Here is a 57,671-nt window from a genome sequence, read left to right on the forward strand (position 1 = left end):
ATTGACCATGATCGAAAGGTCGCCTAACCTATGCCGCACCCGCCGTCCCAACCTTCAACTGTCATTGGGACATTGCCCCTTTGCCGCCTGCCACTCGTAGGAGAAGTGCATCTTGTCGAACACGAGGTTAACGGCTCTGGAGAAGCCGTCAGCGTAGTAGGCTGTCATCTCTTGAGTAATGTGCTGCAACTGTGCCTTGAGGGCCGGCAGGCTGACCATGCCGGACCGGTGCGCGTAGACCGCCAGGCTGCGGCGTAACTGGTGGAATGCCAAGGGCCAACGCTGTCCGACGACGATGTCGTCACGCGCCCAGCCACGAGCCATCTCCAACCGATCAAGTTCGTCGATGTCAGGTTGCTCTATTACCGGACATAAAACTTTTCGCAGACTTGTCAAGCCGCGTTGGACGGCCGTGTCGGACATCGACCTGTAGGGATTGACGGTTGAGGGGAACAGCAAGGCTCGCTGCCCTGCCTTGGGCAGCAAGCCTTGCCCTTGTTGAATCACACTGGCAATGCGTTGAGCCAGCCGCACGGCATGGGCACCTTGGTGGCTTGTTATCCAAGTCGTCGGGCGCTTGACCCCGTTATGCAACTTGTGGGTGTAGCCTTGCAGTTCGAAGTGTGTGGAACCCATATGATCGAACTCGACCAGCACATCATCAAACGGCAGGATGGATACCTCGCCGACACGCATGCCGCTGTAAGCAGCCACCACCAACATCAGGGCCAACTGGTGCTCAGTGATGCGTCTGGCGATGAACTTGTCGACCCCAACGCGCGGTGCTGGCTCGTAGCCCAACCCCTTCATGCGCTCGACAGCATCGGCAAGCGTCTCAGCTCGGAACGTGTTGCGCTCCCTTAGCGTCAAGTTTTCTGGGGCATTGCGTGATACTGCGCGGTCCCTTGCATAAGCGCTAAGCAGTGAGTCAAGCTCGTGCTCGATGAGACTCATGCGGTCACCCAGCGCGGCCAGGATGGCACAGTACACGCGCGATGGGATAAGCGGAGTTTGCCGCGTCTCAGGACGGCTCCTAGCCTCCTTGTTCAAGACACGTCGAAGCTTCTGAAGCTGAACATCCTCCGGCGCACGCAATTGCTGGCGGTGACGCCACAGGGTCTTCAACACAGCCGACGTCAGGTCCACATAGAGCGTATTCATTTCACGCGAGCCCTCGGTGAGCCATTCGGCGCTGGTCAGCAGGGTGTAGAGGTCCATCTCCCTATTGGCGGCTTTTTCGCACCACGCGGTCAGAGCTAGGTTTGTGCTTAGAAGCGTGGTCCAGGCCCTGGTCTTGCCGGCCTCCATGTGTAGCCAGACAAGGGCCTTGTGCTGCTCGCGAATGAGCGATTTCAGGCCCGAGGCAGATGCTCCCTCTGCGGCATAGAAGTGCAGCGTTTTGACCGAGGTGCCGTCAGTGCTCATGCTGCTCAAGTCCCACGAGAGGTCGCCGAACCGCGAGACCACATTGCCAGTCGTGTCGTAGCTCACCGGTACCTCAGCCGGGAAGAACAATGGGTGAGCCGTTTCCTCGACGGAGGACGATGAAGGCAGAGTAAGGCGCGAAGTATTCATGTACGGTAGGCCCTTGGAGAGCCTATTGAGCGGTCAACGCTGGCAGCATGCCCAGCAGATGCAGTTGCTGTAGCTTCCCGGCCCAGTAGCGGGTAAGTTGGCCTCCCTCTTCGACGTTCACTCGGACACTTTCATAGGCTTGTGGCTGGCGCCGCTTAAGCTCCCCAAGCAGCGCGTCAATGCGGTCCACTACGGCAGTGTAAATTCGCTCAGCTCGAACCGAGTCCCCGTTCAGAGGGACGATGTACTTGAGCACCCGGCGACACGACATCAGCTTTCTCATGTCCTCTGCGTCCGCATGAAGGCGGTAGTTGTCACAGAAGAAACACCCCTCCACCTTGCTGCAATCCGGCGCTACGACCGCCGACGAGGCGGTGGGCGAGGGCTTTCCATGGTTTGCGCAGAGGCCGATGGGAATGACTTCCTCATGCGCTCCATTTGGAGGACACTCGGAAGCCGCCAAAACGGTTTTTTGTAGAGAACCCAGAAACTCGCCCATTTCGGTATGTCGCGTGGCCTCCAAGGCCTTGCAGTACGCCGTGATAGCGGTCTTTATGCTGTGGCCCATGACCTTAGCGGCCACTGAAACGGGGGCTCTTCTGACCAAATCCTGCTGCTTATAGGCTCGTAGCTGACGCAATGTCACGCTGGGCAGACTCGCCCCCGCACGGACGACCTTCCGCCTGATATAGTGCAAGAAGCTCTGGTCGAGCGAACAGACGGCAGTTGGTTCGCCTCTCAAGTTGTCGTAGTTGCACTGAATGAACATTGGCGCAATGTCAAACCCGCCCAACGAGGCCACAAGTGCTTGGCGCACCCGCAGGTATGTCTTCAAACGGGTCATCGTGGTAGCCGACAGGTGGACTTCCACATCTTTTCCGCGGGCGCGGAATTTCACTGCCTTCTGCGTCAGGTTGATGCGGTCGGGCTCAGCCAGTTGCTCTTCTAGGTCCTCTGGCTCCTCGTACGCTTTGAGAACCGACAGGTTCGCGCCGGAGTCGACAAATACCAAGCCCGCGAAGGTTACGCAGGCCAACTCCATGAGCCGCAGCGGGCCGTAACTCGCCCTAAGCTCAACCGCCTTAGAGTCGTCCGAGGCGAACACCCGCAACAAGCGCTCAGATGGAACAGGATGTTCACCCAAGACCATCTCGGCGGCCGAATCGAAGACGGCCTGAAGCGTCGAGCTGAATTCTCCAACGGCTTGAGTGTCCGGGGCTTCGGTTCCTTTTCCTTGGCCACGCGGCAGCGGCTCGATGTGATCCGTGTAGATGCGACCATGGATCTCCGACAGGCACGCGATGGCGCCCTGGTCTCTCTTGCTCGCGGTCCCGGAGGCGAGCTGATGGCTTTGCAGTTGGTTGCGAAGGTACGTGTGGTAGCCCTTCAGAGCCTCCAAGGCGAGATCCGGGTCACTCAGCAGCGCCTCGAAGCGTCCGGCATGCTGGGGTTGGTCGGCCCACGATAGCAGGGAGCCTAGTTCATGAAGTGATCGTTCGACAGACCTGGGCCTGGCGTTGTTGAAACGAAACCATTTGGACAGGCGTTCAAAGGCCCCAGGCATCGCCTTGACCCGAGCTTCGGACAGCGAGGCGACATCGAAGGACTTGATGACGCCCCGTCCCTCACCTTCGCGTCGGAGGTGGCAGAACCGGAATGCGTAGAACTGACTCCCATCCCCGAGCCGCAGCACGGTGCTCGCTGGGGCGTAGATGTCCGGAGGCGTGTCGAACGGAAAGTCGAGAACGGGCAGCGTCCTGACGTAGGTGGGCGTGCAGCGTTGCCAGTTAGCTGACGGCATTGCGTTGAGCGAACTCACACCGTGCCCCGGATGAGTTCGACTAAGTGGTCGCTCCAGCCTTGCTGCGCCCGTTGAAGGTGGTGCATGTGCTCGCGGTACTCCAGGTACTTATCGGTGGTCAGGGGGCTCCTGTGCCACATGAGCTTTCTCAGTTGGTCACGCGCCCAGAGGTAACGTTTGCCTAAGCCATCCGGTCCGGCTTCGAGCATTTGGTAGTCGACCCAGTTCATGCCGAAGGTGGCTCGCAGATCATGGAATCGGTACGTGAACTTGGGGTTGGTCTTGCGAACGACGGGAGTTACGCTTTGCTCGATGAATTTGCGCAGCGGCCTACCACTCAGCGTAGAACGCCGCAGCGGGGTGGTGGAATCGCGCACCGCATTGCGGTCCTCCTTGGACTCATAATAGGGCTGCCCCCGCTGGGTTAGGAACAGGTAGTTCATCGGGTCTTCGCCCTTGGCTGTCTTGGCTCGTCTATGCATGGCGCGCTCCGAGACTGCATAAGCGTGTAACCGTTCATAGAGCACGCGCGGCATCGAGAGGTAAACGTCGACAACATCGCCTTTGGTGTCGATACCCGTGCCAGGACCGCAGCGAATCTTGTGCGACCACTGCGGAATTTGGTCCGGTGGGCGCATTACGTCTCGGACCCTAAGTGTGAGCACTGTCATTTCACGCGCCCCCGTCAGCAGCGCGATGTAGTGCATCAGCTCGTACTCGATGTTGCCCAGCTCCTTTAAAGCGGCCACCAAGGCTTTCTGTTCCGACACCGGCAAAGGGCGCAGCTTACCCCCGTCGTTGATGCTTTCGTCCCATGCATCCTGATACTTGATTGCCTTAATAGACACGTCGGTAGTCGTGACGGTCGCAACCTGCCTGAAGCCCTTGCTGTCCCGATATTCAATGCCCACATCCCGCTCGACCCACGGGTCGTTTGCAGGAGAGAATTGCATACGAGGGTTGCGCATGAGAAAGCGATAGAAATTGATGACGGACGACATGCGCCTTGAGGCTGTCGACCTCTTCAGCTCGCCCGCATTGAGTTGGGCATGAAGATGATTTCGGTACAGGTAGGTGGGGCGGGCGTATTTCTCGACCGCGGAGAAGTCGTCCCATTCAAGGGCCAACTCATCTAGGAACGCCTTGTACGCGGCCAAGTCCTGAGCCACTGGCCTGAGCGAGTTGATTCCCAGCGGCTTGGCTTGCGCCCTGTCCAGCAGCCAAAGGCAGGCGGCCGCCCACGGCGCGCCTGCACTGTCGACCACAAGAGGGAACGAACGGAATTCTGTCCAGCGCGTGGCGCTCGGTTTCGTGGGTTCGCGCCAATACTTAATGTGGTTGCCGCGGTGACGGTGGTCGACCGGCAAGCAGCCGGTGCCAGAGCTGCTCCGGACCTTGGTCAATCGGAGTAGGGGAAGAGTGTGGACGCCAGGCCTATCAGAGGTGGGCATTGCGCGACGCGCGTGTCCGTTATGGTGCCGGCGGCGGGACTTGAACCCGCATCTCCGTTAGAAGGAGGGATTTTAAGTCCCTTGCGTATACCGATTTCGCCACGCCGGCAGCGGACACTACATTGACAAATGTGTCCATTTTACACAGAGTGCCAGATCAAAGGAAGTACCCCAAAAGTGCCGAATAGCGGACTTAAAATCCGCCGCCTTACGGCTTGTCGGTTCGAGTCCGATCCCCGGCACCAGGCGTTTCCCCACCACGCTTATTGTTCTAGCGCCCGTTGCGGCGAAATTCTCGGGGACGCCAAAATGCGAAGACCATGTCCCCCCTCAAATACCTGACCGGCTATCCCGCACCTCTGCAAGACAAGGTGAGAACGCTGATCGCCGCCGATCAGCTCGGCTCCTATCTCGCGCAGAAGTACCCGAACACGCACGAGGTGCAAACCGACCGCGCGCTGTATGACTACTGCGCGGAGCTCAAACGCGAACACCTGCGCAACGCCGAGCAGATCGACAAGGTCACCTACGACAGCAAGCTCGACGTGATGCGTCACGCGCTCGGCCTGCACACGAGCATTTCGCGCGTGCAGGGCAGCAAGCTGAAGGCGAAGAAGGAAATCCGCATCGCGTCGTTATTCAAGGGCGCGGCGCCGGAGTTTCTGAAGATGATCGTCGTGCACGAACTCGCTCATCTGAAAGAGAGCGATCACAACAAGGCGTTCTATCGTCTGTGCGAGTTCATGCAGCCGGGGTACCACCAGATCGAATTCGATCTGCGTCTATATCTGACGCATCGCGATCTGGCGAAGAAGACCGTGTGAGATACGCCGCGCGACAGGCGCGGCAAACGAAACTGACCTTAAGCCGCCAGTTCCGCGGCATCCTCCACCACCGACGCCGTCAACAGCACCGGAATCGACTTCGACGTCGGCGTCCCCGCGCCATCCGCGACCGACGAAAGAGGCACCAGCGGATTCGTCTCCGGGTAATAAGCACCGAGGCAGCCGCGCGGAATGTCGTACTCGACGAGCAGAAAGCCGTCCACGCGACGTTCGACGCCATCGGCCCACACGCTCGTAATATCCACACGCTGACCGGCCGCCAATCCGAGCATCGCGAGATCGTCCCTGTTTGCGAACAGCACGCGCCGCTGTCCGTACACGCCGCGATAGCGATCGTCGAGACCGTAAATCGTCGTGTTGTACTGATCATGTGAGCGGGTGGTCATCAGCGTCATCAGGCGTTCGCCGTGAAGCTTCCTCGCCTGATGAATCGGCGTGTCGAGCGCGATCGCGTGCGCAATGAACTGCGCCTTGCCGCTCGGCGTTTTCCAGATGCGATCGCGCGACGCGACGCCGAGATGGAAGCCGCCAGGTTTCTTCAGGCGCTCGTTGTAGTCGTCGAAGCCGTCGATCACCTTCGCGATGCCGTCGCGAATCAACGCGTAGTCGGCCGCATGCGCGAGCCAGTCCACCTTGCCGCTGCCCAAAGTCGCATGCGCGATGCGCGCGACGATCGCCACTTCGGACAGCAGATTGTCCGACGCCGGCTTGTTCATCCCGTACGACATGTGCACCATGCTCATCGAATCCTCGACGCTGACGCCTTGCGCGACGCCGTTCTGCATATCGATCTCGGTGCGCCCGAGCGTCGGCAGGATCAGCGCGTCGCGGCCATGCACGAGGTGGCTGCGATTGAGCTTGGTCGTCACGTGCACGGTCAGATCGCACGCGCGCATCGCGTCCCACGTGCGCGGCGTGTCCGGCGTCGCGATCGAGAAATTGCCGCCCAGGCCGATGAACACTTTGACCTTGCCATCGAGCATCGCCTGAATCGTGTTGACGACATCGAGCCCGTGCTCGCGCGGCGGCTCGAAATCGTAGGCCGCGCCGAGGCGGTCGAGAAACGCGTCGGTCGGCTTCTCCTCGATACCGACCGTGCGGTCGCCCTGCACGTTCGAGTGGCCGCGCACCGGGCACAGCCCCGCGCCGCGCCGGCCGATATTGCCGCGCATCATCATCAGGTTCGACAGCAGCTGCACCGTCGCGACCGAATTCTTGTGCTGCGTGAGACCCATGCCCCACGTCGAAATCACTGCGCGACCCTTCACGTAGATATCGGCGAGCTTCAGCACCTCGTCGAACGGCACGCCTGCTTCGGCGACGATCGTGTCCCAGTGCTCGGCGCGCAGATCGTCGGCGAACGCAGCGAAGCCGACCGTGTGCGCGGCGATGAAGTCGACGTCGAGCACCCGCGCGAGGCCCGACGCGAGTGCTTCGTCATCGAGTTCGAGCACGCGTTTGGCGACGCCCTTGATCAGCGCAAAGTCGCCGCCGACCTTCGGACGGATGAACACCGAGCTGATTTTCGTGCTGCCCATCGTCAGCATTTCGACCGGATGCTGCGGACTCGCGAAGCGTTCGAGGCCGCGTTCCTTCAGCGGATTGATCGACACGATCGTGGCGCCGCGCTTCGCGCATTCGCGCAGCTCGCCGAGCATGCGCGGATGGTTGGTGGCCGGGTTCTGGCCGAAGATCAGCAGCGTGTCCGCGTGTTCGAAGTCGTCGAGCGTGACCGTGCCCTTGCCGATGCCGACCGTGTGCGGCAGGCCACGGCTGGTCGCCTCGTGGCACATGTTCGAGCAGTCGGGAAAGTTGTTGGTGCCGTACATGCGCACGAACAGCTGGTACAGGAACGCGGCTTCGTTGCTCGCGCGGCCCGATGTATAGAACGCGGCGCGGTCCGGATCGTCGAGGCGCTTCAGATGGCTCGCGATCAGTGCGAACGCGTCGTCCCAGCCGATCGGCACATAGCGGTCGCGCGCGGCGTCGTAGACGAGCGGATCGGTCAGGCGGCCGTGCTGCTCGAGTTCGAAGTCCGATTGCGTCATGAGCTCGGCGACGCTGTGCCGCTCGAACAACGCGGGCGTTGCGCGCTTGGCCGTCGCTTCGGCGGCCACCGCCTTCACGCCGTTTTCGCAGAACTCGAAGGTCGAGGCGTGCTCGCGATCCGGCCACGCGCAGCCGGGGCAGTCGAAGCCGTCGGGCTGGTTCTGCTTGAGCAGCGTGCGGTAGTTGCCGCCCGCGACCTTTTCCTTGAGCAGATTGATGGCGACGTACTTCAGCGCGCCCCAGCCGGCGGCGGGGTGCTTGTACGGCTCGATGCGGGCTCCAGGAATGGATTCGGTGCGGGCTTCGTTCTTCTTCATGACGCGGCGATGGACGGATTCGACAGGTTTGCAGACCAATGCCTCGCAGCGTACTGTGTTCCACATTGCACGTCGGATACAGAAAATCGGAAAGAATAGGAGTACAGTTGCGCGATGAAGCTCTACGAGAAACTCGCCGACGAAATCACCGAAGCCGTGCGACGCGGCGTGTTCGCGGCCGGCGAACGGATCGCGTCGGTGCGTCAGGCGAGCCAGCAGCACGGCGTCAGCATCAAAACGGTGCTGCACGCGTATGCGCTGCTGGAGAGCCGCGGCATCGTCGAGAGCCGGCCGCAGTCCGGCTATTTCGTGCGCGATGCGGCCGCGCGGGCGCTCGCGCCGGCGCCCGCCGCGCCACGCGCGGGCCGCAAGTCGGCGCCCCCGCCGGTGCCCGCCACGGTCGACGTGAGCCGGCTCGTGCTGTCCACACTGCGCAGCATCCGCGCGCACGACGCGGTGCCGTTCGGCTCGCCGTATCCCGATCCGTCGCTGTTCCCGTGGCGGCGCATCAACCAGTACGCGAACGCGATCGCGCGGCGGCACGCGAGCTGGAACCTGATCGACGATCTGCCGCCGGGCAATCCCGAGCTGATCCGGCAGATCGCGCGGCGCTACGCGGAAAACGGTCTGCCGGTCGACCCGGACGAAATCGTGATTACGCTCGGCGCGACGGAGGCGATCAATCTGAGCCTGCAGGCGGTCGCGAAGCCGGGCGATACCGTCGTGGTCGAATCGCCGACCTACTATGCGATGCTGCACGCGATCGAGCGCCTCGGCATGCGCGCGATCGAGGTGGCGACGCATCCGGTCGACGGCATCGACATCGACGCGCTCGCGAAGGTGATCGCGCGGCAAAAGATCGCCGCCTGCATGGTGATGCCGAATTTCCAGAATCCGCTCGGTTTTTGCATGTCGGACGAGCGCAAGCGGCAACTGGTCGAACTGCTGGCCGCGCACGAGATTCCGGCGATCGAGAACGACGTCTACCAGGAGCTCTATTTCGGCGACGCGCGGCCGTCGACGCTGAAGACTTTCGACACCCAGGGGCTCGTGCTGCACTGTGCGTCGTTCTCGAAAAGCCTGACGGCGTCGTACCGGATCGGCTGGGCACTGCCGGGGCGGTATCGCGCGCAGGTCGAGAAGCTCAAGTTCCTGAATACGCTGACGACGCCGTCGGTGCCGCAGGTCGCGGTCGCCGATTATCTGCGTCAGGACGGCTACGACCGGCATCTGCGGCACCTGCGCCGCGTCTACCGCCAGCAGGCGAGCATCATGAGCGCGCTGGTGCTGCGCTTTTTCCCGGTCGGCACGCGCGTGTCGACGCCGCGCGGCGGCTACGTGCTGTGGGTCGAACTACCCGTTGCAATCGACTCGATGAGGCTTTATCAGTTGGCTCTCGAACGTGGAATCACGGTCGGACCGGGGATGATGTTTTCGACCCGCAACGATTTTCGGCACTTCGTCCGGCTCAATTACAGCTACCCGTGGACCGCGCAAGCCGAGGCGGCATTGAAGACGCTCGGTGAACTGGCTACGGCGATGGCAGGAACGGAGCCGCGGTGATGCAAACTACACATCACAACAAGGAGACCCGCATGAACGACGACGAAGTCGACCCGCAACTCGTCGCGATACTCGCGCAGCTTTGGCGCGCGCATCGCGAAACGCCCCAGCGCGCGTGGTCGCTCGCGAAGCTGTCGAAGCAGGCGGGCGTGCCGATGAGTAGCTTGCGGCGGCACTTGACGGCGCTCGCGGGCGGCGGTCTCGTCGACCCGATTTTCCACGACGATGGCACCGGAACCGCGTCGCTGAGCGAAATTGGCGCTCAGCTTTGCGCGGACCTGTTCGACTCGGACAAGGGCGGCGAGCCGTCCGCCGCCGACTGAGCTTTTCGGCGCAACGGCCAGCGGCGCGCCATTCATCGGGTGCGCACGATAGCTGACGGCATTGGCGGTGTGTTGCGCCGCTTCATTGCCCGGCGCTCGCCTGCACCTGCGGTTGCGGTTGCGGCTGCGGCTGCGTCGGCATCGGCATCGGCGATGGCGTCGATTGGGATTGCGCTGGCGCAAGGTCCGGCGCCTCTAGCGTGGCCACGCCGCAGAACCAGTCGGCATCGCGCGGCTGATACTTCCACCGCTTGCCGGACTGCCCGATCACGCTCGCACACTGATCGTTCACGACGAGACCGAGCTTCGCGGCCGTGCATTGCAGCTTCGACGGGACCGAGGGCGCAGGCCCATCCACATCAACGGACACCGCGTGCCGCGCGCCGCTCGACAGGCTACCCAGCAGCCGCTGCAATTCGTCGATGCGCATCGCATACCACGTTCGCAAACACGCCGCGTCGCGGCAGTTCGCTTCGCGCCAGGCCCACTTGCTGTCGCTGTCGTCGATGAACGCGCGGCGCTGGGCGACTCGTCGACGTGCTTTCCAGTAGAGTTGGCCCAACGTGTCGTCGAGCATCGACAGCGCGGAGTCGCCGCAAATCATGCGCTCGGTCGGCGAGCGGCCGCGTTGGCAGTCGAAGCTGGTTGCGTTGGCGTACGGATGCGCGAGCAGCAGTCCGGCGATCAGGAGTGGGCGGAAGAGAGTCATCAGGGTCCCGGCGATGCATCGATTGATCATGCCGCCGATGATCGACCGGTCGCGCGCCTTGCGGACGTCCGAACAACGCGGGAGTTCGCACGGGTCGTTACCAGATGTTGCCGCGCGGCCCGCCGGCTGGCATGTGCCGTGCGTGAGCACGGTGCGGCCGCGATACGAAGGCCCGGGTCGGCTCTCGTACTCGTTCGCGTGTCACGAAGTGGGCGCAACGTCGATATAGTGGGAGTGGACACATAGGCCGGCGTGGTCAAAAGCGGCCGTCGAACCAGGGAGAACGAATGCAAAGACAACTCGTGATCGGTCTTTATATGGCAGCGGGCCTGCTGACTGTGCCCGGTATGGCCAGCGCGCAGTCGCAGGCCTATACGAACAGCGGGACCAACGTGCGCGCTGGGCCGGCATCCGATTACCCGATCGTCGCACAGCTACCGGGCGGCGTTCCGGTGACGATGATGGGGTGCCTGAGCAACTACCAGTGGTGCGACGTCGCCACGCCGAATCTGCGCGGCTGGGTGTATGCATCCCGGCTCAGTTCGCCGTACCAGGGCTACAGCATGCCGCTGAACTACGGCGCCGCGCTCGGCCTGCCGATCCTCGCGTTCTCGATCAACGATTACTGGGGCAACTACTACCGCGGCCAGCCGTGGTACGGCCAGCGATCGCGCTGGTCGCGTCATGCGCCGCCCCCGCCGCCGCGACCGGGCGCCGGGCATCCGCCGCCGAACTGGCGGCCGTTGCCGGGGCATGTCGGCGGTCGTCCGCCGGGCAATGCGGGTGGGCGTCCACCGGGTGGTCCGCCGCCGGGCAACGCCGCCGGCCGTCCTCCCGGCGCAGAGCACGGCGGTGGAGGCGGCCGACCACCGGGCGGCGGACCGCAAGGCGGCGCAGGCCATCGTCCACCGGGCGGTGGTCAGGAAGGTGGCGGCAATCGCCCGCCGGGCGGTGGCCAGCAGGGCGGCGGACCGCAAGGCGGCGCAGGCCATCGTCCACCGGGCGGTGGTCAGGAAGGTGGCGGCAATCGCCCGCCGGGCGGTGGCCAGCAGGGCGGCGGACCGCAAGGCGGCGCAGGCCATCGTCCACCGGGCGGTGGTCAGGAAGGTGGCGGCAATCGCCCGCCGGGCGGTGGCCAGCAGGGCGGCGGACCGCAAGGTGGCGCAGGCCATCGTCTACAGGGCAGCGGGCAGCAAGGCGGCGGTAATCGCCCGTCGGGCGGCGGGCAACAGGGCGGAGGCAATCGTCCGTCAGGCGGTCAGCAGGGCGGACCCCAAGGCGGTGGCGGTGGCGGCAATCGCCCACCCGGAGGCGGCGGCAACAATTGAGGCATTGACGCCGGCGCCGCGCTGAAGACAATGAAGCCATCGGGCCGCTGCAGCGTGCCGCCGCGGCGGCCCGGCGTCGAGCCGCCGCGGCGCTCTGGCCGCGACCCGACGGCGCCAGAAGCGCTGTTGCCCGTCGTATCCGCGTCAGCCGATGCTTGCACGCCGCACCAGCAACCATCCAAACGCGATCCGTTGCAGATTTTCACGCTGGGCTTAGCGTAAACCCCGGTGTGCCGCGTACACTAACTTGCCGATGTTGGGTTGGGGGGCGCAACTATGATTTGCGAAGCGACATCACGTGGCACGACGACAGCCGCGCCGGAGGGCGCCCGCTATCGGCCGGAACGGGCCGAGGAAGTACTCGCATCCGAGCGCAGCGTGTTGCGGCTGATCACCCGCAACACACCGCTGCCCGAACTGCTCGACGAAGTCTGCCGGCGCGCCGAGGCGCTGCTCGGCGACGGCGCGTGCTGCTCGATCCTGCTGCTCGACCCCGACGGCGTGCACGTGCGCGTCGGCGGCGCGCCGTCGCTGCCGCCCGCGTTCAGCGCGGCGATCGAGGGCGCCGCGATCGGTCCGCGGGTCGGCTCGTGCGGCACGGCGATGTTCGAGCGCCGTCTGGTGATCGTCGACGACATCGAATCCGATCCGCTGTGGGAAAACTTCCGCGATCTCGCGTTGCCGCACGGCTTGCGCGCATGCTGGTCCGTGCCCTTCGAAAACGACGCCGGCATCGTGCTCGGCGCATTTGCCGTCTACTACCGCACCATCCGCCGTCCGACCCCCGAGGAAGAGGCGATGCTGCGCGACATCGGCAGCAGCGTCGGCCTCGCGGTCCATCAGGACGAGATGGCGCAGCGCCTCGCGCATAGCGAGGAGCGGCACCGGCTGGTGGTCGATCATCTGAGCGAGGGCATCGTCGTGCAGTCGCGCAGCGGCATCGTGCTCGCCTGTAATCCGAGTGCGCAGCGCATGCTGCACGTGAGCCCGCAGGTCGTCGGCCGCAGCATGCGCAGCGTGATGACACGTGCGTTCGGCGAGGACGGCTCGGTGATCGGCGACGCCAACCGGCCGGTTACCCAGGTCTTTGCGACCGGCAAGCCGATGCTCGGCGTGACGATCGGCCTCGAGTTGATGAGCGGCGAAGTCGTGTGGATCACGGAAAACGTCGTACCGATCCTGCGGCCCGGCGAAAGCGAGCCGGACTCCGTGCTGATCTCGTTTTCCGACATCGGGCCGGTGCGCGAGGCGCAGCGCCAGCTGAAGTACCTCGCCACCCGCGATTCGCTGACGGGCCTCTACAACCGCGCCTATCTGACCGAGCGGATGCGCGACCTGTTCGCGCCGCGCGCCGCCGGCGACCATGATGGCGAACTCGCCAGCGTCGCCGTGCTTTTCGTCGATCTCGACGGCTTCAAGAAAGTCAACGATACCGCCGGCCACGAAGCCGGCGACGCGTTGCTGTGCAGCGTCGCCGAGCGGCTGTCGGCCTGCGTCGGGCGCGGCGACACGCTCGCGCGGGTCGGCGGCGACGAGTTCGTGATCGTCGCCAGCGCGTACGGCAACACCGGCGAGCTGATCGGCCTCGCGCACCGCATTCTCGACATGATCGCGGTGCCGTTCGCGGTGGCGGGCAACGAGTACTACCTGGGCGCATCGATCGGCATCAGCCTGTTTCCGGAAGACGGCCAGGACGTCGCGACGCTGATGCGCAACGCCGACTCGGCGATGTACCACGCGAAGCAGCGCGGCCGTAACAACTTCCAGTTCTTTACCGCCGAGCTGAACCAGCATCTGCAGCGGCGTTTCACGATCGAGCAGTCGCTGCGGCGCGCGCTCGCGGGCAACGAGCTGAGCCTCGTGTACCAGCCGATCGTCGATAGCCAGAGCGGCCGCACGATCGGCGCGGAAGCGCTGCTGCGCTGGTACAACAGCGAACTGGGCAATGTGTCGCCGGGCGAATTCATTCCGGTCGCCGAGGACGCCGGACTGATCGTCGAGATCGGCGACTGGGTGCTCGAACACGCGTGCGAGCAGGTCGCGCAATGGCGGCGCCAGTTGGCGCCGCATCTGATCGTCGCGGTGAACCTGTCGCCGCGGCAGTTCAACGACGGGCTGCTCGAGCGCATCGAACGTTGTCTCGCGCAATCCGGGCTCGAACCGGCCGCGCTCGAACTCGAGATCACCGAGCGGCTGCTGATGAGCGACAGCGACACCGTGCTGCCGATGCTGAGCGCGCTGAACGCGATGGGCGTGCGCGTCTCGGTCGACGATTTCGGCACCGGTTATTCGTCGCTGTCGTATCTGAAGCGCTTTCCGCTGCATAACCTGAAGATCGACCGGTCGTTCGTCGCGGGACTGCCGGATCATCGCGATTCGATCGCGATCACGCAGGCGGTCGTCGCGATGGCGCATTCGCTCGGCATGAACGTCACCGCCGAGGGCGTCGAGACCGCCGCGCAGGCGGCGTTTCTGCGCGCGATCGATTGCGACAAGCAGCAGGGCTATCTGTACAGCCGGCCGGTCGGGGCGAGCGCCTACGCGCGCACGCTGTACGACGCGCAGATGATCGGCATGGCGAAGGCTTCCTGATGCGATTGTTCAGATTGCGGAACAAGTGACTTCGCGTTGGCGCTATTTATCGGCGGCGACGCACTCCCTAAAATTCCCCCATCGAAACGTTATTGGTGCGTGGTGCCGAAGCGGCGCCCCGCGATGGGGGTCGTGATGTCAGAGTTGATCAGAAACCAGCTTTACCGGCCAGCGGTCGTATTGCCGATGGTCGCGCTGATGCAGGTGATGGTGTCGCAGGACTTCAATCTCGGCCAGGTCGGTTGGGTGTTCGCGGCGCGCGGCGCGCAGGCTGCATTGCAACGTTCGCGCGAGTTGATCTGCGCGGTTCATTGCCACGCCTGAGAAATCCTGCGCAGGACAGGCAGTCATTCAAACTGATTGGCGCCGCCTCGCAGGCGGCGTCCGGCAAGACGGGCCGTCGCCAAAGCGCCCGCACAATCCGACATGGCATCGCAGCACGCGGCGCGAGGCGTAAGATGCTACGACCTGCACCCAGCCCTGGGAGAGTTGCCATGCCACAGCACTTCGACGCAGTCGTGATCGGTACGGGACAAGGCGGTTCGCCGCTCGCCGTGCGGCTCGCTCAAAGCGGACGCCGCACCGCGGTGATCGAACGGGCGGAGTTCGGCGGCACCTGCGTGAACGTTGGCTGCACGCCGACCAAATCCTATGTGGCGAGCGCCCGCGCGGCGCACGTGGCGCGCCACGCGGCGGACCTCGGCGTGCAGGTCGGTTCGGTCAGCGTCGATATGGCGGCCGTGAAGGCGCGCAAGGACCGGATCATCGGACAGTCGCGCAGCGGCGTCGAAAAATGGCTGCGCGGCACGGAAAACATCACGGTGTTCAACGCTCACGCGCGCTTCACCGGCGCGCGTACGCTCTCGATCAGCGGGCGCGACGGCCAACTGCTGGACGAGCTCAGCGCCTTCGAGATCTTCATCAACACCGGTACGCGCGCCGTCGTGCCGCCGCTCGAAGGCATCCAGCGGATTCCTTACTACACGAACTCGACGCTGCTCGAACTGACCGCGTTGCCGGATCATCTGGTGATCGTCGGCGGCAGTTATATCGCGCTCGAATTCGCTCAGGTGTTTCGCCGCTTCGGCAGCCGCGTCAGCGTGCTGGTGCGTGGCGAGCGCGTGCTGACCCGCGAGGATGCCGATTTCGCGCAGTCGGTGCAGAAGGTGCTCGCGTGCGAAGGCATCGAGTTTCATTTCGGCGTGCAGCCGACCCGTGTCGAGCCGCATCCGCATCGAGCGAACGACGTGTGCATCGGCTTCGAGCAGAACATCCCGGCGATGGAGGCGTCGCACCTGTTGTTGGCCACCGGCCGCCGGCCGAATACCGACGACCTCGGTCTCGACGTCGCCGGCATCGAGACCGACCGGCACGGCACGATCGTCGTCGACGGCCAGTTGCGCACCAGCGTGCCGGGCGTGTGGGCGATCGGCGACGTGAACGGCCGCGGCGCATTTACGCATACGTCCTACGACGATTACCAGATCGTCGCCGCGAACCTGCTCGACGGCGCCGCGCGCAGCGTCGACACGCGGATCATGACGTACGCGGTGTTCGTCGATCCGCCGCTCGCGCGCGTCGGCATGTCGGAGGAGGAGGTGCGCAAGAGCGGCCGCGAAGCGCTGATCGCGACGATGCCGATGTCGCGCGTGGGCCGGGCGCGCGAGCGCGGCGAAACCGACGGCTTCATGAAGGCGCTCGTCGATGCGAACAGCAAACAGATACTCGGCGCGGCGATTCACGGCGTCGAAGGCGACGAGGCGATCCATTCGTTCGTCGACATCATGACCGCGGGCGCGCCGTATCCGACCTTGCAATACGCAATGCACGTGCATCCGACCATCAGCGAGCTGGTACCGACGCTGCTCGATGGGCTCAAGCCGATGCAGTGAACTGCCTTCACGCTGGCGCGACACGCCGATGACAAGCTCGCTCAAATCCGCACGTCGCAGTGGCAACCTGTTCGGCGCGGTCGCGCAGTTGGGGACGACGCCCGATGAGCAGGTCGACGCGCTGGTCGAGCAGGGCGGCGTGACGATCGAGCGGATCGTCTCGACGGGCCAGGCGAGTCCGCCCGGCTTCTGGTACGACAGCCCGCGCGCCGAATGGGTCGTGCTGCTCAGCGGCGCGGCGGTGCTCGAATTCGACGGTGTCCCCGAGCCGCATCGGATGAAGCCCGGCGATCACGTGCTGATCGAAGCCCATTGCCGCCACCGCGTCGCATGGACGAGCGATACCGAGCCGAGCGTGTGGCTCGCCGTCTATTACCCGTGAGCCGACGCGGACAAAGCGATGCGCGCTGCCGGCTGCCGCGCATCGACAAATCCTCACACCATCACCGATAATCGGCAGCGGCGCGGCCCGCGCGCAAGGCGCGGGCGGGCTGTGCGCTCCACCGCATTCATTCTCGGGACATCGCAGCATGGGCAAGAGTCGCGTCGAAGCCTTCAGCGATGGCGTCATCGCCATCATCATCACGATCATGGTGCTCGAACTGAAGGTGCCCGAAGGTCACGATCTTGCCGCGCTGCGTCCGGTCGTGCCGGTGTTCTGCGCGTATGTGCTGAGCTTCGTCTACGTCGGCATCTACTGGAACAATCACCATCACATGTTTCATGCGGTGCAGAAGGTCAACGGCCGCGTGCTGTGGGCGAACCTGCATCTGCTGTTCTGGCTGTCGCTGTTGCCGGCCGTCACGCACTGGGTCGGCCAAAACCATCTGGCCGCGTGGCCGACCGCGATGTACGGCATCGTGCTGTTCATGTCGGCGATCGCGTATTTCATCCTGACGCGCGCGCTGATTGCTCAGCACGGCGGCGACTCGGCACTGGCCAAGGCGCTCGGCAACGACTTCAAGGGCAAGGTCTCCGTCGTCATCTACCTGCTCGGCATCGGGCTCGCGTTCGTGATGCCATGGGCGTCGGCCGCGCTGTACGCGCTCGCTGCCGCGTGGTGGTTCGTGCCGGACCGGCGCATCGAACACGTGCTGGAGGCTTGAGCATGCTGCTCGCACTGAAGCTCGTGCTGGTGCCGGCCTTTCTCGCCGCGCTGACGGCGGCCGCGCGCGTGTGGGGGCCATCGGTCGCGGGATGGCTCGCGGGGCTGCCGGTCGTCGCCGGACCGATCGTGCTGCTGCTCGCATTCGAGCGCGGGCCCGCGTTCGCGGCGCAGGCGTCGGCGGCTTCGGTGGCGGCGATCGCCGCGTCCGAGGCGTTCAATCTTGCTTATGGGTGGACCTGCCGACGCTTCGACTGGCCGCTCGCACTGGTCGCGGGCATGGCCGGCTGGCTCGGCGCGGCGCTGCTGATCGTGCGGATGCCCGGCTCGCTCGGGTGGGCGGTGGCGGCGGCGGGCGTGGCCGTCGCGGTGTCGCAGAGCGGCTTGCCGCGCGCGACGGGCCATGTGCCGGCGGCGCGCGTCGGGCGCGCGGATCTGCTCGTGCGAATGCTCGCGGGCGCCGTGCTGACGCTCGCGGTCACGACGGCGTCGGCATCGATGGGCGCGGCGTGGAGTGGCGTGCTGTCGGTGTTTCCGCTGCTCGGCATCGTGCTCTCGGTGTCGGCGCAGCGTGCGCATGGCGCGGACTTCGTCGCGCTGCTGATGCGCGGCATGGTGCTCGGGCGCGGCTCGTTCGCGGCGTTCTTCGCGGTGACGGCGACGCTGCTGCCGCAGTACGGTGTGGCGACGGGCTTTGTGTGCGCGGCGGTGGTGTCGGTCGCCGTGCAGGGTTTGACGCGGCGCATGCTGGCTGGGCAGCGCGGCGCTCGGGCGGCGGCGCGAGAGTTGGCGCAGCCGCAGGCTGAGTGAGACCTCGGATGGCTTCACATCGCGCACCTTCGAGCGCTGCCCGGATCGGGCTCATCTCCGATACGCACAACCTCGTGCGTCCCGAAGCGTTGCGCTATCTCGACGGCTGCGACGCGATCATTCACGCGGGCGATATCTGCAACCCGGACGTGCTCGACGCGCTCGCGCGGATCGCGCCGCTCACCGCGGTGCGCGGCAACAACGATACCGGCGACTGGGCTGCGTCTCTACCGACGCATGCGCGGCTGACGATCCAGCAGGCGACGATCCTGGTCGTGCACGATATCGCCGAGCTCGGCTGCGTGCCGCAGCACGAAGGCATTCGCGTTGTCGTGAGCGGCCACTCGCACAAGCCGTCGATCGCCGAGCGCGACGGCGTGCTGTACGTCAATCCGGGCAGTGCGGGGCCGCGGCGCTTCAAGCTGCCGGTCAGTGCGGGCAGGCTGATCATCGACGGCGCGCAGGTTAGCGCGACGTTCGATTCGCTGCTGACGTAAAAGAGCGGGCCGGCGAATTTCGCCGGCCCGCTTCGACACTACGTTTGCGAGGAATGGCCGCGCAGATCAGGCGCGCGCGGTCGCAGCCGCCGCGAACCGTTCATCCATCTCCTCAGCCTCGCGCTCGCCGCGCAGCACCGCGTGCGCTTCGGCGCGCGTCGCGACGCACGGACCCGAGCCGAGCAGCGGCTTGCGCGCGGTTTCGCGCAGCGCGAGCACCGACACGATGCCGATCAGCGATGCGCCCATCAGGTAGTACGCGGGCATCATCAGATTGCCGGTCCGCTCGACGAGCCATGCGGTCACGAGCGGCGTCGTACCGCCGAACAGCGACACCGAGATATTGAAACCGATCGCGAGCGCGCCGTAGCGGATCCTGGTCGGGAACAGCGCCGGCAGCGCCGACGGCATCACGCCGGTGAAGCACGACAGCAGCACGCCGAGAATCATCAGACCGCCGAACACCGGCAGCACCGTGCCCATGCGAATCAGCAGCAGCGCGGGAATCGACAGCGCGAACAGACCCACGCAGCCGAGCAGCATCACCGGCTTGCGGCCGATCGTGTCGGACAGACGGCCGGCGGCGAGCGTCATCGGCATCATCAGGATCATCACGAGCAGCACGAGGAACAGGCCGTGCGTTTCGTTGAAGTGCAACGTCGCCGACAGATAGCTCGGCAGATACGACAGCGCCATGTAGTCGGTCACGTTGAAAATCAGCACGAGGCCGACGCACAGCAACAGCGGCTTCCATTGCTGCGCGAGCAGCTGACGGAACGACTGTTTCGGCAGCGCGCGGTCCTCGGCTTCGCGCTCTTCGGCCTGCTTCTTGAACGCGGGCGTTTCTTCGAGCTTCATGCGGATGTAGAGACCGACCAGGCCGAGCGGACCGGCGATCAGGAACGGCACGCGCCAGCCCCAGGACAGCAGCGCGTCGTTCGACAGCGTCGCCGTCAGCAGCGCGACCGTGCCCGCGCCGAGCACGTAGCCGATCAGCGTACCGAACTCGAGGAAGCTGCCCATGAAGCCGCGGCGCTTGTCTGTGGAGAATTCGGCGATGAAGGTGGCGGCGCCGCCATACTCGCCGCCGGTCGAGAAACCTTGCACGAGACGCGCGAGCAGCAACAGCGCCGGCGCGAGAATGCCGATCGTCGCGTAGTTGGGGATCAGGCCGATCGCGAAGGTGCCCGCGGCCATCATGATCATCGTCATCGCCAGCACGCGCTGACGGCCGATGCGGTCACCGAGCGGCCCGAACACCATGCCGCCGATCGGCCGCACGAGAAACGCCGCGGCGAACGTGCCGAAGGTGGCAATGAGCTGCGCCGACGGACTCGACGAAGGGAAGAACACCTTGCCGAGCGTGACCGCGATGTAGCTGTACACGCCGAAATCGAACCATTCCATCGCGTTGCCGAGCGCCATTGCGCCGACGGCCCGTTTCAGGAGGGAGTGATCGACGACGGTGATGTCGTCGAGGGAGAGGCGTTGTTCCTGTTTGTGATGTCGCCAGAAGCCGTTGCTGGAAGCGGTCAAGGTTAAAACTCCAATGACTGCGACGAAACTCGTGATGCGTTCCGCCACGGTTGCTGGGAAGTGCAATTTCGTGAGCAAGGCGAGGGCAGCCGCAGCACCGGTTAGCCGGCGGCGGAACAGTTGGCGAAAAAATGCAAACGCCCGTGCCTCGCGATAAGTTCGCGAAAAAACACTCGTCTAGATTGTGCTGACTGTTGCACCTGCGTGGCCGTGGAAGGGGGGCAGATGCATGAAGGACGCTGGGGTGGCAGGAAGCTGACCCATGCGCCACTGAAGGCTTGAAACGAAAAAGGCCGGTCTTGAATTTATCCGCTTTAGGCGGGGAAACGACCGACGAGCCTTCTTGTTTAAAAACAGCTCGATTCAGGATGACGCACGCGCGGAAAAGGCACGCCGAGCCAACTTGAAAAGAACGCGAATGAAGGTAAATTGCTGCTGAAACGAGGCACATGTTAGCACGATGACAGAGGATCGTGCAAATCTGCGGGGCGGGATGAGGCCGCCGATGCGGCTCAATCCATTACGGGGCGGGGGATTTGGCGGGGTCTGACCAGATTTGAAAACGGACCGCTTAGAACATTTTCGAGGCAACTTTCGAGGCGAAGACGACGCGAACGGCGGGCGCAATACGCGGCCGATGTCGGGGCGAAAAAAATCCGCGCTCGCGGCGCGGATTCCTGGGCGTGTGTTCGCTCGGTACGGGCGACGCGTTGTGTCGTGTCGTCCTCGACGAGGCACGCTCAGGCCGACGGCGGCACGTAGCCCGATGCGGTGTCCGCGCCTTCGCCGAAGAAGAATTTTTCGGTCTGCTTCATCAGATACTGACGCGCGCGCGGATCGGCCATGTTCAGGCGGTTTTCGTTGATCAGCATGGTCTGCTGCTTCAACCAGGCCTGCCAGGCTTCCTTGGAAATACTTTCGTAGATCCGCTTGCCGAGTTCGCCCGGCAGCGGCGGGAAATCGAGGCCTTCGGCTTCCTTGCCGAGCTTCGCGCATTGAACCATACGAGTCATGCTGTGCTTCTCCTGTGTCGACCGGAGTTGGTGCTTTAGCACTTACTCCGGTCCCATGAAAAATGGTTACGTATCGATGTGGGGCGGGCAGACGCCTGTTCTGATCAGATGGGGACGATCACGGGCTTACTCAAAGCTGTTTCATCAGCACGAGCGACTTGCGCTGCCAGTTATAGAGTCGGCGGCGGTCTTCGGGCAGGTCGTCGACCGTCGCCTTGACGAAACCGCGCTTCAGGAACCAGTGTTCGGTGCGCGTGGTGAGCACGAAAATGCGCGTGAGGCCACGTGCCCGCGCGCGCTGCTCGATGCGCTTGAGCAGACGCTCGCCGTCGCCGGTGCCTTGCGCTTCAGGCGCAACCGTCAGGCACGCCATTTCGCCGATGCGCTCCTGCGAATACGGATACAGCGCCGCGCAGCCGAACAGCACGCCGTCGTGCTCGATCACCGAGAAGTGGTCGATGTCGCGTTCGATCTGGTGACGGCCGCGCCGCACCAGCGTGCCGTCCGCTTCGAGCGGCTCGATCAGCGCGAGAATGCCGCCGACGTCGTCCGGCGTCGCTTCGCGCAGGCTCTCGAGGTTCTCGTACGAGATCATCGTGCCGACGCCGTCGTGCAGGAACAATTCGAGCAGCAGGCTGCCGTCGAGCGCGTACGGGATGATGTGCGCGCGCGGCACGCCGCCGCGGCAGGAACGGATCGAATGCTTGAGGTAGAACGCGGCGTCGCCGGTGACTTCGCCGCTTTCGTGCAGCTTGTAGGCGTCGTCGAGCGACAGTTCGCGGATCAGTTCGGTGCCGCTTTCGCCGGCTTCCATCAGGCCCGGCGTTTCGGTCAGGAAGACGATCTTGTCGGCACGCAGCGCGATCGCCGCGGCCGAGGCCACGTCTTCCATCGACAGATTGAACGCTTCGCCGGTAGGCGAGAAGCCGAGCGGCGACAGCAGCACGAGCTTGCGGCTCGCGAGCGAGTGGCGGATCGAATCTGCGTCGATCTTGCGCACGAGGCCCGTATGCTGGAAGTCGACCCCGTCCAGAATGCCGACCGGGCGCGCCGTCACGAAGTTGCCCGACACAACGCTGATGTGCGCGTGCGCCATCGGCGTGTTCGGCAGCCCCTGGCTGATCGCCGCCTCGATGTCGAGACGCACTTCGCCGGCCGCTTCCTTCGCCGACTCGAGCGCGCGCGCGTCCGTGATGCGCATGCCGTGCGAAAACTCCGATTCGACACCGTGCAGGCTCATCTGCTCCTCGACCTGCGGGCGCGAGCCGTGCACCAGCACGATCTGGATGCCCATTGCCTGCAGCAGCGCGATGTCCGACACCAGCGCATTCAGCAGCCCCTGATGCACCACTTCGCCGCCGAATCCGACGACGAACGTCTTGTTTCGGAACGCGTGGATATACGGGGCGACTGAACGCATCCAGTCGACGAATTGCGCATGCTGGGCGAGGGTTTCCGGAGAGTCGGCGGGGGCCGGAACGCTCGCGGGCGCGGGGACGAGGTCGGTTTGGGAATTCATGCCGGGGATTATAATGCGCCCCCATGTCGAATGTACCCAAAAGTCCCGCTGGGGCGAACGAGAAACCGGCGTCGGCCGGCGAGCCGGCCAACCCCGGCGACACCATGCGTCGCCCAGCGCAGGATGCGAGACCCAAGCAGGCGCGTGACGCGCGTCGGGGGGCGGGCGCGTCTGCGCGAAAAGTGCCGCCGGAAGGGGGCGATGCAAGTCGAGAAGGTCGCGAAGAGCCCGCTCGCGCGCGAGGTGCGGCACGTGACGAACGGCGCGGCGAATCTCGCGACGAAGCGGGTGAAGTGTCTGGTGCAAAGCGGGGAGGCGGGGCTCGTAGCGAGCAACGTGGCGCTTCGTTGAGCGAGCAGCTTGGCCAATTCCGCACTGCGATTCACAACGCGGCTCGTGAGCAGCAGGGCAGTGGACCGCAAAGCGGGCAGCGGGATGCGCCGCCGGGCGAGCGCCGCAATACGCCTTCGACCGCTCTTCGCGGTGAGGATGGCCGGCAGGCTCGCGACGAGCGGGGTGATGCGCGGCAAAGCGAGCAGCGTGGTGAATTCCGCGACGCGCGCTCGGGGGCGCCTCATGTGGAACAACGTCGCGCGCCTCGCAATGGACAGGAAGATCGCGGGCCACGTAACGAGCAGCGCGCTTCTGGCCGCGGCGAGCAGCGTCATGGTTCGCGCGATGCGCAATCGGGCGACGCGCAATTGGGCGACCAACGATCGCGCGACAAGCGATCGGGCGAGCCGCGCAAGGAATCTCGCGCGCCGCGCGAACCGCGGCCTGCGCGGGTCGTCGAGCCGAATCCGATTCCGCCAATCACGTTTCCTGAAGCGCTTCCTGTCTCCGGTCGTCGCGACGAGATCGCGCGGGCGATCGCGGATAGTCAGGTCGTGATCGTGTCGGGCGAAACCGGCTCGGGCAAGACTACGCAGCTGCCGAAAATCTGCCTCGCACTCGGCCGTGGTCCTGGCGCCGGCGGCAATGGTCTGATTGGCCATACACAGCCGCGCCGGATCGCCGCGTCGGCGACCGGGCGCCGTATTGCCGAGGAACTCGGCACGCCGTTCGGCGAAGTGGTTGGCTACAAGGTGCGCTTCAACGACAACCTCGCGCCGGGCGCATCGGTCAAGCTGATGACCGACGGCATTCTGCTTGCCGAAACGCAGACCGATCCGCTGCTGAAAGCCTACGACACGCTGATCATCGACGAAGCGCACGAGCGCAGCCTGAACATTGATTTTCTGCTCGGCTACCTGAAGGAAATTCTTCCGAAGCGCCCCGACCTGAAGCTTATCGTGACCTCGGCGACGATCGACGCCGACCGTTTCGCGCGTCACTTCGGCAGCGACGACAAGCCCGCCCCGGTGATCGAAGTGAGCGGGCGACTTTATCCGGTCGAGGTGCGTTACCGTCCGGTGGTCGAGGACAGCCCGGCGATCAAAGCGGCGCAAGGCACCTCGGGTGCAGCGACGTCTGGCCGCGAGCGACCGAAGACGCAGCGTGAGACCGATCGCGATCTGATGGAGGCGATCGTCGACGCGGTCGACGAACTGTGCCGCGAAGGCCCCGGCGACGTGTTGGTGTTCCTGCCCGGCGAGCGTGAGATTCGCGACGCTGCCGAGGCGCTGCGCAAACACCACCCGCCGCATACGGAGATTCTGCCGCTGTTCGCGCGGCTCTCGGCCGCCGAGCAGGAGCGTGTGTTCCGCACGTCGAACGCGCGCCGCATCGTGCTCGCCACCAACGTTGCCGAAACTTCGCTGACGGTACCCGGCATCCGCTACGTGGTCGACACCGGCCTCGCACGCGTGAAGCGCTACTCGTATCGCAACAAGGTCGAGCAACTTCAGGTCGAGTCGATTTCTCAAGCCGCCGCGAACCAGCGTGCGGGGCGTTGCGGCCGAGTTGCCGATGGCATCTGCATTCGCTTGTACGAGGAAAGCGACTTCCAGGGCCGCGTGCGCTTCACCGATCCGGAAATTCTGCGCTCGTCGCTCGCTTCGGTGATTCTGCGCATGAAGTCGCTGCATCTGACAGCGATCGAAACGTTTCCGTTTATCGAACCGCCGCCGGGCCGTGCGATTTCCGACGGCTACCAGCTGCTCAACGAACTCGGCGCGGTCGACGACGACAACCACCTGACGCCGCTCGGCCGTGAACTCGCGCGGCTGCCGCTGGATCCGCGCGTCGGCCGCATGATCCTCGCCGCGCGCGACCAGCAGGCGCTGAAGGAAGTGCTGATCATCGCGAGCGCGCTGTCCGTGCAGGACCCGCGCGACCGCCCGATCGAAGCGCAGGAGCAGGCCGACCAGGCGCATCGCCGTTTCGCCGACGAACGCTCCGAATTCCTGCAATGGCTGAAGATCTGGAACTGGTTCGACGAAGCGATCGCGCACAAGAAATCGAACCGGCAGTTGCAGGACGAGTGCCGCAAGAACTTCCTGTCGCAGCTGCGACTGCGCGAATGGCGCGACGTCCATTCGCAACTGCTGACGGTGGTTCGCGAGCACGGCTGGCGGCTGAACGAGGCGGAGGCGACGTTCGAGCAGATCCATCTTGCGCTGCTGACCGGTCTGCTCGGCAACATCGGTCTGAAAGCCGACGATGAGCCGTACTATCTCGGCGCGCGCGGCATCAAATTCTATTTGTGGCCCGGTTCGGCGCTCGTGAAGAAAGCGGGCAAGTGGGTGATGGCCGCCGAGCTCGTCGAAACGAGCCGGCTGTACGCGCGCTGTATCGCGAAGATCGAGCCGGAGTGGGTCGAGAAGGTAGGCGCGCATCTGTTGAAGAAGTCGCTGTCCGAGCCGCACTGGGAAAAACGCGCGGCGCAGGTATCTGCGTTCGAGCGCGCGATGCTGTACGGCTTGCCGATTTATCACCGGCGGCGCGTCGCGTTCGGTAAGCAGGACCCCGCGCGGGCGCGCGAGCTGTTCATTCGGGGCGCACTCGTCGAAGGTGAGTTCGACACGAAGCTTGCGTTTTTCGCGCACAACCGCAAGCTGCTCGCCGACATCGAACAGCTCGAGCACAAGTCGCGCCGCCAGGACGTGCTGGTCGACGACGAGTTGATCTACGGGTTCTACGATCAGGCGTTGCCGGATGGCATCCATACCGGCGCCTCGTTCGAGCGCTGGTATCGCGACGAGGTCAAAAACAGTGGTCAGGCGGAGGACAAGCTGCGGCTGTTGTATCTGTCGCGCGACGATTTGATGCGGCACGAAGCGGCCGGTGTCACGACGGATCTGTTTCCGAAGCGGCTGACGATGGCGGGCATCGAGATGGCGCTGACTTATCACTTCGAGCCGGGCACTCCGCGCGACGGCGTGACGCTGGCGGTGCCGCTCTATGCGCTGAACCAGGTCGACGCCCGCCGTTGTGAGTGGCTCGTGCAAGGCATGCTGAAGGAAAAGGCACAACTGCTGCTGAAATCGCTGCCGCAGAAGCTGCGACGGCATTGCGTGCCGCTCCCCGAGTACGCGGCGGGCTTCGCGGAACGGCACAGCGCGCAGCGCTTCGGAGCAGGGGGCTTGCTCGAGACGCTGATCGCCGACGTGCGCGAGCAGACCCAGGTTGCGATGAAGCTGTCCGACTTCAAGCTCGAGACGCTGCCCGCGCACCTGTTCATGAACTTCAAGGTCATCGACGAACATGGGCGGCAGCTCGCGATGGGGCGCAATCTGTCGCAACTGCGCGCCGAACTCGGCGGTCAGGCGCAGCAGCATTTCCAGAAGCTCGTTTCGGGGGCGGCGGGCGCCGCCTTGGCCGATGCGGGCGGCGGCGGTGTCGCGACGCCTGCACGGTCCCCAGATCTGGCCGCGAGCGGCGCGTCGCGCGGCAAGGGCGCGGTCGCGCAACAGCCCGCGACGCCGGATGGCGCACTGGCCACCGCGCTGTATGAAAACCTGACCACGTGGAATTTCGGCAAGTTGCCCGAGTTGCTCGAAATTCGCCGTGGCGGTCAGACGCTGTTTGGCTACCCGGCGCTCGTGGATCGCGGCACTCATTGCGACGTCGAGGTGTTCGATTCGCCGGAAGAGGCTGCGCGGATTCATCGGGCGGGCTTGCGTCGGCTTTTCGCGCTGCAGTTGAAGGAGCCGATCAAGTATCTGGAGAAGAATTTGCCGGGTCTGCGCGAAATGGCCATGCAGTTCATGCCGCGCGGCACGCAGGAAGAACTGCGCGATCAGCTGATCGACACCGCGCTCGACCGGGCGTGTCTGCAGGACCCCCTGCCCGACGACGATGCGAGCTTCCATACCCGACGTGACGAAGGGCGTAGCCGTCTCACGTTGCTCGCGCAGGAAATCTCGCGGCTGGTCGGCCAGATTCTCGGCGAATACGCGAGCCTGACGAAGAAGCTGCTGCAGGCGAAACCGTTCGCGGCTGCGTACGCCGATCTGCAGAACCAGCTGGACGCGCTGATCGGCAAGCGTTTCGTCGTCGATACGCCGTACGCCCAACTCGCACATTTCCCGCGTTATCTGAAGGGGATGGCGCTGCGTATCGACAAGCTGCGCGCGGACGCCACACGCGACGCGCGGCAGTTCGCCGAATTCCAGCCGCTGCTGCAGCACTATCAGCGCGCCGTGTCGCAGCGCGGCGGCGTGTTGGATCCGCGGCTTGCGGAATTCCGCTGGCTGCTCGAGGAATTGCGCATCTCGCTGTTTGCACAGGAGTTGCGCACCCCGATGCCGATTTCGGTGAAGCGCCTGCACAAGGTGTGGGAGTCGATGCAGCGGTAACGTGAGGACCCTCGCTCGCGGACGCTCGAATGGCCGGTGGGCGTCCCGGCGCCCCGATGCGCGCGGTGCACACCGAGCGTCCCGTGGGTGCCGTCGCGGACGGCCTCTGTCCGACACGATCGCTCGAACTGATTTCACCAATGCATTCCCGCGCCGATCGATGCGCCGAACTGTCCGCGCGAGTCGGTGCTGCCTTGGACCTTGTAGATCCATTTGCCGGTGTCCGATAACTGCGACACGCTGATTGCGAGCGCAGACTGCCCGCCGTACGTGCCGCCTGCCATAGCGACCATGCCGTGTCCCGGCAGGACCGCTTGCGGCAAGCCCGCCATCGCGAGCGCCGATGCCGTTCCTCCGTAGCTATCCCGGCGGGCGGAGCGGATCTGGTCGTCGGTATAGCGATTCGCCGCGCTGATCGCGCCGCTCATGCTTTGCTGCAACTGATTGACGTTGACCGCGTCGGTGCCGCGCACGCCGGCCGCGACGTTGGTGATCTGGCGCTCCAAGCCTGGCGCGCCAACCGATACTGTGCTCGCGCGGTCCGCGACGGAGCCTTGACCTAACGCCACCGAGTTGTCGGCGCTCGCGCTGGCCGCGGCGCCGACCGCCGTGGTGTTGTTGCCGCTGGCGATGGCATTCGCTCCGATGCTTGCCGCGCTGGCGCCGCTTGCCTGTGCATTCGCTCCGACGGCAATGGCGTTCGTGCCGGCCGCCTGCGCGTTCGCGCCCTCGGCGAGCGCGTTGACACCGCTCGCCTGCGCATTCGCGCCGGCCGCAATGGCGTGCGCGCCGGACGCCTGCGCGCTTTCAGTCACGCTATCACCTGCCGCATTGAATAACGCGCTGGTCGAGCCGGTCGAGGCGTTATTGATCGCGCCCTCGAGCGCCGCGTTCAGCTGACCGAGGTTGACCGCGTCGGACGCCAGCACGCCGTCCGCGACGTGGTGAACGACGGTGCCCTCCGGGGTATCGCCCCCGAGCGTAACGCTGTTCCGGTTGATGCTGCCGTCGGCGTTCTTGTCGTACATGAGCGCGCCGTCGAGCTTCGCTGCGCTCGCGCTGCTCTGGTCGCTCACCGCTTTCAGCTGGCCGACGTTGACCGCGTCGGTGTCGGCGGTGCCAGCCGCGACGTTGGTGATCTGGCGCTCGTTGCCCGCAAAGCCGACCGACACGGTACCCGCGCGATCGGCGATCGAGCCCTGGCCGAGCGCGACCGAGTTTGCGGCTAGCGCGCTCGAGTCATAGCCGAGCGAAAGTGCGTAGTCGGCGGCTGCACTGGCACCGGAGCCAAGCGCGACGGCGCCGTCGCCGTTCGCCGTGGCGTTGGCGCCGAGCGCCGTCGCACCGGAGCCGTAGGCCGACGCCGACGCGCCCAGCGAGGTCGCGTCGGCCGCGCCGGCGACGGCGCCCGCGCCGATCGCGGTCGAGTCGGTTGCGCTCGCGCTGGCGCTCGTGCCGAATGCGGTTGCGTTGTTGCCCGTGGCGCTGGCGTTGCTGCCCGCGGCGAGCGCGTGCGCGCCATTTGCAAGCGCGTCGTTGGAGCCGTCGCCCGGGTCGGCAGCGCTGAAGTAATGCAGCGCGCTGCTTTGAGCAAGTGCATCGACCTTGCCGTCGACCGCGCTCAACTGGCTCACGTTGACCGCGTCGGTGGGCGCGGCGCCCGCGGCGACGTGGGTCAGGCGACGCTCGTTATTCGCGGAGCCGAGCGAGACTTCGCCTGTCGCACTGGAGGCCGCGATCGAGGTGGCGCCCGTTCCCGCGGGCGTAAGCGCGCCTTGCGACAGATCCGTCGTGGTGCTGGCATTCGCGCCCAGCGCGACGCTATTGTCGGCGCTCGCGTTTGCGTTGTTGCCGAGCGCGATTGCACCGGCTCCCGCGGCCGTTGCGCCGAAGCCGATTGCACTGGCGTAGGCACCGCTCGCCTGCGCGGCTACGCCGAGTGCGATGGCGCCGACGCCGCTGACGACGGCATCACTGCCAAGCGCGACGCTCGAGTCCGCCAGCGCCGAGGCCCATGCTCCGGCGGCGAGCGAGTGGGTGCCGCCGGCCTGCGCGACATAGCCGAGCGCGGTCGATCCGACGCTGGTTGCCGTGGACTGGGAGCCGAACGCGGAGGCGGCCGGGTTCGCCGCAATCGAGCCGGCGCCCGCCGCGACCGAGTCGAGGCCGAGCGCCGACGCGTTCAGACCGACTGCGGTCGCACGTTCCGCTTGCGCATTCGCATAGGGCCCGAAGGCGCTTGCGCCTTCGCCTTGTGCGGAAGAGGAGGGGCCTATCGCGACGGCGCTGTTGCCCTGCGCCTTGGCGTTTGCCCCTACGGCGATCGCGCCGTCGTCTTGCGCGCTCGCCTGCGAGCCGACCGCCAGTGATGTGTTGCCGCTTGCGGTGGCCCCTGCGCCTATCGCGACCGCGACGTCGCCGGGCGCGTTGGCGGTGCCTACCTCGACGGAATCGACGCCGGCGCCGGTCGCTTCCGTGACGTAAAGGGCCGCCGCCGCTATGGCAATACCCGCCGTACTTCGAATCGCCCGGGCGATGCTTCTCTGGCGCGCGCAAGCACGGTGCGTGTGCTGGAAGGCGGTTCGCGTCGTCGCGACTCTTTCTTGAGACGTGGTGCGACCAATAATCGAAATATTATTGTTCATCAATTAAAAATCCTCCGTATTATTGTATTTTGCGGCTCGGGACGCGTAATCCGACATTAACGTGATGTTATTGTCTGGGTGAGCTTGAAGATGTTGAAAATACAAAACGTCGACCATTGTTGAGGCTTGCCTTATTTGGTCGTGCGTTGGTCGCCTCGGCGTTGTACGCTCGGCCTTCATGGGAGAAGGGCTGACGGGACGGCGCGTAAGGAGGATTCTCCGATGTCTGCCCGCAATTCAGATATCAGCGAACTCCGAATTTCAATTGGGCTAAAAAATATATTAATACGGATGGGATTTTATTGATAAAAAAAGGAATATTCCTATTGCTCCTGATAATGATTTGCGCGATTTTAACGTGTGACTGGTGCATGATTGATACTGACAGGGAGAGCACATTGATTCCTCACCCGGAAACGCGCGGCGCGAGCAGGAAACGGGACGTCGAAGACGAACCCTCCCGCACGCGGCCACACTTCTTCGCAACCGTCATTTTTCGGTCGTCGTCCGGTGACTTACGTCAACCGCTCGGACCGGCAAACGTTCTACAATGACAGTTGTTCTCCGAAGCGAGTTTTCATGCGTAAATTTTTTCTTCCCGGCTTGACTGCCACGTTCGCCGCGACCGCGGCGCTGGTTGCCGCCGCAGGCTTTTTTTCTCCGGCGGCGCACGCCAACAACGTGATCGTGCTCAATTCCGGCGAGGCCACGCTGAGTCTGATCGACGAGAACAGCCGCCAGGTCATCGGCACCGTGCCCACGGGCAAGGAGCCGCATCACCTGATGGCCACGCCGGACAATTCCTCTCTGATCGTCGCCAATTCGGTGTCGAACAGCCTGATGTTCGTCGATCCGAAAACGGGCCAGTTGCAGCGCTGGGTCGAGAACATCGAAGATCCCTATCAAATCGGTTTTTCACCGGATCGCAAGTGGCTCGTCACGACGGGCCTGCGGCTCGACCGCCTCGACATCTATCACTTCGACGGCCAGAAAAACCAGATGACGCTGGCTTCACGGCTGCCGCTCGCGGTAATGCCGAGCCACATGGCGTTCTCGAATGACAGCAAGACGGTGTTCGTCACGCTGCAGATATCGGGCGAACTCGCCGCGATCGACCTGCCCACGCAAACCGTCAAATGGAAGATGAAGGTCGGCAAGGTGCCCGCGGGTCTGTGGATGACGCCGGGTGAAAAGTACCTGCTCGTCGGCATGACCGGCGAGGACTACGTCGCGGTCGTGGACTGGCGCAACCAGAAGATCGTCAAGACGATTCACACGGGCAAGGGCGCGCACAACTTCCGCTCGCTCGCCGACGGCAAGCATGTCGCGGTGTCGAACCGGGTAGCCAGCACGATCAGCATCATCGACGAAGACACGCTCACCAACGTCGGCGACATCACCGGCCTGATGCCGGGGCCGGACGACATGGAACTTTCCGCCGACAAACGCTATCTGTGGGTTACCTTCCGCTTCGCGAAGCACATCGGCATCATCGATCTCAACACGCGCAAGCTGATCCAGACGATTGCGGTGGGCCGCTCGCCGCACGGCATCTATTTCTTCAACCGCGCGCCGGTCACGGCGCCGAATGGTGCTTGAGGGGCCTCAGGGTGCCCGGGAGTGCTCAAGCGTGCCTGAGGGCAACGGAGCAGGGCCAAGGCGCCACGAACCATCAAGGATGAAGTAACAGGCCAGCATCATGTTCCATCTGATTTTCTCCTCACTCGACAGTTTCGTTTCAGCCGTGCAAACGTGGCTGTACGTCGACGTGGTGCAGCCGCTGCTGTTCAAGTTCAATTTGATGGACTACGACGAGGACACCTACGACAGCCTGTACTGGGTCATCGTCGGTGTGCTCGAGGTGCTCGCGATGTACGCGATCCTGCGTCCGCTCGAGGCGCTGCGCCCGGTCGAGCAATGGGAGAACCGCAAGGCCGTGCGCGTCGACGTGCTGTACACGTGGATCGCCAAGCTCGGCATTCTGAACCTGTTCTTTTTCTTCGCGCTGCAACCGTTCTTCGACAACGTGCAAGGCTGGCTGCGGCTGCACGGCATCGCGAACCTGAACTTCGACAACCTGTGGCCGGGCGTGACCACGCAGCCGCTCGTCACGTTCGTCATGTATCTGCTCGTGCTCGATTTCGCCGGCTACTGGTATCACCGCTGGCAGCACCGCATCGGCGTGTGGTGGGAGCTGCATGCGGTACACCACAGTCAGCGGCAGATGTCGCTGTGGTCCGACGATCGTAACCATCTGCTCGACGATCTGCTGCAGGCGTCGTTCTTCGCGGTGATCGCGCTGGCGATCGGCGTGCCGCCGTCGCAGTTCGTCGTGCTGGTCGCGATCACGAACCTCGCGCAAAGCGTGCAGCACGCGAACATCCGCCTGTATTACGGCTGGCTCGGCGAGCGGCTGCTCGTGAGCCCGACGTTCCACCGCCGTCACCACGCGATCGGCTACGGGCATGAAGGGCTCAAGTACGGCTGCAATTTCGGCGTGCTGTTCCCATGGTGGGACATGCTGTTTCGCAGCGTGTCGTGGAGCCGCGACATGGAGCCGACCGGTATCAGCGATCAGCTCGAAGGGCGCCGCTATGGCGATGGCTTCTGGGCGCAGCACTGGTTCGCATTCGTGCGGATCGCGCATCGCCTCGTGCCGAAGCGCCACGCTCCGGGCAACGACACCGCTGCCGTTTGATTCCCGCTCAGGTCCTGCTCAGGTCCCGCTCAGGGCCCCGGTCAGAGTCCGTTCTGAGTCCATTGCGGATCCTTTCGAGCACATACTCTGCCGCGCCAGCCACTTCCGCCGGCGACGCGTCCGTTGGTTTATGCTGTGCACGTTCGTGCGCACACTCCAGTACCCCAGCATGCCTGGCCGGCGCGCGGCGCGATTTCCCGTCCATCGTTTCGTTCGCAGGCATTGGCTCGCATGAATGATCTGTTGCGCTCGTTCGGGCGCGCGCTCGCAAGCGCGTTGCATCCGCGCATGCTCTGGCTGACTTTCAAACCGTTTATCGTCGCGACGGTCGGCTGGGGCGTACTCCTGTGGTTCTTCTGGCAGACGCTGACCGGCGCGACCCGCACCTGGCTCGACGACTGGTCTTTCACCGCCACGCTCTATCATCTGTTCGACGTGCTCGGTTTTTCGACGCTGCACGCGGTCATCGCGCCGTTCATCGTGATTGCGATGGCGATCCCGCTGATCGTCGTCACAGTGCTGCTGCTGATCGCCATGCTGTCGATGCCGGCCGTGATCCGCTTTCTCGCGGCGCGCCAGTTCGCCGGGCTGGAGATGCGCCGCGGCGGAACGTGGTACGGTAGCCTCGGTCAGGCGCTCTGGACTACGCTGCTGTGTCTCGTGCTGCTGATCGTGACGTTGCCGCTGTGGCTCGTGCCGCCGTTCTTCGCGCTGATTCCGCCGCTGCTGTGGGGCTGGCTCACGTATCGCGTGATGACCTACGACGCGCTCGCGTTGCATGCGTCGCGCGACGAGCGGCGCGAACTCGTGCGGCGCCACCGGTTGCCGTTGCTGCTGATCGGCGTCGTGAGCGGCCTGCTAGGTTCGGTGCCGACGCTGTTGTGGGCGTCATCGGTATGGCTGATCGTGATGTTCCCGGTGATGACCACGGTGACGATCTGGATTTACGCGTTCATCCTCGTGTTCTCGGCGCTATGGTTCGGCAACTACTGCCTGCGCGCGCTGCAGCGCATGCGGGCGGAAGCGCCCGGCGGCGCGCGAGAGGTCGCGCCGGTTCCCTATTGATCAAACGAAAGAGGCGGCAATGGCATTTGGCGTCATCATCATCGGCGATGAAATCCTGTCGGGCAGACGGGTCGACAAGCATCTGCCGAAGGTCATCGAGTTGCTCGGCGCGCGCGGTCTGTCGCTCGGCTGGGCGGAGTACATCGGCGACGATCCGGAGCGCATCACGGCGACGCTGCGTCGCACGTTCGCGTCGGGTGACATCGTTTTCTCTACGGGCGGCATCGGTGCGACACCGGACGACCACACGCGCCAGTGCGCGGCGGCCGCGCTCGGCGTGCCGCTCGAGCTGCATCCGGAGGCCGCGAAGCTGATCCAGGAGCGTATCCGCGACATGTATCCGGCGAACGCGCCGGCGCCGCTCGATCTGAACTCGCCCGAGAATCGCCATCGGCTGAATATGGGCACGTATCCGCAGGGCGCCGACATCATTCCGAACGGCTACAACAAGATTCCGGGCTTTTCGATCCGCCAGCACCATTTCGTGCCGGGTTTTCCGGTGATGGCCTGGCCGATGATCGAGTGGGTGCTCGACACGCAGTACGCACATCTGCATCACACCACGCCGCACGCTGAAAAGTCGCTGCTGGTGTTCGAGTTGCCGGAGTCTCGTGTGACGCCGTTGATGGAGAAAATCGAGCGCGATTTTCCGGGGGTGCGGGTGTTCAGCTTGCCGAGCGTCGGAGATGCGGAGCGCGGCGGCGTGTATGCGCGGCATCACATCGATCTCGGTGTGAAGGGTGAGCCGGAAGCGGTCGCCGCGGCGTTCGTCAAGCTGCGCGAGGGCGTGCATCTGCTCGGCGGCGATATCGTCGAGCCTGAAGCCGCGGCAGCGGCGGCAGCGGCCTCGGGTAAGCCGCGCAGCTGAGCGCTTGGGGCAGCGGTCCACCGGGCCGCTGTTCCGTACGACCGATACAAATCAGGATGTCGGGCGCGGCGTGCGTATGCCGCCGCAACGTACATCGACATGCGCGCCCCGCGGGCCCGCCGATCCGCGCAACTAACTGCCGCTTCTTCTGAAAGCATCTCGATGCCACTCATCGTTGGCATTCAAGTCATTCTCCCGTTTTTGCCAAATCAAACTCGTTATGCATAGTCGGGGTCGCCACCAGACCCGTTCTATTCCATTGCCTCAATTAATCCGATAATTGGGTATTTCACCGCGAATTTTAGTTTGTTTAGTAAATTTAAATAAACTTAAATCGGAATGGATAATTGATTGACGCAATTCGAAACGCTCCTATAGCATGGCCTCCAGTCATTGGCCCGATTGTCGAGCGATAGTTGGGACGACTAAGCGGATGACTAAACAGGTGACTAAACAATATTCAGGAGGCAGCCGTGATAGATATACGCCGTCTTTCGGTCGCTTTGCTTATTACCGGTGCGTTGACGGGTTGTGGTGGAGATAGTCCAGGCAGTCAGGCCGGCTCTGCCGCGGTGGCATCGGACCAGCTTCGCGGCGCGGCTCAGAGCAGTGCGAACGCCGGTTCCAACGGGGCCGTCGCCAATGCAACGAACGATAACGCGCAAGTTTCCGCAGCCAACAACGCGACTCTACGCCTGACTCAATACGTCAATCCCTTGATCGGCACCCTCGCAAGCGACTCGCCCAATCCGGTACCCGCGGGTCAAGCCGGCAGCGTCGTGCCCGCGGCGGGTCTGCCGAACGGCATGGTGCAATGGGCGCCCGATACGAACACCACGCCGGCTCCGTCGAACAGCGCGGAGCCGGGTTCGCCGGCCGGTTACTACTACGACATCGGCTCGATCCAGAGCTTCAGTGTCACGCATATGAGCGGGGCGGGCTGTGGCGGCAATGACGGCGAATTCCCTGTGATGCCGACGCTCGATGCAACAAAGCCGCTCGCGCAAACGTTCAACCACGCGAACGAGAAGGCGGTAGCCGGCGCTTATTCGGTGTTGCTGGACAACCAGATCAAGGTCGAACTGACGGCGACGCTGCGCACCGGCTTCGGCCGCTTCACGTACCCGAATCAGCAGTCGTCGACGCTGGTGCTCGATACGACCTACACGAACACGCAAACGGGTGTGGCCGGCTCGGTCACGCAGGTGGATGCGAGGACGATTTCAGGCAGTACCACCGGCGGACATTTCTGCGGCAATTCGACGAATGTGCCGGTGTATTTTTATGCGCAATTCAGTCAGCCATTCGCCACGACATCTTCTTTTACCCAAGGCCGCGCCGTGATGAATTTCGGTAAGGCGAACAAGGTGCTGATGAAAGTCGGTATTTCATACGTCAGCGTCGCCAATGCCAAGGGTAATCTCGACAAGGAAAATCCGTCCTGGGATTTCGACGGCGTAAAGGCGCTGGCCGACGCGGTATGGAATCAGCGTCTCAATACGATTCAGGTGAGTAGTCAGGACACCACTGCGCTGACAAAGTTTTATACCGCGTTCTACCACGCGCTTTGGGCGCCGAGCGTATTCAGCGATTCCAACGGCCAATATATCGGCTTCGACCAGCAGGTCCACACGGTTGGCGCAGGTCACGCGGCGCAGTACACCAGCTTTTCGGGCTGGGACATCTATCGATCGCTGATTCCGCTCAAAGCCACGCTGTTTCCTCAGGAAACCAGCGACATGGCGCAGTCGCTCGTCAACGATGCGGATCAGTGCGGCGCGATTCCGCATTGGGTCAACGACAACGTCGAGGATGGCGTGATGCCCGGCGACGCCGGCTCCCTGATCGTGGCGGGCGCCTACGCATTCGGCGCACGGGCTTTCGATACCTCGGGCGCGCTGAAGCACATGATCAAAATGGCCAACGTTCCTGGCACCGCGTGCAACGGCGTGACGACGAACGGGGGACGCGCCAGTTATCTGCAGTTCGGCTACATCACGAACGGCGAGTGGGGGCAGGCATCGTCGACGCTCGAATACGGGAGCAGCGATTTCGCCATTTCACAGTTTGCCGGCCAACTGGGCAATTCAACGATCCAGAAGATGCTGTTGAGCCGCTCGGCTTACTGGCAGAACCTGCTCAACACGTCGCTGACGCCGCCTCTGATCGCCGCGCGCAACTCGGACGGAAGCTGGATTGCGGAGACGCAGAGCAGTACCGACAACTACGTCGAGGGCAATGCCGAGCAGTACACGTGGATGGTGCCGTTCAACCCGGTCGGACTGTTTGGGCAGCTGGGCGGCAACACGGCGGCGGTGTCGCGCCTGAACACGTTCTTCACCGTGTTGAACGCGGGGATGAGTCTGCCCAACTTCTATATGGGCAACGAACCGACCTTCGAGGTGCCCTGGCTGTATAACTGGGCGGGTTCGCCGTCGGGCACGCAGAGCGTGGTGCAGCAGATCATGGCGAGCGCCTTCGGCACCGGGCCGAACGGTTTGCCCGGCAATGACGACCTCGGCGCGGTGTCGGGATGGTACGTGTGGGGTGCGTTGGGCCTTTATCCGGAGATACCGGGTGTCGGCGGCCTCGCGATCGGCAGTCCGCAGTTTGCGTCGATCACCGTTCATCTGGGCAATGGCAAGACGCTCCGTATCAACGCGCCCGGTGCCCCCAGCGCGAAGTATGTGCAGAGCCTGAGCGTCAATGGCGCGGCCCATCATGCCTCGTGGCTCGACATCGATGCGCTGTCCAATGGCGCCACGCTGAACTTCGTGATGGGTTCGTCTCCTTCGCAGTGGGGGACGAACGCAGCGGACGCGCCGCCTTCGTATGGCGTGCCGCTTGCGCGGAATGTGGCCGACGCATTCAACAACCATGGCATCGGCAGCGACGGCAGCACCGATACCGATGGTCTCGGTGCGGACTTCGACGGCTCGCTCTACAGCTACTCGTCGCAGGCCTTGACGACGGCGGGCGCGGCGCCGGGCAAACCGTTCAGCTTCGGCGGTGCGAGCTTCGTATTGTCCGGCGGTCCGCTCGACAACGCGGTGGCGGTGGGACAGACCATCGCGCTGCCGCCCGGCACGACGGGCCGCTCACTGGTGCTGCTGGGTTCGGCCAACAACGGCCCGAGTTCGGGCGCCGCCCTCATCACCTATGCGGACGGCACGACCACGCCTTTCACGCTTTCGTTCGATGACTGGACCTTGAATGGCGGCGGTGCGGCGCCGGTGGACCCGATCGCGTTGACGACGACCTATCGCAATGCCGGCGACGGCAGCAACGACGGCGTCAAGACCTATCTGTTCGCGCAGGCGGTGCCGCTGACGCCGGGCAAGCTCGTGGCGAGCGTCACGCTGCCGAAACAGGTCAGCGCCGGCAAGTTGCACGTGTTCGGGATTTCCGCCGCGCCTTGAACACGATGGGGCGCCGCGCGCGCGGCGCCCGACGACGTAAGCGGTCCGCGCCTGAGTGTTGGGTTGGCGCGAGCCGCGACATCGCAGTGTCACAACCCGCGCCGACGATGCGATCAATGCGTGGTCGGCGCGTGCCGTTTCAATCAGCCTGCTTCAGCACCATGACACGGGCTTGCACATCCGGGGCAGTGCGGCCCGCGCGCGATCACGCGCCGATCCACGGCAAGCCGCGAAAACACCATCCCGACACCGTCTTCCGATGCCCCTGGCCGTCCTTGTCGCCTTCGAAGCCTTCCAGCAGGTCGTATGCCTTCGTGAAGCCGGCCTGGGTCGCGGCGATCGCGGCGAGCTTCGAGCGCGCGGCGCTGCGGCACAGGAACAGCACCGGCGTGTCGGGCGAGGCCACCTGCGCCAGTTGCTGCATGAACTCCTGATTGGGTACCGCGCCCGGATAGCGCGTCCATTCGACATGCGCGTATTGCCCATCGCCGATCACCGGCCGGCCGACCCAGTCGAGCTCGGCGCGGGTGCGCACGTCGACGAGACGGGTGCGCGGATCGAGTTCCAGCAGTTCGAACGCCTCGGCCGGCGAGACCGCGCCCGCATAGGGCAGTTGGTTCTCGGTGCGGCGGGCGTCCGCCTGCGCGTAAAGCTGTTCGAGCGTGCTCATGAGCGTCAATCTCCTTCAGACCAAATGATCATTCTAGCGCGCGGCAGATACCGCAGAGACCTGTGTAGACTGGACGGCTCCGGGCAGTCACCGGACACCGCCCCAATCTCGATGCGCAGACATGGTGCATTTTTGCCTGTATGCACCAAAATAGAATGGATCGCGATTTCCAAAGCGGTGAATGCACGAAACTGGTGCGTGAGGATCCCGATGCATTTCTTCGCAACGGTGCTCGCGCTACGGGCGTGGCCCGCAACCGTAAGCGCAGTAAGGGAATGCGCCGGATCGGTACATCCGGGAACGAGACATGGCACACTATCTGCTTTATTGGTGCCGATCGATTGGTCCCGGAAGAATTTTCCGCCCAGCGACGCCGTATAGGTGGACGTTCCGGGACGGGTCAGCTAGATTGGGCGGCGGCTGAATCCGCCGATATTGTTAATCAGGAGATAGGTTATGAGTAAATCCGTGGCCGACGTCATTCAACTCGTCAAAGACGAAGACGTCAAATTTGTCGACTTCCGTTTCACCGACACGCGCGGCAAGGAGCAACACGTTTCGGTGCCGGTGTCGGCATTCGATGAAGACAAGTTCGAAAGCGGCCATGCGTTTGACGGTTCGTCGATTGCCGGCTGGAAGGGCATCGAAGCATCGGACATGTTGCTGGTCCCGGACGCGAACACGGCCTTCATCGACCCGTTCTTCGAAGAATCGACCCTGGTGCTGACCTGCGACGTCGTCGAACCGGCTGACGGCAAGGGCTACGAGCGCGATCCGCGCTCGCTCGCGAAGCGCGCTGAAGCGTACCTGAAGAGCTCGGGTCTCGGCGACACCGCTTACTTCGGTCCGGAACCGGAATTCTTCATTTTCGACTCGGTGCAGTGGAACACGGACCAGTCGGGCTGCTTCATCAAGATCGGCTCGGAAGAAGCACCGTGGTCGTCGGCGAAGGAATTCGAAGGCGGCAACACCGGCCACCGTCCGGGCACCAAGGGCGGCTACTTCCCGGTCGCGCCGGTCGACACGTTCCAGGACATCCGCTCGGAAATGTGTCTGCTGCTCGAACAGATCGGCATTCCGGTCGAAGTGCACCACCACGAAGTGGCGGGTCAAGGCCAGAACGAAATCGGCACCAAGTTCTCGACGCTGGTGCAGCGCGCGGACTGGCTGCAGCAGATGAAGTACATCATCCACAACGTCGCGCACACGTACGGCAAGACGGCAACGTTCATGCCGAAGCCGGTCGTCGGCGATAACGGTTCGGGCATGCACGTTCACCAGTCGATCTGGAAGGACGGCCAGAACCTGTTCGCGGGCAATGGCTACGCGGGTCTGTCGGAATTCGCGCTGTTCTACATCGGCGGCATCATCAAGCACGCTCGCGCGCTGAACGCGATCACGAACCCGGGTACGAACTCGTACAAGCGTCTCGTGCCGCACTTCGAAGCGCCGGTCAAGCTCGCTTACTCGGCTCGCAACCGTTCGGCATCGATCCGTATTCCGCACGTGTCGAACCCGAAGGGCCGCCGTATCGAAACGCGCTTCCCGGATCCGCTGGCGAATCCGTACCTGTGCTTCTCCGCGCTGATGATGGCGGGTCTGGACGGCGTGCAGAACAAGATTCACCCGGGCGAAGCCGCCGACAAGAACCTGTACGACCTGCCGCCGGAAGAGGATGCAAAGATCCCGACCGTGTGCGCCGGCCTCGACCAGGCTCTCGACTCGCTCGACGCGGACCGCGAATTCCTGACGCGCGGTGGCGTGTTCACGGATGCGATGCTCGACGCGTACATCGAACTGAAGACGACGGAACTGCAGCGTTATCGTCAGTCGGTGCACCCGATCGAATTCGAAATGTACTACTCGCTGTAAGCGGCCATGGCGCTTCGCCCTTCAACCGGCGAAGCGCCTGGCCCGACGCTCGCGATCGGTCACGAAGGGACGGCGGCGCCGTCCCTTTTTCGTTAGGCCGGCCGCGCGCGGGCAAATAGGCAATTCGACGAAGCACCAACAAGCAGCACTCCTGATTTATCACCATCTCCTACCGGCCAGACTGCAAGATGGTTCTCAAGAATCTGATCAAGGCAAGGAAAGGACACGAACAGACGCTGTCGGACGACATGCAGCTCGTGGGTTCCGGCTTGCTGCCGGGCTTCGAGGCGTTGCCGACCGTCGTGCTGGTGCTCGAGAAGCGCACGCTGCGGGTCGCGTTCGCGAATCCGTCGGCGGAGTCGATGCTGGAGATGTCGCGCAAGCAACTCACGCAGATGGCGTGGCCCGACATCTTCTCGAACGGGGACGAACTGATCGCGACGATCACCGCGATCGCCGCGCACCGTTTTCACGCGACGCATCTGGACGCCGTGCTCGAACGACCCGGCCACGAACCGCTGCACGTCCATGCGATCGTCGGCTTTCTGGAAAGCGCGCAGGACTACGTGTTGCTCGAGCTGTTCGAGAACGAGCGGCATCTGCGCACCGACCGCGAAGAACGCATCAACGACCTGACGGCCGTCAACAAGCATCTGATCCGCAATCTCGCGCACGAAATCAAGAATCCGCTCGGCGGCATTCGCGGCGCCGCGCAGCTGCTCGAGTTCGAACTCGGCGAGCGTCAGCGCGACGAGTTGCGCGAGTACACCCAGGTCATCATCAAGGAATCGGACCGGCTGCAGACGCTGGTCGACCGCTTGCTCGAACCGCACCGGCATCCGCATATCGTCGGCGACGTAAATATTCACGAGGTGTGCGAGCGCGTGCGGCAGGTGATTCTCGCGGAGTTTCCGCGCGGTCTGACGATCGAGCGCGACTACGACGTCAGCGTGCCGGATCTGCGCGGCGACAAGGAGCAACTGATCCAGGCGCTGCTGAACATCGTGCGCAATGCGGCCGAAGCGCTGCGCGAACGGATCTCGCAGGGCGATGCGCGCATCGAGTTGCGCACGCGCATCGCGCGCAAGGTCACCATTTCAAAACGCTTGTGCAAGCTGGCATTGGACTTGCATATCATCGACAACGGCCCAGGCATTCCCGAAGAGATTCGCGACCGCATTTTCTATCCGCTCGTGTCGGGGCGCGAGGACGGCAGCGGTCTCGGTCTCACGCTCGCGCAGACCTTCGTGCAGCAGCACGAAGGTCTGATCGAAGTGGACAGCCGGCCGGGCCATACCGAGTTTCAGATTCTGCTGCCGCTCGACCTCTAGATTCCACCAAGCACCTTAAGACTTCTGACCGACCTATATGAAGCCGATCTGGATAGTAGACGACGATCAATCAATTCGCTGGGTGCTCGAGAAAGCGCTGGCGCGCGAGAACTTCGCGACGCGCAGCTTCGCGAACGTGCGCGAAGCGTCGGCCGCGCTCGATCACGACAGCCCCCAGGTGCTGGTCTCCGATATCCGCATGCCCGGCGGCTCCGGGCTGGAGTTGCTGCAAACCGTACGCGACAAGGTGCCGGGCTTGCCGGTCATCATCATGACCGCGTTCTCGGATCTCGACAGCGCGGTCGCCGCATTCCAGGGCGGCGCGTTCGAGTATCTCGCGAAGCCGTTCGACGTCGACAAGGCCGTCGAGCTGATTCGCCGCGCGGTCGACGAAAGCATGCGCGGCGAGCAGACATGGGACGAGCGCGTCGCCGAAGCGCCCGAGATGCTCGGCCAGGCACCCGCGATGCAGGACATGTTTCGCGCGATCGGCCGGCTGTCGCATTCGGCGGCCACCGTGCTCATTACCGGCGAATCAGGCACCGGGAAGGAACTGGTCGCGCGTGCGTTGCACCGACATAGCCCACGCGCGAACGGCCCCTTCATCGCGTTGAACACGGCCGCGATCCCGAAAGATCTGCTGGAGTCCGAACTGTTCGGTCACGAGCGCGGGGCGTTCACGGGCGCGCAGGCGATGCGCCAGGGGCGCTTCGAGCAGGCCGAGAACGGCACGCTGTTTCTCGACGAAATCGGCGACATGCCGTTCGATCTGCAGACGCGCCTGTTGCGCGTGCTGTCGGACGGGCAGTTCTATCGCGTGGGTGGCCACAATCCGTTGCGCTCGAACGTGCGTGTGATCGCGGCGACCCACCAGAACCTCGAATCGCGTGTGCGGCAGGGCCTGTTTCGCGAGGACCTGTATCACCGTCTGAACGTGATCCGTCTGCGCTTGCCCGCGTTGCGCGAGCGCAGCGAAGACATCCCGCTGCTCACGCGTCATTTCCTGCAGAAGAGCGCGCGTGATCTCGGCGTCGAACCGAAGCGCGTGTCCGACGAGGCGCTCGCGTATCTCGCGTCGCTGCCGTTTCCGGGCAACGTGCGGCAGCTCGAGAACCTCGCGAACTGGCTCACCGTGATGGCGCCCGCGCAGACGATCGAGATCAAGGATCTGCCGCCCGATCTGGTTCCCGCGCACGGCGCCGGGAGCGAGCCGGGTGCCGCTGCCGCTGCCGGCGCGACGACGGACGGTGCCGTCGCGGCCAATGCGGGATACGCGAGCGGCGCACCGCTCGTGGGCACGAACGGCAACACGCTCGTGCATCCGGGCGGTGCGGCCGGGGTGTCGGTCGCCGCGGCGCTCAGCGCATGGGAAGGCGGTTTGCGTACCGAGGTCGCGCGCATGCTGCGCGAGAACGCGGCCGACGTGATGGACGAACTCGCGCGCCGCTTCGAAGCGGCCGTGATCCGCGAGGCGCTCGACTTCACGCGCGGCCGCAAGGTCGAGGCGGCCGAGCGGCTCGGCATCGGCCGCAATACGATTACGCGCAAGATTCAGGAATTGAATCTCGAACCTTGACGCGCTGGTGTTGAGCGATCCTGCATCGCAGGCGAAGGCGGCTCAGGCCGCCTTCGTCGTTTTTGCGTCGCGCCGCGCGGCAAACCGGCAAGCACCGCGCACGAGGCATAATCATCGCTGTTCCGATCCAACAGCCGACGATGCCAGCTTCTTCCGCTCCTCCCGCTCCTCCCGCTCCGTTCGAGTGGCCGCTTTCCCCCGATCCCTTCCTGTCGCTCGAAGAGCTGTACGACGCCGACGCGCTCGCATGGGTCGAGGCGCAGAATGCGCGCACGCGCGCGGCGTGGTGCAGCGGCGCGTCGTTCGACACGCTCAGAGGCCGGCTCGCCGATGCCTATCTGCCGCGCGAGCGTCCGGTGATTCCGGATCGCTGGAAGGACTGGGCTTACGATCTGTGGCAGGACGAGCGCAATCCGCGCGGCATCTGGCGACGCACCACGTGGGCCGCATGGCGCAACGGTGCGCGGGAGTGGCAGAACCTGCTCGACTTCGACGCGCTCGGCGCGGCCGAAGGCAAGCCGTGGGTCTGCGTCGATCTCGACATTCTCTATCCGGACGGCGACCGCGCGCTGATCACGATGTCGCCGGGCGGCTCGGATGCGCTCGTCGTGCGCGAGTTCGATCTCGACGCGCAGCGTTTCGTCGACGCTGGCTTCGCGATCGCGAAGGCGGGCAAGCACACGGTGTCGTGGATCGATCGCGACACGCTCTACGTCGGCTGGGACAACGGGCGCAAGACGTTGACGCGCTCCGGCTATCCGCGCGATGTGCGGCGCTGGACCCGCGGCACCGCGCTCGCCGATGCGCCCGTCGTGTTTCGCGGCGAGTTTGGCGACATCGGCGTGGAGGCGCATTACGATCCGGTCGATCGCCGGCATACGGTGACGAGCAGTGTCGACTTTTTCGATTCGCACACCTATTACCTCGACGCCGTGAGCGACGCCTGGCATCGTTACGACGTGCCGTCGCACGTCGCGGTGGGTGCGTGGCAGGGTTGGCTGCTGCTCGAGCCGCGGCTCGACTGGGACTGCGAGTGGGACGGCAAGCTCGTGCGCCATCCGGGCGGCGCGCTGCTCGCGATTCGCGAGGACGCATTTCTGCGCGGCGAGCGCGACGTAACGCCGCTCTTCACGCCGACGCCGCTGACCTCGGCCTGCGACTGGTCGCATACGCGGCATCATCTGATCGTGTCGTATCTCGACGATGTGCGCGGCAAGACCCTGATCTGGACGCCGTCGCAGCGCGAGGACGGCGCATGGCACTGGCGCGAGCGCATGTTCGCGTCGCGCGGCGACGCGCAGGTCGATGTGTCGCCGGTCGAGTCGACGCTGAACGACGAAGTGTTCGTCGACACCGACGATTATCTGCAACCGCCAGCCTACTGGCTGTCCGATCTCGCGCCCGACGAGCCCGGCGAGTGGGAGTTGCTCGACCGCTGGCCGACACAGTTCGACGCGACGCAGGTTGCCGTGACGCGCGGACATGCGGTATCGGCCGATGGCACGCGGGTGCCGTACACGGTGATTGGACCGGCGCAAGCATCGTCATCGCCGGGCGATGAAAAGCCGCCGCGTCCGTGTCTGCTGAGCGGCTACGGCGGCTTCGCGATTCCGCTGCTGCCGAGCTATCTGACGGGGCAGGGCATCGGCTGGCTCGAACGCGGCGGCGTTTACGTGGTCGCGCATATTCGCGGCGGCGGCGAGTTCGGCACGCGCTGGCACACGGCGGCGCAGGGCGAGGATCGCCAGCGTGCATTCGATGATTTCATCGCGGTCGCCGAAGCGCTGATCGCGACCGGCGTGACCAGCGCCGCGCAGCTCGGCATTCAGGGCGGCAGCAACGGCGGTCTGCTGGTGGCCACCTGCATGGTGCAGCGGCCGCAGCTATTCGGCGCGGTTGTGTGCGAGGTGCCGTTGCTCGATATGAGCCGCTATCACCTGCTGCATGCGGGCGCTTCGTGGATCGACGAGTACGGCGACCCTGACGAACCCGACGAAGCGCGCGCGCTGGCCGCGTATTCGCCGTATCACAACCTCGCGGCGGGCGTGATGTATCCGCCGGTGCTGTTCACGACGTCGACCGCCGACGATCGTGTGCATCCCGGCCACGCGCGCAAGATGGCCGCGCGCATGCAGGCGCTGGGTGCGCAGCAGGTGTGGTATCGGGAGAATACGGAGGGCGGACACGGCGGCTCCGATGAGCTGGAGCAGGCCGAGCATGATGCGATGGTGTTCGGCTTCTTGTGGAGTGTGCTGGGCGACGCTTGAAGCGATACTCAAGCGAGGCAGCGCTGCCTCGCTTCGTCGCTGCTTTCCGAATCAACCCGGGATCGACCCGGACTCGACCCGGGATCAACCGAGCTGCGCGAACACCGGCGCGTGATCCGACGGCTGCTCCCACTTGCGCGGCAGCTTGTCGATGTCGCACGCCGAGCAGATCTCCGCGAGTGCCTTCGACAGCAGGATGTGATCGATGCGCAGCCCCGCGTTGCGACGGAACGCCATCATCCGGTAGTCCCACCACGAATAGATTTTCTCCTGCTGCTCGAACTGGCGGAACGCGTCGAGCAGACCGAGGCCGATCAGACGCACGAACGCCGCGCGTTCCTCCGGCGATACCAGATTCTGACCTTCCCATGCCTTCGGATCGTGCACGTCGCGATCTTCAGGCGCGATGTTGTAGTCGCCGAGCAAGGCGAGCTTCGGATGCAGCGTCATCTCGGTTGCGAGCCAGTCGTGCAGTGCGTCGAGCCAGCGCAGCTTGTACGCGAACTTGTCGGTGCCGGGCGCCTGGCCGTTCGGAAAATACGCGGAGACGATGCGCACGCCGTCGATGGTCGCCGCGATCACGCGCTGCTGCGGATCCTCGAAACCGGGGATATTGCGCACGATGCTGTTTTCGTCGACGTTCAAACCTTCGCGCACCAGAATGCCGACACCGTTATAGGTTTTTTGACCCGCGTACCAGCTGCGATAGCCGACTGCTTCGAGTTCGGCGCGCGGAAATTTTTCGTCGGGGAGCTTCAGTTCCTGCAGGCACAGCACGTCGGTGCCGCTGCTCGCGAGCCAGTCGATGACGTGTTGCTGGCGGACTTTGAGGGAGTTGACGTTCCAGGTGGCGATTTTCACGAAGATATCCGATGCGAGCGTGATGAGAGCAACGCCGATTATAGCGGGGGCCTCACCGGCGCAAAGTCGGCGCCTGCCAGTCGCCCGCGCGCTGTTCACATGCCGAGATAGTAGCGCCACAGCACCGTCGACGCGGTCAGGAACGCACTGATCGCAAGGAATCCACCACAGACGACCAGTTGAGCCATCGCGCGCCTTTCGCTCGTCGATTGGCTGCCAAGTCCATAGGCGACGAGCAGTGCCGGCGCGGTGAAGTAGCGGCCCTGCACACCGACGATGAATTGGGCGGGCTGATCCGTCCATGTGATCAGCATGGCCAGGAACGCGAGCCCGAGTGCCGCGGCCGCGCAGAAAATCGGCAACCAGCGCGCGCAGCGCGACACATCGCGCGAGAACGAGATCGCCGCGGCGACGATCAGCGCCACGGCGGCCGACAGATAGATCGAAGCCGGCATCGGCGTATCGAGCCATCCGAGAATGCCGACGAACGAGTGCCAGTAGAAAGCCAGGTACCCGGGGTCCGAGAGCGTACGCGCGAATACCGCAATCAGCTCCATCGGATGATGCGCGTACATCGACAGGATCTGTCCGGTGCTCATCGAGCGCGGGTGGCCCATGTTCACGACGCCGAGCCCGTGGATGATCCAGGCGAGCGCGCCGAGCGTGGCGATAGCGGTCACGACCAGCGCGCGCCGGTCACGGCGCACCCAGAACACGGAAGCGGGGAATAGCGCAATCGGGAAAAGTTGTGGTCGACTCGACATCACGAGGAAGGCCGACAGGATCAACAGTACGCCCATCCATGTGGGAAAGCTCCGCTCGCGTTCGAGTCCGTGCCGGAAAAGACTGGCCGACAGGATCAGCCACGCGATCGAGATGCCGTCCTGGGTAGCGCTGGCAATCTGGAACATCGTCATGGGCAGCGCCAGCACGCAAATCACGAGTGCGTTCGGCCGGAAGATCTGGAACGACAGCGCAAGCAACGCGGCGATGGCCGCGAGCGACGCGGCGCGCGCAAGGCGGTACGAAGTGCCGACGCGCAGATTGAGCGTCTGGCCGATTCGCAGACCGATGGCCTGCGGAATATACGCGAGCGGAAAGTAGGGCGATGCGTTCGGCATCGGGTCGAAGCTTCGCGTACCTGACCATCGGATCTCGTTCGCGTCGTGGATCGTTTGGGGCGTCAACGTCGTGTGCGGCTTGTTCGCTACGGCGTTCAGATAGGCCGCCATGAAATCCTTGAGCCCGTCGTCGATGTCGCCGCCGGTGGATTGACCCGACGGCGTGTGCACGTGCGACCCGATCGATAGCAGATAGGCGCGCTTCAGGTGGTCCCCCTCGTCCGGCGATTGCATGGGCGGGATGATGGCCGACAGGATGCTGCCGAGAATAACGATCGCAAAAAACACGACTGCGCTTTGTTTTAGTTGTCGCATGGGTAATTAAGGTCTCGTGGTTGGGGCCGCGATGATTCGGGCGTGGTCCAAGCCCTGGTGTGGCGATGGGGAACTGCCTTCGGAGATGCGACATTTTACTTGCTGCGTGCCTCGCGCAATGCGTGGAATACGGGGCTGTGTCGGGTGTCTGGCAGATCGGATCGGTCTTTACTGATGGCGCAGATGCGGTGTCGCAAATCGCGTGCTCATGCGCAAATGTTCGCGCAAGGGTTTGACATTTTGTCCGCGACCTTATATAATCTTTTTTCTCTGACGCGGGGTGGAGCAGTCTGGCAGCTCGTCGGGCTCATAACCCGAAGGTCGTAGGTTCAAATCCTACCCCCGCAACCAAGCATTGTTGAAAGCCCGCATCGCGCAAGCCATGCGGGCTTTTTGACGTTCAGCGCTTCACTTTGCTCGTGGCGCAGTCTGAAGCCCATCATCACTGTTCCCCGATCGCCCAGTCCACTGCCGCATGCGCATGCAACGCCGTGGTATCGAACACAGGCAGCACCGAATCTTCCGGCTTGATCAGCAGCGTGATCTCCGTGCAACCGAGTATTACCGCCTGCGCGCCACGCGCGGCCAGATGCTCGATCACGCGTTGATAGACTTTGCGCGACCCGTCGTCCACGTTACCGTGGCATAGCTCGTCGTAAATGATGCGGTGCACGTCCGCGCGCTCGTCGTCATCGGGTACGAGCGTGTCGAGTCCGTAGCGCTCGCGCAGCCGGCCCGTATAGAACGTCTGCTCCATCGTGTAGCGCGTGCCGAGCAGGCCCACGCGCTCGACGCCCGCCGCGCGCAGCGCCGCGCCGGTCGGATCGGCGATGTGCAGGAACGGCACCGTGATGGCCCGCTCGATCGATTCGTACACGCGATGCATCGTGTTCGTCGCAAGGATCACGAGATCGGCGCCGCCGCGTTCGAGCTGGCGCGCGGCGTCGGCCATCTGTTCGCCGAGCGCGTGCCAGTCGCCGGCGCGCTGGTTCGCCTCGATCGACGCGAAATCGACGGTCAGCAGCAGACTGCGCGCGTTGTGATGACCGCCTAGCCGCGCCTTCGCGTGGCGGTTCAGCAGCCGGTAATACTCGCTGGACGACTCCCAGCTCATCCCGCCGATCACGCCGATCGTTTTCATCTGTACGCTCCGTCAATGCATGGCCGAAACGGCGAGTATAGGCGCGTCGCATCGCTGGCCGCCGGTACGGATTGCGCCGCGCGGGCCGGTACGCATCGGCAACGCTATTCGCAATGAGCGCCCGCATTTTTCTGGCGCCGATAGAATCGTAGCGAGTCCGAACGCGATCAACCGGAGCGATACATGGATCTGATCATCCGCCGCGCGACGCTGCCGCGCAGCGCCGCCCAGCTGTCCCCGCATCACCAGTCTGCGCATCACCGGTCTCCAATCGACATTGGCATCGACGCGGGCCGCATCGTCGCGCTCGAGCCGAAGCTGGCCGCGAGCGCGCGCGACGAAATCGACGCGGCAGGTTCGCTCGTCACGCCGGCGTTCGTCGATCCGCATTTCCATATGGACGCGACGCTGTCGTACGGTTTGCCGCGCGTGAACGCATCGGGCACGCTGCTCGAAGGCATCGCGCTTTGGGGCGAGCTGAAACCCGATCTCACGCAGCAAGCGTTGATCGAACGCGCGATGCAGTATTGCGATTGGGCCGTCGCTCGCGGCCTGCTCGCGATCCGCAGCCACGTCGACGTGTGCGATCCGCGTCTGCTTGCGGTCGAGGCGTTGCTCGAAGTGAAGCGCCGCGTTGCCCCGTATCTGGATCTGCAACTGGTCGCTTTTCCTCAGGACGGTCTGCTGCGCAGCGCCGGCGCTTTCGACAACCTGAAGCGCGCGATCGGCATGGGCGTCGACGTGGTCGGCGGCATTCCGCATTTCGAGCGCACGATGGCCGACGGCGCGCAGTCGGTGCGCATGCTGTGCGAGTACGCGGCCGAGCAGGGCCTGCGCGTCGACATGCATTGCGACGAATCGGACGATCCGCTGTCGCGCCACATCGAAACGCTCGCGGCCGAAACCCACCGGCTCGGCCTGCACGGACGCGTCGCCGGTTCGCACCTGACGTCGATGCATTCGATGGACAACTACTACGTGAGCAAGCTGTTGCCGCTGATGCGCGAGTCGGGCGTCGCGGCGATCGCGAATCCGCTGATCAACATCACGCTGCAGGGCCGCAGCGACACCTACCCGAAACGGCGCGGCATGACGCGCGTGCCGGAGATGCTGGCCGCGGGTATCACGGTCGCATTCGGCCACGATTGCGTGATGGACCCGTGGTACAGCCTCGGTTCGGCCGACATGCTCGAAGTCGCGCAGATGGGCCTGCATGTTGCGCAGATGACCAGCGTCGACGGCATGCACGCCTCATTCGACGCGGTGACCGTGAACGCGGCGCGCATTCTCGGTCTGGACGACTATGGCGTCGCGCCCGGCTGCGCGGCCAATCTCGTCGTGCTCGATGCGCGCGACGAGCTCGAGGCGATCCGTCTGCGCGCCGCGCGGCTCGCGGTGGTGAGCCGGGGCAGGGTGGTGAGCCGGGCGCCGGCCGCGAGCGCGACGTTATCGCTCGAAGGGCGGCCTGAGCAGGTCGATTTCAAGCTGCATCGCGCGTAGCGACGTGCGGGTCGCGCATGAATGAAAAAACGGCGGCCTGCTCGCGCAGACCGCCGGTCTTTTAACGGCATCGCTCGTTCAGCGCCGTCTCGTCCACGCCGAACCAACGATCATCGCGACGCCCGAATTGGTCAGTGCGTCGCTCAGTACGTCGCTTAGTGCGCGGCACCCGGCGCCATGCCGTTATGCCGCAGCAGCGCATCGATATTCGGCTCGCGGCCTCGGAACGCCTTGAACGATTCCATCGCCGGACGGCTGCCGCCCACTTCGAGGATCTCACGTCGATAGCGCATGCCGGTCGACTGATCGAGCACGCTGCCCGCGGCTTGCGCGGCTTCCTCGAACGCCGCGTACGCGTCGGCCGACAGCACTTCCGCCCACTTGTAGCTGTAGTAGCCGGCCGCGTAACCGCCCGCGAAAATATGGCTGAACGTGTTCGGCCAACGCGAGAACGGCGCTTGCGGCACCACATGGAAGCGTTCGTTGATTTCGCGCGCGAGATCGTTGGCGCTCTTCGAGCCGTTCGCGTCGAAGCCGGTATGCAGTTGCATGTCGAACATCGAGAACACGATCTGCCGCAGCGTGCCGAGGCCGCTCTGGAAGTTCTTCGCGGCCAGCATCTTGTCGAACAGTTCGCGCGGCAGCGGCTTCGCGGTATCGACGTGCGAGGTCATATCCGACAGCACGTCCCATTCCCAGCAGAAGTTCTCCATGAACTGCGACGGCAGTTCGACCGCATCCCATTCGACGCCGTTGATGCCCGACACGCCGAGCTCATCGACGCGCGTGAGCATGTGGTGCAAGCCGTGGCCGAACTCGTGGAACAGCGTGATCACTTCGTCGTGCGTGAAGCAGGCGGGCTTGCCGCCCACCGGTGCCGAGAAGTTGCAGGTCAGATACGCGACCGGCGTTTGCACCGCGCCATGCGCGAGCTTGTGGCGGCCGCGCGCGTCGTCCATCCAGGCGCCGCCGCGCTTGCCTTCGCGTGCATACAGGTCGAGATAGAACTGCGCGACGAGGCCGCCGTCCTGATTCTCGACGCGGAAGAAGCGCACGTCCGGATGCCAGACGGCCGCTTCGTCGCGGCGGATGCGCACGCCGAACAGCGTCTCGGTGACCTTGAACAGGCCCTTGAACACCGCGTCTTCCGGGAAGTACTGCTTCACTTCGTTTTCCGAGAACGAATAGCGCTTCTGACGCAGACGCTCGGCGGCGAACGTCATGTCCCACGGCTGCAGATCGGTCATGCCGAGTTCGTTCGCGGCAAATTCGCGCAGCTCTTGCCAGTCCTGCTCCGCATGCGGACGCGCGCGCGTGGCGAGGTCTTCGAGGAAGGCCATCACCTGCGCCGGCGATTCGGCCATCTTCGGTGCGAGCGACACTTCGGCGAAGTTGCCGTAGCCGAGCATCTGCGCTTCTTCGGCGCGCAGCTTCAGTTCGTCGGCGAGCACCTGGGTGTTGTCCCACTCCGTCTTGCCGTTGCCGTATTGGGCGCCGAGCTCGGACGCGCGGGTCACGTACGCGCGATACATCGCTTCGCGCATCGAACGGTTTTCCGAGTACTGCATGACCGGGAAATACGACGGGAAGTGCAGCGTGAATTTGTAGCCGGTCTTGCCGTCGCGCTCGGCGGCTTCCTTGGCGGCCTCGATCACGTCTTCGGGCAGCCCTGCCAGTTGTGCCTCGTTGCCCGCCTCGACGAGGTACGCGTACGCGTTGGTCGCATCGAGCACGTGATCCGAGAACGCTTTCGACAGCGCCGCCTGGCGCTCCTGCAATTCGGCGAAACGCGGCTTCTGGTCTTCGGGCAACTCGGCGCCCGACAGGCGGAAGTCACGCAGCGCGTTGCTGAGGATTTTCTTGCGCTCGCCGTTCAGCGACGCGAATTCGTCGCTCGCGTTCAGTGCCTTGTACTTCTCGTAGAGCGCGAGATTCTGGCCGACGCTCGACCAGAACTCGGTCACGCGCGGCAGGTTGTCGCCGTACACGGCGCGCAGCTCGGGCGTATCGGCGACGGCATTCAGATGGCCGATCACGCTCCACGCGCGCGACAGCGGCTCGGTGGCGCGCTCGACCGGTTCGACGACGTCGGCCCACGATGCCGGCGTGACCGGCAGCGCGGCACGCTCGACGGCGGCAGCCGCATCGGCGAGCAGCACGTCGAGGGCGGGCGTCACGTGTTCAGGCCGGATGGAGCCAAAGCGCGGCAGATCGGAAAAATCGAGGAGCGGGTTGTCTTGAGGCGTGGCGGTAGTGGACATAAGGCTTCCTGTCTGACGCGGGTGAAGGGGCCGGCGCGGCGGCGCTCGCGCGTGCGGTCTCGTGATGTGTTAGTCGACGATCGGCGCACGGCGCGCGGCGGCACCGGGTATGGACAGTATTGGGGCGGGGGGCGCCGATTCCAATCCGTCGGCTGACAAATTAACAGATGTTGCGGTGTGCCGGGCGCGTTGGGGCGGGACGTGGGCCGCGAATTCCGGCGGCGCGGTGATGAGGCGGTGGTTCGGTGGGAGAGGGGAGCGGAGGTCGGTCGGAGAGGGGCGGAGGGCAAGCGGACGATGGCAAGGCGCAGGAGTCGCCTCACTCCGCCTCACACTCGCCGCCCGGCCATCACGCCTTCGCTGCGTTCGCCTCGCGCTCGGCCGCTTCGATCGTGTTGACCAGCAGCATCGTGATCGTCATCGGGCCGACGCCGCCCGGCACCGGCGTGATATGGCCGGCCACTTCCTTGACACCCGCGAAGTCGACGTCGCCGCACAGCTTGCCGGCTTCGTCGCGATTCATGCCGACGTCGATCACCGTCGCGCCCGGCTTCACCATCTCCGCGGTCAGGATGTTGCGCAGGCCGGTCGCGGCGACCACGACGTCGGCGTTGCGTGTGTGCGCGGCTAGATCGCGCGTCTTGCTGTGGCAGATCGTGACGGTCGCGCCCGCTTCGAGCAGCAGCAGTGCCATCGGCTTGCCGACGATGTTCGAGCGGCCGATCACCACCGCGTTCGCGCCCTTCAGATCGATGCCGTAGGCCTCGAACATCTTCATCACGCCATACGGCGTGCACGGACGGAACAGCGGCTGACCGGTCAACAGGGCGCCCGCGTTGGCAACGTGGAAACCGTCGACGTCCTTCTCGGGTGCGATCGCCTCGATCACCTTGTGGCTGTCGATGTGCTTCGGCAGCGGCAGTTGCACGAGAATGCCGTGGACGGCCGGATCGCGGTTCAGCTCGTCGATGCGCGCGAGCAGGTCGGCTTCCGGCAGGTCGGCCGGATAGCGGTCGAACGACGAGCCGAGGCCGTTGTCGTGGCAGGCCTTCACCTTGTTGCGCACATACACTTCGCTGGCCGGATTGTCGCCGACCAGAATCACGGCGAGGCCCGGCTGATGGCCGCGAGCGGTCAGGGCGGCGGCGCGCGCGGCGACGTCGGCGCGCAGGGTCTTGGAGAGGGCGAGGCCGTCGATCAGTTTGGCAGTCATGGTCGGTCGAACGTTGGTCGAAGTTGGGATCGGGAAGCGGATCGGGGGCAGGCGCGTCGGCAGGGAGGGGCGAAGCGCTCGCGCGGAGGGGGCGCGCGACGGTGTGCTTCGGCCGATAGGCGGAGCCGGTCGCCCTGCGACAGGCGCGCTGCCCGTTCGGGCAAGGCGCCGCTGCAAAGTGCGACATTATACCGGCGCGCGGGAGCGCTTCCGCAGTGGATGTGAGCCAGCGGTCCGGATCGAGGCTCGCCTCGACGGTTGGCTACGGCTGGGTGGGGCGCCAGCTATCGTCCGGATCGAACGACCGGATCGCCGCGGCCGCGCGCGTGCTCTGCGCGCCGAGGTTCTTCTCGTACACCTGGCCGTCCTGATTGACGATGAAGCTCATCACGCCGGTCTTGCCGTAGTCCACCGGCGATGCGATCAGTGCGAAGCCGCCGCTGAGGAGGCCGGCGTCGAGGTAGTTCTTCGCGCCGCCCTGCGCATGCGAGCCCTGGCCGGTCAGGATCCTGTAGTGATAGCCGTAATAACCTTCCTGCACCGGGGTCTTCGGGGGCATCGCTGCGGCCAGCGGCCCGAGCGGGCTCTCGGCTTCGCCGGGGGCGGTCCGCCAGTACAGGCCGTCGTGCGTGCCCGCCGTGCTGACCAAGCGCTGCGCGTAGTGCTGCATGAGGTTGCGATAGTCGTTCTGCGCGTCGACGTACGCGAGCGAGGTCAGGATCGCCGCGCGTTCGTTGCGGCCGATGCGCCGCGTCAGCATTTCGCCCTGCGCGGCCGGCGGATCGAAACGCCAGCCGTGCGCGACCTCTACGAGCGGAATCGGCAGCGTCCAGCCGCTGTCGCCGACGGCAAGATGCGCGCTCGCGCGACCGTTGCCGCTCGCCGGATCCGCGACGATCTGGTGACCCTTCGCCCATGCGCCGAGGAACTGGTCGATGTCTTCCTGGCCGATCCCCTCGGCCGGGATGAAGCGGCGGAAATCGTTGCCGAGCACGTGCTTGAGTGCGGGCTCGTCGTTGCTCGCGAGCGCATCGACGAACGCATTGGCGGCCGCGTCCGCGCTCGGATAGACGGCCTGTGCGTGAACGAAGCCGGCGACGGCGAGCAGGATCGGCGCGGCGAGCAGTGCGCGCGCCGAGGGGCCGCCGGGACGCTCCATGTAGCGAAGCCAAACGCGCAAGCGGTCACGGCGACCGGACGCATCAGCCAAGGCCTGAACGCGGGCGCCCGTCGCGCCCTTTGCAAATAAGCGCTTCATCAGAGACTCCTCCTCGACGTTCGACGCGTTCAACGACGACGGCCACCGAAGTGAGGCTGGCCGCCACCGCCGCCACCGCCACCGCCGCCACCGCCGCCGCCGAACCCGCCACCCCCGCCACCGCCACCGCCATGGAACCCGCCGCCGTGCTGCATGCCACCGCCGTTCGCTCCGGGGTTGCCGCCCCGAGAAGCTTGCATGCCGCCATTCGCGCCCATTTGTCCGCCCTGATGCTGCGCGTACGACTGGCGGCTCGCCTGGCCGCGCTGCATATCCTGGCGCGAGGCATTGCCGTCGCCGGCGCCGCGCAGCGCGTTGTCGCGATTGACGTTCTGCGCGCGATTCTGCAGATTCTGATTCTCGACGCCGCCCTGATGGATGCCTTGCACGCGCTGGCTCGCGCTGCCGCCGAGATTCTGCCCGGTGCGGTTCTGCAGTGTCTGCTGGGCCTGGGCGCGCTCCTGGTCGCGGCCGCGGTAGGCATCGCGCTGCGCGTTGAGGTTGGCGTTGTTCAGGTTGGCGTTGTTGACGTTGCGATTCAGGTTCGCGGTATTGACGTTGGTATCGCGGTTCCAGTTCGTCGTGCCGCCGCTGGCGTTGATCCGGTTGTTCACGTTGATGTTGTTGTAGCGATTGACGTTGACGTTGACGTCGTGCGTATTCCAGTTGAAGCCGCCCCACAGCGAATTCGCGATCGCGACGCCGGTGCCGAACGCGAGCCCCGCGGCGAGGCCGCCCGCGAGCGCATAGCCCGGAGGCGGCGGCATATAAACGGGCGGATACGCCGGGTACGGCCATGTGCCGTAGACGACCGTCGGGTTGTAGGTCGGCACATACACCACTTGCGGATTGGCCGGCACGATCTGGATCGTGCTTTGCTCGACGATGACCTTCTGCTGCTCGGTCGTCTTCAGATTGCCGGCCGACTGCGCCTGCTTGCGCAGACGCTGCACCGAATCCATCACGTCGCTCGGCTGGGCGAGAAATGCGTTGCCCATTTGCGAGACCCAGTCGGGCTTCGAGGCCATCGTCGCGAGCACCTGCGGAAACGCGACGAGCGACTGCACGCTCGGGTCCCATGGCTCGCTGGCCACCGCCTTGACGGCGGCGTCGCCTTGCTGGTTCGGATTCGACTTCGACCACGCGGCCGCGTCTTGCACCTGCTGCGGAAACGTCGTGGCCATCAGCACCTGCGCGAGCAGCGCGTCGGGGTAGAGCGCGATCGGTGCTGTCAGAGAATCGAGCTGCTGGTTCGAGACTTTCGCGGGGGCTTGCGCATGCGCGATGCTGGATGCGCCCAGCAGGCCGAGACTGGCGACGACGGGCGCGGCCGCCAGCGCGGCGCAGATCGGCCACACTCGCAGCCACACTCGCGGGCGGTGCACTCCGGATCGTTTCACGATGACCTCCTCCCGGTTGGGTGACACTGGGGGTGACTCGCGAGGCGCCGACGCGCGCCACGTGCCGCCACGACGCGTCACGCAGGAATCAGGGAAAGCACAAGCGGTGAGACAGCCAGCGATACGGTTTGCGGCAAGACAAAAGCTGGTGGGGCTGGGGAGAAGCGCGCCGGCGCGACGGGGGTACTCGCAGCGAATGGGGCGATGGCGGCGGCATCCGGTCGATCACACCGGCCGGCTTCGCCCGACCACATCGGGCGCGCAGGATGCCGCACGTGATGCCCCTATCGGTCGCGCATCAGCGACCCCGTTATCGAGCTTTGTATAAGTTAGGAGGCGCGGACGCGCTTGTCAAACCGCGTGGTCACGCGACGTTTGAAGCGCGCTGGCGAATGGCAATGCCTGGCGAATCGCGCGGGGCGACGATTGAGTGGAAGGGCGGAGTACGGTCGATGCGTTGGAGATGCGTGGGCAGCACCTCAGCGCCGGCTCACGAGCGACCCATAGGCCGAACCGCATGGCAGCG

Annotated in this window: 42 protein-coding genes and 2 tRNA genes; 26 read left to right on the forward strand and 18 right to left on the reverse strand. The window is 64.6% G+C overall.

All coding sequences use genetic code 11. The features are described 5' to 3' along the window. Positions 1-54: 54 nt before the first annotated feature. From EVC45_RS18075 to EVC45_RS18090, 4 genes are all read right to left on the reverse strand, one after another. Positions 55-1,491, reverse strand: coding sequence for a hypothetical protein (locus EVC45_RS18075; protein WP_129959310.1), 1,437 nt, complete (start codon positions 1,489-1,491; stop codon positions 55-57). Positions 1,492-1,597: 106 nt separating this feature from the next. Further along, a complete protein-coding gene (locus tag EVC45_RS18080) occupies positions 1,598-3,394 on the reverse strand; it encodes a hypothetical protein (protein WP_129959311.1) in 1,797 nt (598 codons plus the stop codon). Beyond that, positions 3,391-4,743, reverse strand: coding sequence for an integrase (locus tag EVC45_RS18085; RefSeq protein ID WP_248295179.1), 1,353 nt, complete (start codon positions 4,741-4,743; stop codon positions 3,391-3,393). The genes EVC45_RS18080 and EVC45_RS18085 overlap by 4 nt, the downstream gene beginning before the upstream one ends. 106 nt (positions 4,744-4,849) lie before the next feature. Beyond that, positions 4,850-4,936: transfer RNA gene (locus tag EVC45_RS18090), tRNA-Leu, on the reverse strand. 211 nt (positions 4,937-5,147) lie between these two features. Between EVC45_RS18090 and EVC45_RS18095 the strand changes: the two genes are divergently transcribed. Continuing rightward, positions 5,148-5,651: a M48 family metallopeptidase gene (locus EVC45_RS18095; protein WP_129959313.1), complete on the forward strand. Its 504-nt coding sequence runs from the start codon at positions 5,148-5,150 to the stop codon at positions 5,649-5,651. Positions 5,652-5,689: 38 nt separating this feature from the next. Here EVC45_RS18095 and EVC45_RS18100 read toward each other — a convergent pair whose 3' ends face one another. Further along, positions 5,690-8,038 carry an FdhF/YdeP family oxidoreductase gene (locus EVC45_RS18100; RefSeq protein ID WP_129959314.1) on the reverse strand — a complete coding sequence of 783 codons (2,349 nt, stop codon included), beginning with the start codon at positions 8,036-8,038 and terminating at the stop codon, positions 5,690-5,692. Positions 8,039-8,152: 114 nt separating this feature from the next. Here EVC45_RS18100 and EVC45_RS18105 point away from each other — a divergent pair, with 114 nt between their 5' ends. Beyond that, positions 8,153-9,601 (forward strand): PLP-dependent aminotransferase family protein, encoded by a 1,449-nt coding sequence (locus EVC45_RS18105; RefSeq protein WP_129959315.1) that lies wholly within the window; start codon positions 8,153-8,155, stop codon positions 9,599-9,601. 32 nt (positions 9,602-9,633) lie between these two features. Next, complete coding sequence (locus tag EVC45_RS18110) at positions 9,634-9,924, forward strand: helix-turn-helix domain-containing protein (RefSeq protein ID WP_129959316.1); 291 nt, start codon at positions 9,634-9,636, stop codon at positions 9,922-9,924. 82 nt (positions 9,925-10,006) lie between these two features. On the opposite strand, the gene EVC45_RS18115 is transcribed toward EVC45_RS18110, so the two are convergent. After that, on the reverse strand, positions 10,007-10,633 hold the full coding sequence (locus EVC45_RS18115; protein ID WP_129959317.1) for a lysozyme inhibitor LprI family protein: 627 nt from the start codon (positions 10,631-10,633) through the stop codon (positions 10,007-10,009). Positions 10,634-10,920: 287 nt separating this feature from the next. On the opposite strand from EVC45_RS18115, the gene EVC45_RS47645 reads away from it, so the two are divergent. From EVC45_RS47645 to EVC45_RS18155, 8 genes are all read left to right on the forward strand, one after another. Beyond that, complete coding sequence (locus EVC45_RS47645) at positions 10,921-11,961, forward strand: SH3 domain-containing protein (protein WP_129959318.1); 1,041 nt, start codon at positions 10,921-10,923, stop codon at positions 11,959-11,961. 276 nt (positions 11,962-12,237) lie between these two features. Then, entirely contained in the window at positions 12,238-14,553 is a 2,316-nt protein-coding gene (locus EVC45_RS18125; protein WP_129959319.1) for a bifunctional diguanylate cyclase/phosphodiesterase, read from the forward strand. A 135-nt stretch (positions 14,554-14,688) separates the two neighbouring features. Beyond that, positions 14,689-14,877 (forward strand): hypothetical protein, encoded by a 189-nt coding sequence (locus tag EVC45_RS18130; protein WP_062129896.1) that lies wholly within the window; start codon positions 14,689-14,691, stop codon positions 14,875-14,877. A gap of 170 nt (positions 14,878-15,047) precedes the next feature. After that, positions 15,048-16,445, forward strand: coding sequence for an FAD-containing oxidoreductase (locus tag EVC45_RS18135; RefSeq protein ID WP_129959320.1), 1,398 nt, complete (start codon positions 15,048-15,050; stop codon positions 16,443-16,445). A gap of 28 nt (positions 16,446-16,473) precedes the next feature. Continuing rightward, on the forward strand, positions 16,474-16,827 hold the full coding sequence (locus EVC45_RS18140; protein ID WP_129959321.1) for a cupin domain-containing protein: 354 nt from the start codon (positions 16,474-16,476) through the stop codon (positions 16,825-16,827). Positions 16,828-16,975: 148 nt separating this feature from the next. Continuing rightward, on the forward strand, positions 16,976-17,551 hold the full coding sequence (locus EVC45_RS18145) for a TMEM175 family protein (RefSeq protein ID WP_129959322.1): 576 nt from the start codon (positions 16,976-16,978) through the stop codon (positions 17,549-17,551). A 2-nt stretch (positions 17,552-17,553) separates the two neighbouring features. Beyond that, positions 17,554-18,360 (forward strand): hypothetical protein, encoded by an 807-nt coding sequence (locus tag EVC45_RS18150; protein WP_129959323.1) that lies wholly within the window; start codon positions 17,554-17,556, stop codon positions 18,358-18,360. An 8-nt stretch (positions 18,361-18,368) separates the two neighbouring features. Beyond that, the gene (locus EVC45_RS18155) at positions 18,369-18,857 is read left to right on the forward strand and encodes a metallophosphoesterase family protein (RefSeq protein ID WP_129959324.1); all 489 of its coding nucleotides are present in this window, start codon (positions 18,369-18,371) and stop codon (positions 18,855-18,857) included. Between the two features lie 66 nt (positions 18,858-18,923). On the opposite strand, the gene proP is transcribed toward EVC45_RS18155, so the two are convergent. From proP to argA, 3 genes are all read right to left on the reverse strand, one after another. Next, positions 18,924-20,393, reverse strand: coding sequence for a glycine betaine/L-proline transporter ProP (gene proP / locus EVC45_RS18160; protein ID WP_129959325.1), 1,470 nt, complete (start codon positions 20,391-20,393; stop codon positions 18,924-18,926). A gap of 740 nt (positions 20,394-21,133) precedes the next feature. Then, positions 21,134-21,406, reverse strand: coding sequence for an oxidative damage protection protein (locus tag EVC45_RS18165; RefSeq protein WP_026228676.1), 273 nt, complete (start codon positions 21,404-21,406; stop codon positions 21,134-21,136). A 130-nt stretch (positions 21,407-21,536) separates the two neighbouring features. Next, positions 21,537-22,925 (reverse strand): amino-acid N-acetyltransferase, encoded by a 1,389-nt coding sequence (gene argA, locus EVC45_RS18170; RefSeq protein ID WP_129959326.1) that lies wholly within the window; start codon positions 22,923-22,925, stop codon positions 21,537-21,539. Between the two features lie 201 nt (positions 22,926-23,126). On the opposite strand from argA, the gene EVC45_RS45665 reads away from it, so the two are divergent. The 3 genes from EVC45_RS45665 to EVC45_RS47935 are packed head-to-tail and all read left to right on the forward strand — an operon-like array spanning position 23,127 to position 27,908. After that, positions 23,127-23,276 carry a hypothetical protein gene (locus EVC45_RS45665; protein WP_168991497.1) on the forward strand — a complete coding sequence of 50 codons (150 nt, stop codon included), beginning with the start codon at positions 23,127-23,129 and terminating at the stop codon, positions 23,274-23,276. Continuing rightward, positions 23,273-27,664, forward strand: coding sequence for an ATP-dependent RNA helicase HrpA (hrpA, locus tag EVC45_RS18175; protein ID WP_129959327.1), 4,392 nt, complete (start codon positions 23,273-23,275; stop codon positions 27,662-27,664). The genes EVC45_RS45665 and hrpA overlap by 4 nt, the downstream gene beginning before the upstream one ends. A 1-nt stretch (position 27,665) precedes the next feature. Further along, positions 27,666-27,908 carry a hypothetical protein gene (locus tag EVC45_RS47935; protein ID WP_373683032.1) on the forward strand — a complete coding sequence of 81 codons (243 nt, stop codon included), beginning with the start codon at positions 27,666-27,668 and terminating at the stop codon, positions 27,906-27,908. On the opposite strand, the gene EVC45_RS18180 is transcribed toward EVC45_RS47935, so the two are convergent. Continuing rightward, positions 27,799-30,309, reverse strand: a complete 2,511-nt coding sequence (locus tag EVC45_RS18180) for a YadA family autotransporter adhesin (RefSeq protein ID WP_129959328.1) — start codon at positions 30,307-30,309, stop codon at positions 27,799-27,801. The two genes, EVC45_RS47935 and EVC45_RS18180, sit on opposite strands and share 110 nt — an antisense overlap. A 579-nt stretch (positions 30,310-30,888) precedes the next feature. Here EVC45_RS18180 and EVC45_RS18185 point away from each other — a divergent pair. The 5 genes from EVC45_RS18185 (at position 30,889) to EVC45_RS18205 (ending at position 38,359) form a co-directional block, all read left to right on the forward strand. Beyond that, a complete protein-coding gene (locus tag EVC45_RS18185; RefSeq protein ID WP_129959329.1) occupies positions 30,889-31,908 on the forward strand; it encodes a beta-propeller fold lactonase family protein in 1,020 nt (339 codons plus the stop codon). A 100-nt stretch (positions 31,909-32,008) separates the two neighbouring features. Continuing rightward, complete coding sequence (locus EVC45_RS18190) at positions 32,009-33,007, forward strand: sterol desaturase family protein (protein WP_129959330.1); 999 nt, start codon at positions 32,009-32,011, stop codon at positions 33,005-33,007. A gap of 231 nt (positions 33,008-33,238) precedes the next feature. Next, positions 33,239-34,072: an EI24 domain-containing protein gene (locus tag EVC45_RS18195; protein ID WP_129959331.1), complete on the forward strand. Its 834-nt coding sequence runs from the start codon at positions 33,239-33,241 to the stop codon at positions 34,070-34,072. 19 nt (positions 34,073-34,091) lie between these two features. After that, complete coding sequence (locus EVC45_RS18200; RefSeq protein WP_129959332.1) at positions 34,092-34,940, forward strand: molybdopterin-binding protein; 849 nt, start codon at positions 34,092-34,094, stop codon at positions 34,938-34,940. A gap of 473 nt (positions 34,941-35,413) precedes the next feature. Beyond that, positions 35,414-38,359, forward strand: a complete 2,946-nt coding sequence (locus EVC45_RS18205) for a GH92 family glycosyl hydrolase (RefSeq protein WP_129959333.1) — start codon at positions 35,414-35,416, stop codon at positions 38,357-38,359. 205 nt (positions 38,360-38,564) lie between these two features. Here EVC45_RS18205 and EVC45_RS18210 read toward each other — a convergent pair whose 3' ends face one another. Continuing rightward, complete coding sequence (locus EVC45_RS18210) at positions 38,565-39,029, reverse strand: rhodanese-like domain-containing protein (protein WP_129959334.1); 465 nt, start codon at positions 39,027-39,029, stop codon at positions 38,565-38,567. 155 nt (positions 39,030-39,184) lie between these two features. Here EVC45_RS18210 and EVC45_RS18215 point away from each other — a divergent pair, with 155 nt between their 5' ends. The 5 genes from EVC45_RS18215 to EVC45_RS18235 all read left to right on the forward strand — a co-directional run bounded on the left by EVC45_RS18215 (position 39,185) and on the right by EVC45_RS18235 (position 46,075). Beyond that, the gene (locus tag EVC45_RS18215; protein WP_129959335.1) at positions 39,185-39,493 is read left to right on the forward strand and encodes a hypothetical protein; all 309 of its coding nucleotides are present in this window, start codon (positions 39,185-39,187) and stop codon (positions 39,491-39,493) included. Continuing rightward, the gene (glnA, locus tag EVC45_RS18220) at positions 39,486-40,901 is read left to right on the forward strand and encodes a type I glutamate--ammonia ligase (RefSeq protein WP_129959336.1); all 1,416 of its coding nucleotides are present in this window, start codon (positions 39,486-39,488) and stop codon (positions 40,899-40,901) included. Before EVC45_RS18215 ends, glnA begins: the two co-directional genes overlap by 8 nt. Before the next feature lie 188 nt (positions 40,902-41,089). Further along, entirely contained in the window at positions 41,090-42,232 is a 1,143-nt protein-coding gene (gene glnL, locus EVC45_RS18225) for a nitrogen regulation protein NR(II) (protein ID WP_129959337.1), read from the forward strand. Between the two features lie 37 nt (positions 42,233-42,269). Beyond that, entirely contained in the window at positions 42,270-43,808 is a 1,539-nt protein-coding gene (gene ntrC, locus EVC45_RS18230; RefSeq protein ID WP_129959338.1) for a nitrogen regulation protein NR(I), read from the forward strand. Between the two features lie 140 nt (positions 43,809-43,948). Then, positions 43,949-46,075, forward strand: coding sequence for a prolyl oligopeptidase family protein (locus EVC45_RS18235; protein ID WP_129959339.1), 2,127 nt, complete (start codon positions 43,949-43,951; stop codon positions 46,073-46,075). An 84-nt stretch (positions 46,076-46,159) separates the two neighbouring features. Here EVC45_RS18235 and xth read toward each other — a convergent pair whose 3' ends face one another. Continuing rightward, positions 46,160-46,936 carry an exodeoxyribonuclease III gene (xth, locus tag EVC45_RS18240; RefSeq protein ID WP_129959340.1) on the reverse strand — a complete coding sequence of 259 codons (777 nt, stop codon included), beginning with the start codon at positions 46,934-46,936 and terminating at the stop codon, positions 46,160-46,162. A gap of 95 nt (positions 46,937-47,031) precedes the next feature. Further along, positions 47,032-48,372, reverse strand: a complete 1,341-nt coding sequence (locus EVC45_RS18245; protein WP_129959341.1) for a DUF2142 domain-containing protein — start codon at positions 48,370-48,372, stop codon at positions 47,032-47,034. 274 nt (positions 48,373-48,646) lie between these two features. On the opposite strand from EVC45_RS18245, the gene EVC45_RS18250 reads away from it, so the two are divergent. Next, positions 48,647-48,723, forward strand: a tRNA-Met gene (locus tag EVC45_RS18250). 91 nt (positions 48,724-48,814) lie between these two features. Here EVC45_RS18250 and EVC45_RS18255 read toward each other — a convergent pair. After that, positions 48,815-49,513 carry an aspartate/glutamate racemase family protein gene (locus tag EVC45_RS18255; RefSeq protein ID WP_129959342.1) on the reverse strand — a complete coding sequence of 233 codons (699 nt, stop codon included), beginning with the start codon at positions 49,511-49,513 and terminating at the stop codon, positions 48,815-48,817. 183 nt (positions 49,514-49,696) lie between these two features. Here EVC45_RS18255 and EVC45_RS18260 point away from each other — a divergent pair, with 183 nt between their 5' ends. Then, positions 49,697-51,013 (forward strand): amidohydrolase family protein, encoded by a 1,317-nt coding sequence (locus EVC45_RS18260; RefSeq protein ID WP_129959343.1) that lies wholly within the window; start codon positions 49,697-49,699, stop codon positions 51,011-51,013. Positions 51,014-51,168: 155 nt separating this feature from the next. Here EVC45_RS18260 and EVC45_RS18265 read toward each other — a convergent pair whose 3' ends face one another. From EVC45_RS18265 to EVC45_RS18280, 4 genes are all read right to left on the reverse strand, one after another. Beyond that, the gene (locus EVC45_RS18265; RefSeq protein WP_129959344.1) at positions 51,169-53,274 is read right to left on the reverse strand and encodes a M3 family metallopeptidase; all 2,106 of its coding nucleotides are present in this window, start codon (positions 53,272-53,274) and stop codon (positions 51,169-51,171) included. A gap of 349 nt (positions 53,275-53,623) precedes the next feature. After that, positions 53,624-54,487, reverse strand: a complete 864-nt coding sequence (folD, locus tag EVC45_RS18270) for a bifunctional methylenetetrahydrofolate dehydrogenase/methenyltetrahydrofolate cyclohydrolase FolD (RefSeq protein ID WP_129959345.1) — start codon at positions 54,485-54,487, stop codon at positions 53,624-53,626. 262 nt (positions 54,488-54,749) lie between these two features. Continuing rightward, a complete protein-coding gene (locus tag EVC45_RS18275) occupies positions 54,750-55,646 on the reverse strand; it encodes a DUF2950 domain-containing protein (protein WP_129959474.1) in 897 nt (298 codons plus the stop codon). Positions 55,647-55,774: 128 nt separating this feature from the next. Further along, a complete protein-coding gene (locus tag EVC45_RS18280; protein ID WP_129959346.1) occupies positions 55,775-57,145 on the reverse strand; it encodes a DUF3300 domain-containing protein in 1,371 nt (456 codons plus the stop codon). Positions 57,146-57,671: the final 526 nt, after the last annotated feature.

The organism is Paraburkholderia sp. UYCP14C (assembly GCF_004197395.1).
Taxonomy (GTDB): Bacteria; Pseudomonadota; Gammaproteobacteria; order Burkholderiales; family Burkholderiaceae; genus Paraburkholderia.

Coding starts and splice junctions, on each gene's coding strand:
- EVC45_RS18260 (WP_129959343.1), top strand. CDS start 49,697: ATGGATCTGATCATCCGCCGCGCGACGCTGCCGCGCAGCGCCGCCCAG.
- EVC45_RS18255 (WP_129959342.1), bottom strand. CDS start 49,513: ATGAAAACGATCGGCGTGATCGGCGGGATGAGCTGGGAGTCGTCCAGC.
- EVC45_RS18185 (WP_129959329.1), top strand. CDS start 30,889: ATGCGTAAATTTTTTCTTCCCGGCTTGACTGCCACGTTCGCCGCGACC.
- EVC45_RS18135 (WP_129959320.1), top strand. CDS start 15,048: ATGCCACAGCACTTCGACGCAGTCGTGATCGGTACGGGACAAGGCGGT.
- EVC45_RS18110 (WP_129959316.1), top strand. CDS start 9,634: ATGAACGACGACGAAGTCGACCCGCAACTCGTCGCGATACTCGCGCAG.
- EVC45_RS18145 (WP_129959322.1), top strand. CDS start 16,976: ATGGGCAAGAGTCGCGTCGAAGCCTTCAGCGATGGCGTCATCGCCATC.
- EVC45_RS18215 (WP_129959335.1), top strand. CDS start 39,185: ATGGATCGCGATTTCCAAAGCGGTGAATGCACGAAACTGGTGCGTGAG.
- glnA (WP_129959336.1), top strand. CDS start 39,486: ATGAGTAAATCCGTGGCCGACGTCATTCAACTCGTCAAAGACGAAGAC.
- EVC45_RS18150 (WP_129959323.1), top strand. CDS start 17,554: ATGCTGCTCGCACTGAAGCTCGTGCTGGTGCCGGCCTTTCTCGCCGCG.
- ntrC (WP_129959338.1), top strand. CDS start 42,270: ATGAAGCCGATCTGGATAGTAGACGACGATCAATCAATTCGCTGGGTG.
- EVC45_RS18105 (WP_129959315.1), top strand. CDS start 8,153: ATGAAGCTCTACGAGAAACTCGCCGACGAAATCACCGAAGCCGTGCGA.
- EVC45_RS18210 (WP_129959334.1), bottom strand. CDS start 39,029: ATGAGCACGCTCGAACAGCTTTACGCGCAGGCGGACGCCCGCCGCACC.
- EVC45_RS18180 (WP_129959328.1), bottom strand. CDS start 30,309: ATGAACAATAATATTTCGATTATTGGTCGCACCACGTCTCAAGAAAGA.
- EVC45_RS18200 (WP_129959332.1), top strand. CDS start 34,092: ATGGCATTTGGCGTCATCATCATCGGCGATGAAATCCTGTCGGGCAGA.
- EVC45_RS18245 (WP_129959341.1), bottom strand. CDS start 48,372: ATGCGACAACTAAAACAAAGCGCAGTCGTGTTTTTTGCGATCGTTATT.
- EVC45_RS18155 (WP_129959324.1), top strand. CDS start 18,369: ATGGCTTCACATCGCGCACCTTCGAGCGCTGCCCGGATCGGGCTCATC.
- EVC45_RS18265 (WP_129959344.1), bottom strand. CDS start 53,274: ATGTCCACTACCGCCACGCCTCAAGACAACCCGCTCCTCGATTTTTCC.
- EVC45_RS18095 (WP_129959313.1), top strand. CDS start 5,148: ATGTCCCCCCTCAAATACCTGACCGGCTATCCCGCACCTCTGCAAGAC.
- EVC45_RS18165 (WP_026228676.1), bottom strand. CDS start 21,406: ATGACTCGTATGGTTCAATGCGCGAAGCTCGGCAAGGAAGCCGAAGGC.
- EVC45_RS18140 (WP_129959321.1), top strand. CDS start 16,474: ATGACAAGCTCGCTCAAATCCGCACGTCGCAGTGGCAACCTGTTCGGC.
- EVC45_RS18190 (WP_129959330.1), top strand. CDS start 32,009: ATGTTCCATCTGATTTTCTCCTCACTCGACAGTTTCGTTTCAGCCGTG.
- EVC45_RS45665 (WP_168991497.1), top strand. CDS start 23,127: ATGCAAGTCGAGAAGGTCGCGAAGAGCCCGCTCGCGCGCGAGGTGCGG.
- EVC45_RS18275 (WP_129959474.1), bottom strand. CDS start 55,646: ATGGAGCGTCCCGGCGGCCCCTCGGCGCGCGCACTGCTCGCCGCGCCG.
- EVC45_RS18115 (WP_129959317.1), bottom strand. CDS start 10,633: ATGACTCTCTTCCGCCCACTCCTGATCGCCGGACTGCTGCTCGCGCAT.
- EVC45_RS18195 (WP_129959331.1), top strand. CDS start 33,239: ATGAATGATCTGTTGCGCTCGTTCGGGCGCGCGCTCGCAAGCGCGTTG.
- EVC45_RS18235 (WP_129959339.1), top strand. CDS start 43,949: ATGCCAGCTTCTTCCGCTCCTCCCGCTCCTCCCGCTCCGTTCGAGTGG.
- EVC45_RS18100 (WP_129959314.1), bottom strand. CDS start 8,038: ATGAAGAAGAACGAAGCCCGCACCGAATCCATTCCTGGAGCCCGCATC.
- glnL (WP_129959337.1), top strand. CDS start 41,090: ATGGTTCTCAAGAATCTGATCAAGGCAAGGAAAGGACACGAACAGACG.
- argA (WP_129959326.1), bottom strand. CDS start 22,925: ATGAATTCCCAAACCGACCTCGTCCCCGCGCCCGCGAGCGTTCCGGCC.
- EVC45_RS18130 (WP_062129896.1), top strand. CDS start 14,689: ATGTCAGAGTTGATCAGAAACCAGCTTTACCGGCCAGCGGTCGTATTG.
- folD (WP_129959345.1), bottom strand. CDS start 54,487: ATGACTGCCAAACTGATCGACGGCCTCGCCCTCTCCAAGACCCTGCGC.
- EVC45_RS18125 (WP_129959319.1), top strand. CDS start 12,238: ATGATTTGCGAAGCGACATCACGTGGCACGACGACAGCCGCGCCGGAG.
- EVC45_RS47645 (WP_129959318.1), top strand. CDS start 10,921: ATGCAAAGACAACTCGTGATCGGTCTTTATATGGCAGCGGGCCTGCTG.